Annotated in this window: 57 protein-coding genes (2 of these 57 cut by a window edge); 31 read left to right on the top strand and 26 right to left on the bottom strand. The window is 36.5% G+C overall.

Annotated features, from left to right (window positions below):
* The 10 genes from prfA to REB14_RS13105 all read left to right on the top strand — a co-directional run.
* Positions 1-82 carry the 3' portion of a peptide chain release factor 1 gene (gene prfA, locus REB14_RS13150; protein ID WP_034692695.1) on the top strand. It extends 1,004 nt beyond the left edge of the window, so only the last 82 of its 1,086 coding nucleotides appear in the window; its start codon lies beyond the left edge, outside the window; it ends in the stop codon at positions 80-82.
* A gap of 77 nt (positions 83-159) precedes the next feature.
* Positions 160-837 (top strand): hypothetical protein, encoded by a 678-nt coding sequence (locus REB14_RS13145; RefSeq protein WP_309522396.1) that lies wholly within the window; start codon positions 160-162, stop codon positions 835-837.
* A gap of 96 nt (positions 838-933) precedes the next feature.
* Positions 934-3,036, top strand: coding sequence for a prolyl oligopeptidase family serine peptidase (locus tag REB14_RS13140; RefSeq protein ID WP_079243517.1), 2,103 nt, complete (start codon positions 934-936; stop codon positions 3,034-3,036).
* Positions 3,037-3,174: 138 nt separating this feature from the next.
* The gene (scpA, locus tag REB14_RS13135) at positions 3,175-5,295 is read left to right on the top strand and encodes a methylmalonyl-CoA mutase (protein ID WP_309522395.1); all 2,121 of its coding nucleotides are present in this window, start codon (positions 3,175-3,177) and stop codon (positions 5,293-5,295) included.
* A 43-nt stretch (positions 5,296-5,338) separates the two neighbouring features.
* Positions 5,339-6,181, top strand: a complete 843-nt coding sequence (locus REB14_RS13130; protein WP_309522394.1) for a M28 family peptidase — start codon at positions 5,339-5,341, stop codon at positions 6,179-6,181.
* A 394-nt stretch (positions 6,182-6,575) separates the two neighbouring features.
* Positions 6,576-7,310: a hypothetical protein gene (locus tag REB14_RS13125; RefSeq protein ID WP_309522393.1), complete on the top strand. Its 735-nt coding sequence runs from the start codon at positions 6,576-6,578 to the stop codon at positions 7,308-7,310.
* Positions 7,311-7,337: 27 nt separating this feature from the next.
* Positions 7,338-8,729 (top strand): RtcB family protein, encoded by a 1,392-nt coding sequence (locus REB14_RS13120; protein ID WP_309522392.1) that lies wholly within the window; start codon positions 7,338-7,340, stop codon positions 8,727-8,729.
* A gap of 76 nt (positions 8,730-8,805) precedes the next feature.
* Positions 8,806-9,351, top strand: coding sequence for a hypothetical protein (locus tag REB14_RS13115; protein WP_309522391.1), 546 nt, complete (start codon positions 8,806-8,808; stop codon positions 9,349-9,351).
* A 3-nt stretch (positions 9,352-9,354) separates the two neighbouring features.
* Positions 9,355-10,053, top strand: coding sequence for a peptide chain release factor H (gene prfH, locus REB14_RS13110; protein WP_309522390.1), 699 nt, complete (start codon positions 9,355-9,357; stop codon positions 10,051-10,053).
* Positions 10,040-10,546, top strand: a complete 507-nt coding sequence (locus REB14_RS13105) for a tetratricopeptide repeat protein (protein ID WP_309522389.1) — start codon at positions 10,040-10,042, stop codon at positions 10,544-10,546. The genes prfH and REB14_RS13105 overlap by 14 nt, the downstream gene beginning before the upstream one ends.
* 48 nt (positions 10,547-10,594) lie before the next feature.
* Here REB14_RS13105 and REB14_RS13100 read toward each other — a convergent pair whose 3' ends face one another.
* A complete protein-coding gene (locus tag REB14_RS13100) occupies positions 10,595-10,882 on the bottom strand; it encodes a c-type cytochrome (protein WP_034692685.1) in 288 nt (95 codons plus the stop codon).
* A 20-nt stretch (positions 10,883-10,902) separates the two neighbouring features.
* A complete protein-coding gene (locus REB14_RS13095) occupies positions 10,903-11,196 on the bottom strand; it encodes a c-type cytochrome (RefSeq protein ID WP_114822102.1) in 294 nt (97 codons plus the stop codon).
* A 198-nt stretch (positions 11,197-11,394) separates the two neighbouring features.
* Between REB14_RS13095 and meaB the strand changes: the two genes are divergently transcribed.
* A complete protein-coding gene (gene meaB / locus REB14_RS13090) occupies positions 11,395-12,387 on the top strand; it encodes a methylmalonyl Co-A mutase-associated GTPase MeaB (protein WP_079244010.1) in 993 nt (330 codons plus the stop codon).
* Here meaB and REB14_RS13085 read toward each other — a convergent pair.
* Positions 12,384-12,932 (bottom strand): DUF4251 domain-containing protein, encoded by a 549-nt coding sequence (locus REB14_RS13085; RefSeq protein ID WP_309522388.1) that lies wholly within the window; start codon positions 12,930-12,932, stop codon positions 12,384-12,386. The two genes, meaB and REB14_RS13085, sit on opposite strands and share 4 nt — an antisense overlap.
* A 105-nt stretch (positions 12,933-13,037) precedes the next feature.
* Here REB14_RS13085 and REB14_RS13080 point away from each other — a divergent pair, with 105 nt between their 5' ends.
* Complete coding sequence (locus REB14_RS13080; RefSeq protein ID WP_079243508.1) at positions 13,038-13,844, top strand: M48 family metallopeptidase; 807 nt, start codon at positions 13,038-13,040, stop codon at positions 13,842-13,844.
* A gap of 86 nt (positions 13,845-13,930) precedes the next feature.
* Positions 13,931-14,242 carry a hypothetical protein gene (locus REB14_RS13075; RefSeq protein WP_079243507.1) on the top strand — a complete coding sequence of 104 codons (312 nt, stop codon included), beginning with the start codon at positions 13,931-13,933 and terminating at the stop codon, positions 14,240-14,242.
* A 36-nt stretch (positions 14,243-14,278) separates the two neighbouring features.
* Here REB14_RS13075 and REB14_RS13070 read toward each other — a convergent pair whose 3' ends face one another.
* From REB14_RS13070 to REB14_RS13020, 11 genes are all read right to left on the bottom strand, one after another.
* Positions 14,279-14,890: an outer membrane beta-barrel protein gene (locus REB14_RS13070; RefSeq protein WP_309522387.1), complete on the bottom strand. Its 612-nt coding sequence runs from the start codon at positions 14,888-14,890 to the stop codon at positions 14,279-14,281.
* Positions 14,874-15,689 carry an ABC transporter ATP-binding protein gene (locus REB14_RS13065; RefSeq protein ID WP_034692677.1) on the bottom strand — a complete coding sequence of 272 codons (816 nt, stop codon included), beginning with the start codon at positions 15,687-15,689 and terminating at the stop codon, positions 14,874-14,876. Before REB14_RS13065 ends, REB14_RS13070 begins: the two co-directional genes overlap by 17 nt.
* Positions 15,689-16,441 (bottom strand): MlaE family ABC transporter permease, encoded by a 753-nt coding sequence (locus REB14_RS13060; protein ID WP_034692676.1) that lies wholly within the window; start codon positions 16,439-16,441, stop codon positions 15,689-15,691. The genes REB14_RS13065 and REB14_RS13060 overlap by 1 nt, the downstream gene beginning before the upstream one ends.
* Before the next feature lie 103 nt (positions 16,442-16,544).
* Positions 16,545-17,915: an exopolysaccharide biosynthesis polyprenyl glycosylphosphotransferase gene (locus REB14_RS13055; RefSeq protein ID WP_079243506.1), complete on the bottom strand. Its 1,371-nt coding sequence runs from the start codon at positions 17,913-17,915 to the stop codon at positions 16,545-16,547.
* Between the two features lie 43 nt (positions 17,916-17,958).
* Positions 17,959-18,588, bottom strand: a complete 630-nt coding sequence (locus tag REB14_RS13050; RefSeq protein WP_034692670.1) for a 7-carboxy-7-deazaguanine synthase QueE — start codon at positions 18,586-18,588, stop codon at positions 17,959-17,961.
* Between the two features lie 7 nt (positions 18,589-18,595).
* The gene (locus REB14_RS13045; RefSeq protein WP_034692667.1) at positions 18,596-19,480 is read right to left on the bottom strand and encodes a bifunctional 5,10-methylenetetrahydrofolate dehydrogenase/5,10-methenyltetrahydrofolate cyclohydrolase; all 885 of its coding nucleotides are present in this window, start codon (positions 19,478-19,480) and stop codon (positions 18,596-18,598) included.
* 47 nt (positions 19,481-19,527) lie between these two features.
* Positions 19,528-21,168, bottom strand: coding sequence for a glucose-6-phosphate isomerase (gene pgi, locus REB14_RS13040; RefSeq protein ID WP_079243505.1), 1,641 nt, complete (start codon positions 21,166-21,168; stop codon positions 19,528-19,530).
* A 207-nt stretch (positions 21,169-21,375) separates the two neighbouring features.
* Positions 21,376-21,981 (bottom strand): hypothetical protein, encoded by a 606-nt coding sequence (locus tag REB14_RS13035; protein WP_079243504.1) that lies wholly within the window; start codon positions 21,979-21,981, stop codon positions 21,376-21,378.
* The gene (locus REB14_RS13030; RefSeq protein ID WP_409993852.1) at positions 21,971-22,405 is read right to left on the bottom strand and encodes an RNA polymerase sigma factor; all 435 of its coding nucleotides are present in this window, start codon (positions 22,403-22,405) and stop codon (positions 21,971-21,973) included. Before REB14_RS13030 ends, REB14_RS13035 begins: the two co-directional genes overlap by 11 nt.
* Before the next feature lie 99 nt (positions 22,406-22,504).
* Entirely contained in the window at positions 22,505-23,380 is an 876-nt protein-coding gene (locus REB14_RS13025; RefSeq protein WP_309522386.1) for a TraB/GumN family protein, read from the bottom strand.
* A 157-nt stretch (positions 23,381-23,537) separates the two neighbouring features.
* Positions 23,538-24,449 (bottom strand): DUF4349 domain-containing protein, encoded by a 912-nt coding sequence (locus tag REB14_RS13020; RefSeq protein WP_309522385.1) that lies wholly within the window; start codon positions 24,447-24,449, stop codon positions 23,538-23,540.
* Between the two features lie 210 nt (positions 24,450-24,659).
* Between REB14_RS13020 and REB14_RS13015 the strand changes: the two genes are divergently transcribed.
* Positions 24,660-26,018 (top strand): acyl-CoA dehydrogenase family protein, encoded by a 1,359-nt coding sequence (locus REB14_RS13015; protein ID WP_309522384.1) that lies wholly within the window; start codon positions 24,660-24,662, stop codon positions 26,016-26,018.
* A gap of 100 nt (positions 26,019-26,118) precedes the next feature.
* On the opposite strand, the gene REB14_RS13010 is transcribed toward REB14_RS13015, so the two are convergent.
* Entirely contained in the window at positions 26,119-26,496 is a 378-nt protein-coding gene (locus tag REB14_RS13010) for a DoxX family protein (RefSeq protein ID WP_034692651.1), read from the bottom strand.
* A gap of 153 nt (positions 26,497-26,649) precedes the next feature.
* Here REB14_RS13010 and REB14_RS13005 point away from each other — a divergent pair, with 153 nt between their 5' ends.
* Positions 26,650-26,889: a bacteriocin-like protein gene (locus REB14_RS13005; RefSeq protein ID WP_079243500.1), complete on the top strand. Its 240-nt coding sequence runs from the start codon at positions 26,650-26,652 to the stop codon at positions 26,887-26,889.
* 119 nt (positions 26,890-27,008) lie between these two features.
* On the opposite strand, the gene REB14_RS13000 is transcribed toward REB14_RS13005, so the two are convergent.
* On the bottom strand, positions 27,009-28,121 hold the full coding sequence (locus tag REB14_RS13000; protein WP_034692644.1) for an AI-2E family transporter: 1,113 nt from the start codon (positions 28,119-28,121) through the stop codon (positions 27,009-27,011).
* 201 nt (positions 28,122-28,322) lie between these two features.
* Complete coding sequence (gene lon / locus REB14_RS12995; RefSeq protein ID WP_309522383.1) at positions 28,323-30,728, bottom strand: endopeptidase La; 2,406 nt, start codon at positions 30,726-30,728, stop codon at positions 28,323-28,325.
* A 261-nt stretch (positions 30,729-30,989) separates the two neighbouring features.
* Between lon and REB14_RS12990 the strand changes: the two genes are divergently transcribed.
* The 11 genes from REB14_RS12990 (at position 30,990) to serS (ending at position 44,546) form a co-directional block, all read left to right on the top strand.
* Positions 30,990-33,143, top strand: a complete 2,154-nt coding sequence (locus tag REB14_RS12990; RefSeq protein ID WP_079243498.1) for a SurA N-terminal domain-containing protein — start codon at positions 30,990-30,992, stop codon at positions 33,141-33,143.
* Between the two features lie 128 nt (positions 33,144-33,271).
* Positions 33,272-34,222 (top strand): MlaD family protein, encoded by a 951-nt coding sequence (locus REB14_RS12985; protein WP_079243497.1) that lies wholly within the window; start codon positions 33,272-33,274, stop codon positions 34,220-34,222.
* 8 nt (positions 34,223-34,230) lie between these two features.
* A complete protein-coding gene (locus REB14_RS12980) occupies positions 34,231-35,568 on the top strand; it encodes a (Fe-S)-binding protein (RefSeq protein ID WP_309522382.1) in 1,338 nt (445 codons plus the stop codon).
* An 89-nt stretch (positions 35,569-35,657) separates the two neighbouring features.
* On the top strand, positions 35,658-36,443 hold the full coding sequence (locus REB14_RS12975; RefSeq protein ID WP_034692631.1) for a (Fe-S)-binding protein: 786 nt from the start codon (positions 35,658-35,660) through the stop codon (positions 36,441-36,443).
* Positions 36,444-36,463: 20 nt separating this feature from the next.
* On the top strand, positions 36,464-37,600 hold the full coding sequence (locus REB14_RS12970) for a hypothetical protein (RefSeq protein WP_309522381.1): 1,137 nt from the start codon (positions 36,464-36,466) through the stop codon (positions 37,598-37,600).
* A gap of 109 nt (positions 37,601-37,709) precedes the next feature.
* On the top strand, positions 37,710-38,198 hold the full coding sequence (locus tag REB14_RS12965) for a hypothetical protein (protein ID WP_309522380.1): 489 nt from the start codon (positions 37,710-37,712) through the stop codon (positions 38,196-38,198).
* Positions 38,199-38,296: 98 nt separating this feature from the next.
* Entirely contained in the window at positions 38,297-39,430 is a 1,134-nt protein-coding gene (locus REB14_RS12960) for a glycosyltransferase (RefSeq protein ID WP_309522379.1), read from the top strand.
* A gap of 5 nt (positions 39,431-39,435) precedes the next feature.
* Positions 39,436-40,689: an MATE family efflux transporter gene (locus REB14_RS12955; protein WP_309522378.1), complete on the top strand. Its 1,254-nt coding sequence runs from the start codon at positions 39,436-39,438 to the stop codon at positions 40,687-40,689.
* A gap of 66 nt (positions 40,690-40,755) precedes the next feature.
* Positions 40,756-42,654, top strand: a complete 1,899-nt coding sequence (asnB, locus tag REB14_RS12950) for an asparagine synthase (glutamine-hydrolyzing) (protein ID WP_309522377.1) — start codon at positions 40,756-40,758, stop codon at positions 42,652-42,654.
* Between the two features lie 38 nt (positions 42,655-42,692).
* The gene (locus REB14_RS12945; protein ID WP_309522376.1) at positions 42,693-43,211 is read left to right on the top strand and encodes a hypothetical protein; all 519 of its coding nucleotides are present in this window, start codon (positions 42,693-42,695) and stop codon (positions 43,209-43,211) included.
* Positions 43,212-43,277: 66 nt separating this feature from the next.
* Positions 43,278-44,546, top strand: a complete 1,269-nt coding sequence (serS, locus tag REB14_RS12940) for a serine--tRNA ligase (protein WP_079243489.1) — start codon at positions 43,278-43,280, stop codon at positions 44,544-44,546.
* Between the two features lie 55 nt (positions 44,547-44,601).
* On the opposite strand, the gene REB14_RS12935 is transcribed toward serS, so the two are convergent.
* The 9 genes from REB14_RS12935 to REB14_RS12895 all read right to left on the bottom strand — a co-directional run bounded on the left by REB14_RS12935 (position 44,602) and on the right by REB14_RS12895 (position 54,183).
* A complete protein-coding gene (locus REB14_RS12935) occupies positions 44,602-45,339 on the bottom strand; it encodes a hypothetical protein (RefSeq protein WP_079243488.1) in 738 nt (245 codons plus the stop codon).
* Positions 45,340-45,357: 18 nt separating this feature from the next.
* A complete protein-coding gene (locus REB14_RS12930; protein WP_034692613.1) occupies positions 45,358-46,083 on the bottom strand; it encodes a sulfite exporter TauE/SafE family protein in 726 nt (241 codons plus the stop codon).
* A complete protein-coding gene (locus REB14_RS12925) occupies positions 46,074-46,526 on the bottom strand; it encodes a FixH family protein (RefSeq protein ID WP_079243487.1) in 453 nt (150 codons plus the stop codon). The genes REB14_RS12930 and REB14_RS12925 overlap by 10 nt, the downstream gene beginning before the upstream one ends.
* Before the next feature lie 10 nt (positions 46,527-46,536).
* Positions 46,537-47,991, bottom strand: a complete 1,455-nt coding sequence (ccoG, locus tag REB14_RS12920; RefSeq protein ID WP_079243486.1) for a cytochrome c oxidase accessory protein CcoG — start codon at positions 47,989-47,991, stop codon at positions 46,537-46,539.
* 94 nt (positions 47,992-48,085) lie between these two features.
* Positions 48,086-48,967, bottom strand: a complete 882-nt coding sequence (locus tag REB14_RS12915) for a cbb3-type cytochrome c oxidase N-terminal domain-containing protein (RefSeq protein ID WP_079243485.1) — start codon at positions 48,965-48,967, stop codon at positions 48,086-48,088.
* Positions 48,968-48,977: 10 nt separating this feature from the next.
* Positions 48,978-49,178 carry a cbb3-type cytochrome oxidase subunit 3 gene (locus tag REB14_RS12910; protein ID WP_002983870.1) on the bottom strand — a complete coding sequence of 67 codons (201 nt, stop codon included), beginning with the start codon at positions 49,176-49,178 and terminating at the stop codon, positions 48,978-48,980.
* A gap of 21 nt (positions 49,179-49,199) precedes the next feature.
* On the bottom strand, positions 49,200-51,461 hold the full coding sequence (ccoN, locus tag REB14_RS12905; RefSeq protein WP_034692602.1) for a cytochrome-c oxidase, cbb3-type subunit I: 2,262 nt from the start codon (positions 51,459-51,461) through the stop codon (positions 49,200-49,202).
* A 21-nt stretch (positions 51,462-51,482) separates the two neighbouring features.
* Positions 51,483-51,695, bottom strand: coding sequence for a cbb3-type cytochrome oxidase assembly protein CcoS (gene ccoS / locus REB14_RS12900; protein WP_034692599.1), 213 nt, complete (start codon positions 51,693-51,695; stop codon positions 51,483-51,485).
* 109 nt (positions 51,696-51,804) lie between these two features.
* Positions 51,805-54,183: a heavy metal translocating P-type ATPase gene (locus REB14_RS12895; protein ID WP_309522375.1), complete on the bottom strand. Its 2,379-nt coding sequence runs from the start codon at positions 54,181-54,183 to the stop codon at positions 51,805-51,807.
* Positions 54,184-54,271: 88 nt separating this feature from the next.
* On the opposite strand from REB14_RS12895, the gene REB14_RS12890 reads away from it, so the two are divergent.
* The 5 genes from REB14_RS12890 to REB14_RS12870 form a co-directional block, all read left to right on the top strand.
* Positions 54,272-54,985: a Crp/Fnr family transcriptional regulator gene (locus REB14_RS12890; protein WP_034692595.1), complete on the top strand. Its 714-nt coding sequence runs from the start codon at positions 54,272-54,274 to the stop codon at positions 54,983-54,985.
* A gap of 61 nt (positions 54,986-55,046) precedes the next feature.
* Positions 55,047-55,862, top strand: coding sequence for a 3-methyl-2-oxobutanoate hydroxymethyltransferase (gene panB / locus REB14_RS12885; RefSeq protein WP_079243483.1), 816 nt, complete (start codon positions 55,047-55,049; stop codon positions 55,860-55,862).
* A 3-nt stretch (positions 55,863-55,865) separates the two neighbouring features.
* Positions 55,866-56,180, top strand: coding sequence for a hypothetical protein (locus REB14_RS12880; RefSeq protein ID WP_047377337.1), 315 nt, complete (start codon positions 55,866-55,868; stop codon positions 56,178-56,180).
* Between the two features lie 11 nt (positions 56,181-56,191).
* Positions 56,192-56,869 carry an RluA family pseudouridine synthase gene (locus tag REB14_RS12875; RefSeq protein ID WP_079243482.1) on the top strand — a complete coding sequence of 226 codons (678 nt, stop codon included), beginning with the start codon at positions 56,192-56,194 and terminating at the stop codon, positions 56,867-56,869.
* 19 nt (positions 56,870-56,888) lie between these two features.
* Positions 56,889-57,671: the 5' portion of a hypothetical protein gene (locus tag REB14_RS12870; RefSeq protein WP_309522374.1), read on the top strand. 60 nt of this gene lie beyond the right edge of the window; the window shows 783 of its 843 coding nt (coding positions 1-783); the start codon lies at positions 56,889-56,891; its stop codon lies off the right edge, out of view.

The following is a 57,671-nucleotide window of genomic DNA, read 5'->3' as shown; positions in this document are numbered from 1 at the left end:
TGGTGATATTTCTGAAATGATTGACGCTGTAATCATGGCAGAAAATGCAGAGAAGATGAAAGGGGAAGAAGAGAATTATTAAAATTAAAATAAATAAAAACAAAGCCTCTGACTGTTCAGGGGCTTTGTTTTTCCCAATAACAAAACAAAATATCAACTATGAAAAACTACAAAATTATTTTCCTGCTGTTGCTTACCATAATGGGGCAGCAACTGATAGCACAAACAGAAGTAAAGAAACCTAAAGAAGCTTTTGAACTCTTCTTTGGTACTTTTGTGAATAATGATGACGCAGCATTGAATAAACTCAATGATTATTTAAAACCTACAGTAGACGGACAGACTGCTTATCAGGTGGATTTTAAGGAAACGTCACAGGAAATGATCAATGGCAGTGTAGAGAATTTTCTTGCCGCTTTTCCTAAAGCTACCGCAGCAGCATGCAAAAAAGAAGCTGAAGATTATTTCAAAGCTATGTTTGGAAACTTTAAAACGGGAAAACTTACCGTTAAAGACGTAAAAGTAGTGCCGAATGAGCATGTGGAAGGACAAAAAATTGCTGAAATAAGTTATTCTGTAAGTTTTCTTGTTCCATCAAAACTGACTTCCGGACCAAAAGGAGATCTGAACAAAATAAAAACGGAAGACCTTAAAAAATATTTAATTCAGGCAGTTCAGGATTTTAAAAATGCCAATAAGACTGTAACAACAGATCAAAACTTTAGTTTATATGAACTTAAAGAAGGAGATAAAATATACTATTGGAATGGAAGCCCTGATGAAATTGTTTCCAACCTTACCGACTTCTATTTTGAAAGCTTCGGAGCCAATGAATAGGCGGAAAATACAATCATAAAGAATAAAAAAGTCCCAATATAACGGGACTTTTTTTATTTCACATACTTTGCGTATTTTTGAGAAAAACCGATCAGTATGAATTTTAAACCTATATTGTTAACCGCTGGAGTATTATTTTCAGCATCTTTTTACTCTCAGAAAATGATTTATCCTAAAGCATTAAAAGGAAGCCAGACAGATACCTATTTCGGAAACGCTGTTTCTGATCCTTTCAGAGATCTGGAAAACGATTCTGAACCTACAAAAAAATGGGTAGATGAAGAAGTAGCTTACAGCCAGAATTATCTTTCAAAAATTCCGTTCAGGGATAAAATCAAAAGCCAGCTGAAAGATATCTGGAATTATGAGAAAATTTCAGCACCTTTCAAAGAAGGAGATTATACCTATTATTATAAAAATGATGGTCTGCAGGCACAATCTGTTTTGTACAGAACCAACAATAAGACCAATGCTACAGAAGTATTTTTAGATCCTAATAAATTTTCAGAAAAAGGAACGACTTCTCTTTCCAATCTTTCATTCAATAAAAAAGGAAACCTTGCAGCTTACTCTATTTCTGAAGGAGGAAGCGACTGGAACAAGATCATCATCATTGATGCTGTTACCAAAAAACAGATTGATGAAACTTTACTGGATGTAAAATTCAGCGGAATTTCATGGCAGGGAGATGAAGGATTTTATTATTCAAGCTACGACAAACCAAAAGAAGGAACAGTACTTTCCGGAATGACGGATAAGCACAAAGTATATTTTCACAAACTGGGAACAAAACAATCTCAGGATAAATTGATTTTCGGAGGAGATAAAACCCCAAGGAGATATCTTAGTGCCGGAGTTTCTGAAGATCAGAGATACCTTATTATTTCTGCTGCTAATGCTACCAATGGTAATGAATTGTATATAAAAGACCTTAAAAAAGGAGGAGACTTTGTGCAAATTATGAGCGGATTTGATATCAATGCCAGCATCGTAGATACACAAGGTGATGATCTGTTCATTTTTACAGATAAAGATGCTCCGAATATGCGTCTTGTAAAAACTACCATTGCTAATCCGGATCCTGCAACATGGAAAGACGTGATTCCACAAACTGAAAACGTATTGGGAATTTCTTCCGGTGGAGGATATTTCTTTGCAACCTATATGATTGATGCCATAGATCAGGTAAAACAGTTTGATAAAACCGGAAAACTGGTTAGAGAAATTACTCTTCCGGGGAAAGGAAATATCTCTGGATTCGGAGGAAAAGAAAAAGAAAAAGATGTTTACTTCTCTTTCAGCAACTATATTACACCGGGCACTACATATAAATTTAATGTAGATTCTGGAAAATCTGAAGTCTATCAAAAACCTAAAGTGAAGTTTAATCCGGATGATTATGTTTCGGAACAGGTTTTCTATACTTCAAAAGACGGGACAAAAGTTCCTATGATGATCAACTATAAGAAAGGAACAAAGCTGGACGGTAAAAATCCTACTATTCTTTACTCTTATGGAGGCTTCAACATCAGCCTTCAGCCGTCATTCTCTGTAGTCAATGCGATCTGGATGGAAAATGGTGGTATTTACGCTGTTCCAAACATCCGTGGAGGAGGAGAATATGGTAAGAAATGGCATGATGCAGGAACAAAACAGCAAAAGAAAAATGTTTTTGAAGACTTTATCGCTGCCGGAGAATACCTTCAAAGTAAAGGCTATACTTCAAAAGAATACATGGCACTGTCAGGAAGATCAAATGGCGGATTATTAGTAGGAGCAACAATGACCATGAGGCCGGATCTTGCGAGAGTAGCCTTCCCTGGAGTTGGAGTTTTGGATATGTTGAGGTATAATAAATTTACTGCCGGAGCAGGATGGTCTTACGACTATGGGACTGCCGAGGACAGTAAAGAAATGTTCGAATATCTGAAATCCTATTCTCCTGTACATAATGTAAAAGCAGGAACTTGCTATCCATCCACAATGATCATTACCAGTGATCATGATGACAGAGTGGTTCCGGCACATTCATTCAAATTTGGAGCAGAGCTTCAGGAAAAACAAGCATGCAAAAATCCTATTCTTTTAAGAATTGAGAAGAATGCAGGTCACGGAGCAGGAAGATCAACAGATCAGGTGATCAGTGAAAATGCAGATCTTATATCATTTGCTTTATTTGAGATGGGAATAAAGAAATAATTTAAATTTATACCAATAAGAAAGGTCGGACATTTGCCCGGCCTTTTTCTTTTACTAAAACTTAGAAAAACAGAACGTTAACAGAAGTTTCATGTTTCGCTCAAAAAAATTAACTTTACGGGGACAAAAATAATTGGAATGCGAAAGACAATTTCTGTGAAAAAACCGGATTTTAGTGTATCATCTCAGGAAAGAGAGATTTACAATTTTGAAAAAGACGGCCTTGAACTCAAATCATCCTATGGAAAAAAAGATGTAAAAGATGAATCATTAACGCAGACTTCTCCAGGAATTGCTCCCTATCTGAGAGGGCCGTACTCTACCATGTATGTTCAGAAACCATGGACGATCCGTCAGTACGCAGGATTTTCTACCGCTGAAGAATCCAATGCTTTCTACAGAAGAAACCTTGCTGCAGGTCAGAAAGGACTTTCAGTAGCATTTGACCTTGCAACGCACAGAGGATATGATTCTGACCACTCAAGAGTGGTGGGCGATGTAGGAAAAGCAGGAGTTGCCATAGACTCTGTGGAAGACATGAAAATCCTTTTCAATGAAATTCCATTAGATCAGATTTCAGTTTCCATGACAATGAACGGAGCTGTACTTCCTATTTTGTCTTTCTACATCGTAGCGGCAGAAGAACAGGGAGTAAAGCAGGAGTTACTTTCCGGAACTATTCAGAATGATATTTTGAAAGAATTCATGGTAAGAAATACGTATATCTATCCGCCAGCACCTTCCATGAAGATTATCGCAGATATTTTTGAATACACTTCGCAAAATATTCCCAAATTCAATTCCATTTCCATTTCCGGATACCATATGCAGGAAGCTGGTGCAACGCCTGTACTTGAAATGGCTTACACACTGGCAGATGGTCTTGAATACGTAAGAACAGGAATAAAAGCAGGAATGAACGTAGACGATTTCGCCCCAAGGTTATCCTTCTTCTGGGCAATCGGAATGAATCATTTCATGGAAATTGCAAAAATGCGTGCAGCAAGATATATCTGGGCAACCCTTTTAAAACAGTTTAATCCTCAGAATCCAAAATCTCTGGCTTTAAGAACCCATTCACAAACTTCAGGATGGTCTTTAACTGAGCAGGAACCTTTCAATAATATCACAAGAACAGCAATAGAAGCGCTGTCTTCAGCATTAGGAGGAACGCAGTCTCTCCATACAAACGCACTGGATGAAGCCATTGCCCTTCCTACAGATTATTCAGCAAAAATTGCAAGAAATACACAGATCATCCTTCAGCAGGAAAGCGGAATATGTGATGTGGTAGATCCGATGGGAGGAAGTAACCTTGTAGAAAGCCTTACTCAGCAAATGATTGAGGAAGCAATGAGGTATATTGATGAGGTAGAGCAGGAAGGTGGAATGACCAAAGCGATCGAAGCCGGAATTCCAAAAATGAGAATTGAAGAAGCCGCAGCAAAAAAACAGGCTAAGATCGATAGTGGAGAAGAATTCATTATCGGGGTCAATTCATTCAAATCCTCATTAAAACAGGATCAAATAGAAATCTTAGACATTGATAATACCGAAGTTCGCAGAAAGCAGATAGAGAGACTGAATACGATCAAAGCGGAAAGAAATACAGCAGGAGTTGAACAGATCCTGAATGAAATCCGCGAAAGTGCTCAAACGGGAAAAGGAAATCTTCTGGCTCTATGTATCGAAGCTGCAAGAAGAAGAGTAACCCTTGGCGAAATGAGTGATGCTATGGAAGAAACCTTTGGAAGATATAAAGCAAATATTAAAACAATCTCTGGAGTATACGCAATGAATGCCGGTAAAAACGAATACTTTGAAAAAGCTCTTAATCTGACTCAGAAATTTGAAGAAGAAGAAGGGCGCCGCCCAAGGCTAATGGTCGCTAAAATGGGCCAGGATGGGCACGACAGAGGTGCGAAAGTAGTAGCAACAGCATTTGCCGATATGGGATTTGACGTAGACGTTGCTCCATTGTTTCAGACACCGGAAGAAGTCGCTAAACAAGCCGTAGAAAATGATATTCACATTTTAGGTGTTTCTTCATTGGCAGCAGGGCACAAAACATTAGTTCCGCAGGTGGTGGAAGAACTATCCAAATTGGGAGCAGACGATATTACCATCGTCGTAGGAGGAGTGATTCCGCAACAGGATTATGAATTCCTTTATGCCAACGGTGCTGACTTTATTTTCGGACCTGGAACCAACCTTCCGAAATGCGCAGTAGAAATTCTGGAAAGATTTTTAGAAAAATAAATAGAAAAGTTTTAATTTCAGGACAGAGGTTAAAAATATACCCGTGAATTTTAAAAATATAAAGCCTACGAGGAAAAAACTGTTTCTTTTCGTAGGCTTATTTGTTATTACAGGAGTTTTTTTGCTAGGTTCAATAAAGAAAAACAGATCAGTACCCAGTTCCACAGTAATTGCGGATGCCAGTCTTGTTAAAAAACATTTGATGGCACTTACCCAAACTCCACAGTTTAGAAATCATAAAAATATTGATCAGCTAAATGCAGTGGCAGATTATATTCATCAGACCTTTGCTACTTATGTTGACAATACCACTTTTCAGGAATATAAAGTTGACGGTAAAGTGTATAAAAATGTAATTACTTCTTTTGGTCCGGAAAATGCCAAACGGATCATTATTGGAGCACATTACGACGTTTGTGGAGATCAGCAGGGAGCAGACGATAATGCCACCGGAGTTACTGCCCTTTTGGAGCTCGCAAGAATGTTGAAAGGACAAAAGCTGAAGTACAGAGTAGATTTGGTTGCTTACACGCTGGAAGAGCCGCCTTATTTCAGAACCGAAAATTTTATTACTCTGGTTAAAAAAATGACTGGCGCAGGGCCTTTTGTAAGAAACTTTATAGGAAATTTCAAAGATTCCAAACAGATCAAAACAGAAACGTTCTCTGCTCCCAAATTTGTTGCAGGAATAGACTATTCCGACCATCTGAACTATTGGAATTTCGAAATCCCTGCCCTCATAATCACCGATACTTCTTTCTTCAGAAATAAAAATTATCACGAAACTACCGATACTTTGGAAACACTGGATACAAAACGGATGACAAAGGTAATTGATGCCATTTTTCTCAGTATTATTCACCTTAAGGGAAAAAAAATATTTTGATTTTCAGAAAAATGTATATATTTGCACCTGAAAATCAAGTTTAACCAATAAAAAACAACGAAGCAATGTTCAGAACTAATCAGAATTCTACAGTTGGATTGCCACTTATGGTGGTAAGGCTTCGCGGTTTGGTACATTCTTAGAATAACAGTACAATGAAATATCAAAACCCGAAGTCGTAGATATTTCGGGTTTTTTATTGCGCAATATTTCAAACTCCCAAGTTTCCCCGAAATTTTTTAAGTGTCATTAAAGGCAAAATAGGATGAGGTACATTCCTCAGAACTATTGAGTCTATTATTAATCCATTCAACTAGTGTTTTAGTTGATTAAAAGTTGTGTGAGATAAAAAACAATTGAGTTTCCGGTATCTCACATCAGACTTCTGTTCATAATGGAAAATGATAACCTCCTGTTTTCCCGCCTGAGAAGCGTGAGAAGCAGAAAAAGAACAATTAGAAAAGATGTAGAAAAGCAGATAAGAACAAAATACAAACGTAGTAGAGCACTCTGGAAAATAAGAAAAAATCTTCCGTTGATACCATTGGATAAACCTTATCAAAAAGGATTTGTAAGATTCTTTGTTGTAAGAAATGATGTAAAAGAATCCAAAGATAGAGATTTTTTCGAAGGAATTTTAAAGAAGATAAATACCTATATGTATTCTGACAACCGAAAATTTCTAAAAAAGAAAAGAAAGTTCGGAAGAAAGATATATGTAGAAAGAGAACAGAAGCTCAGGTATATTACTTCTTTTTCCTGGAATTATCCAAAATTGGAACTTACCGACAGAGAAAGACAATACTTTGAAAAGAAAGAAGATTATTGCCCTGTCCGTAAGATATTCGGAACCTACTACCAATTTACTGAACCATGGAGATTTGCTCTAAGGATAAAACCCAATATGATTACCCATTACAAACCCCTGGATTTGGAGCTGGAAAAAGAATATGCAGCGCTGGATTTCTATTTGGGTCAGTATAAGGTAATAGGGATTATGAATAAGACAATTCTATGTAAGTCGAATCCATGGAAAGAAAGGTATCAAAGAAAACTTATCAAAAGCAGGAAATATGTTACCTGCACAATGTCTGCAACAGAGATTGCAGAAAGCTTAGAGGACTTATGAGTCCAACTGTTATTTAAAACAAAAACAATGGGAAATTTAAAACTAAAAGGAAAAGATATATTAAAACTGGGCTATCCAAATAACCAAAGCGTAAACGTAGCATTGGAAGTCATGAAAAGAAATTTTGCAACGAAGAATATTCACCACGTAAAATCTCTTTTAAAGGAAATCCTGCTGAATCCGGAAGAGTTTGAAAAAGATCTTACTTTCGGACAGATTGCAGAAACCCTTCTTTCATCCAAAAAAACTGAAAAAAGAATGTTGAATTCACAACGTGCTTCCTTTCAGATTTTTGGAAACAATATTTCAGAAGAGGCAAAAAATCAGTTATACACAGCTTTGAAACTGCCTGTTTCTACTCAGGGAGCATTAATGCCGGATGCCCACAGCGGGTACGGACTTCCCATAGGAGGAGTTCTGGCAGTGGAAAATGCGGTAATCCCTTACGGAGTAGGAATGGATATTGGCTGTAGAATGAGCCTCAGTATTTTGGATACACCAGTTTCATATCTTGAAGGGGCAAGAGATAAATATGAAAAAGCGCTTGCTGAACATACAAAATTCGGGATGTATGAGACTCATAAATCTCACATAGATCATGAGATTTTCGACAGAGATACATTCAATATGATCCCGATCTTAAGAAGATTAAAGGGAAAAGCCATCAAACAGATGGGATCCTCAGGTGGAGGAAATCACTTTGTAGAATTCGGGGAAGTGGAAATCACTGAAGAAGACAAACAAATTGGCCTCCCAAAAGGAAAATATCTGGGAGTACTTTCTCACAGTGGCTCGAGAGGTCTGGGAGCGGAAATCGCACAATATTATTCAAGAATGGCGACAGAGCAGTGTCCGTTACCAAAAGAAGCCCAAAACTTCGCATGGCTGGACCTTAGTACTCATCTGGGACTGGAATACTGGACTGCAATGAACCTTGCCGGAGATTATGCTTCAGCCTGCCACGATGATATTCACAGAAGGCTTGTAAAAGCAGTCGGTGGAAGAGTAAAAGCGAGAATTGAAAACCATCACAATTTTGCGTGGAAAGAAATTCATAACGGAAAAGAAGTGATTGTTCACCGAAAAGGCGCAACACCTGCCAATGAGAATGAATTGGGGATGATACCCGGATCCATGACAGCGAAAGGATTTATCGTTCGTGGAAAAGGAAACCCGGAATCCCTGAATTCTGCATCTCATGGCGCCGGAAGAGCATACTCAAGAGGAGAATGCAGAAGTCTTTTCACTCAGCATGATATCAAAAAAGAGCTGAAACTAAAAAATGTCACATTAATGGGCGGGAATGCGGAAGAAGCACCAATGGCCTACAAAGACATCAATGAAGTGATGAATGCACAGAGTGAATTGGTAGATATCCTGGGAACATTCCAGCCGAGAATTGTGAGAATGGATAAGTAATTAGCCTAATATTTTATAACCTTACAGGTTTCAAAAACCTGTAAGGTTTAATCAGGGAATATTTAAAAACAAAGAAATGGGAGCACCACATAACATAAAAAGATACGGTGAAGTCTGGCCTGAATTCAGAATCCGGTTCGGGCTCGAAATTTTAGATAAATTAAAAGATAAAATCATTATATCAGGAGGTTGGGCGTGGCATTTTATGTCTGAAAGAGGGCATACAGAATACAAACACGCTCATGATCATAAGGATATTGATGTTTTTGTAAAAAAAGAAAATGTAGCAGAAGTTGTGATCATTCTTCAGCAGGAAGGATTCCAGAAAGTCTGGACCCGATATGACCATCTGCCGAGTGAAGAAAACTTTCGCAGGTACGAAAAATCGGTTAAGCTTGAAAATGACAAATTCTACAGAATTACCATAGACTTCTTTGAAAGAGATGATCTAGAGATATTGGAAACCAATGGATTTACCGTTGTGAGGCCTGATATTTTACTTTCTTTTTACAAAAATATTCACTCCAGTGACAAATGCTGGGCAGTGATGGCCGCAAAAGAACTATTACAAAAGGGAATAAATCCGGTAGGAAACCCTTTATTAAGCAAAATGCCAACATAAAAAATGGAAAAATTAATACAGATCACTTCGGGAAGAGGTCCTTTAGAATGCCAGTGGGTAGTAGCCAAGGTTCTGAAGACCTTTCTTGAAGAGGCAAAACACAATACAATAGAATACGAAATTATTCATCGGGAAAATGGAGATGAGAACCTGACACTAAAATCAGTAACTCTGCTTTTGAAAGGAAAAGATCTAAGTTTGTTTTTAAAAAGCTGGCTTGGAAGCGTTTGCTGGATAGGAAAAAGTACATTCAGGAAGCTCCATAAAAGAAGTAATTGGTTTATCGGAATCTTCGAATTGGAAAATGTCAAAATGATTGACTTTCATGAAAAAGACATCCGGTTTCAGACTGCGAGAAGTCAGGGAAGTGGAGGGCAAAACGTAAACAAGGTGAATACCGCTGTACGGGCTACCCATATTCCTACCAACGAAACTGTTTTTGTACAGGATTCCCGTTCACAGTTGGAAAATAAAAAACTATCCATTATCAGGCTCAAAGAAAAGGTAATGGCGGTTTATATCCAACAACTGGAAAGAAAACTGAAAGAAACCTGGTCTATGCAGATGCAGGTAGAACGCGGAAATCCGGTTCGTACATTCTCAGGGACAGATTTTAAAAAGAATTACGAAGACAAGACATTCAAAAAACAAAGGAATGCCTTGAAAAATGAATTAAAAAATTACAGAAATGACCTTAACTAAAAGTAAATATTATTTTGAAGCATTAGACTACTTTCCATTCAATCTTTCTGAATGTATGGATGCGCTGAATTATGCTTTATCTTACGAACCGGAAGATGCGGATAGTCTTTGTCTCATGGGAAGAGTATATTCAGAAGAATTGAAGGATTATGAAACAGCCAAGAAATACTTTGATGAAGCCATGCAGAGTAATATCGGAAATATCAATACTCCCAAATATTATATTGAATGTCTATTGAGTAATGAAGATTACAAAGAAGCAGAAAAATTAATTGAGTTCTCTCTGAAACTAAAAGGAATTGATAAATCTGAAATTCTGAACTGTTTGTCTCTTTTACAGGAAAGAAAATTTGAATACAAACAAGCTTTGACAACGCTTAAAGAAGCTAAAAAATTTGCTTACAATCGTGCAGCACTCGAAATTATTGAAGACAGAGAGAAACTGGTTAAAGGAAAAGTAACCAGGACAAGAACCGTAAAAAAGGCAGAATAATCTGTTTGACCGTATTTGAATTAAAAAAATAAGCTTTCATTAGAAAGCTTATTTTTTATTGACAGAGATCAGATAATCATACACCATTTGATGCTGGTCATCAGTAAGTTTGGCCTTTGGAGCCATTCTGCTTAAGGTATTGATCCATCCCTGGTTGTCATGCTTGGTTGGCTCTGGAAGCTTATGGCATTTTGCACAGGAATTTTCAAAAATGGTTTTTCCTTGTGCCAACTGCTCAGATGAGGTATACTTTGGCCCTGTAACGGCCACACTTTTAGGCCCGCAGGATACCAGAAATGCTGATGCTGCAATACCCGTTAAAATGAATTTTTTCATATCCTATTTTTATTTGATGATTACTTCTTTACAGAAACAATATAATCATAAACCCATTGATGCTGCTCATCCGTCAGTTTTGCTTTTGGAGCCATAGAATTCATAATTCCCACCCATTGTACAGGATTGTGTGAAGCAGGATCTGGTAATTTGTGACATCTTCCGCAAGAGTTTTCAAAAATAGTTTTTCCCTGAGCAATCTGTTCTGCAGTAGATGTTGAAGTTCCTGCAGTAGCAGTGGATGTAGCAGCTTTCGGCGTACAGGAAACCAGCAAAATAGCAGTAAACGAAGCCGCAGCGATGAGTTTTTTCATGTTCCTTCTTTTGATATATAACAAATGTAATAAATTCCTTAAGCCGTTGATACAGGCTGTTCTAGTTTTAATTTAGAAGAAATAAAAACTAAATTCATGAAAAATTGATAATTTGAAATAAAGACAATTTGTTTCTTTTGTGTGATCATTATGATCCGGGTATTGACCATTCCCATTTTAATTATTAATTTTGAATTAATGAAATTTTCTACAGAAGAACTAATAGAGGGAATACAGTCAGGAAACAAACGCCTGATTGCGAAAGCTATTACATTGGTTGAAAGTAAGAAAGCAGAGCACAGAGTACAGGCAGAAGAATTGTTGAAGAAAATTATGCCTCTTACCGGAAACTCTGTAAGGGTAGGAGTAACGGGTGTTCCCGGAGCAGGTAAGTCCACTTTTATAGAAAACTTTGGTCGCCTGGTTATTGCTCAGGGGAAAAAAGTTGCCGTTTTGGCTATTGACCCAAGCTCGGCCATCAACAAAGGAAGTATTTTGGGAGATAAAACCAGAATGGAGGAATTGGCCAAAGAAGAAAATGCATTCATTCGTCCTTCTCCCAGCTCAGGATTTCTGGGTGGAGTAGCCAATACAACTTTTGAAACCATGATGATCTGCGAAGCTGCAGGCTATGACTATATTTTAATAGAAACCGTAGGAGTAGGGCAATCAGAAGTTCTGGTGGCTGATATTACTGATGTTTTTTTATTCCTTAAAATCATTGGGGGAGGAGACGAGCTTCAGGGCATAAAAAGAGGTATCATGGAAATGGTAGACCTTATTTTCATCAATAAAGTAGACCAGGACAATCTTCAGAAAGCGAAAAATACAAGGCTTGAATTAAAAAGAGCTCTAGACTTTATTCCACCTAAAGAAAAAGGATGGAAGATTCCTGTTTTACTAGGTTCTGCGCTTCATAATCAAGGATTACAGGAAGTTTATGATGCAATATTCGAATTTATTGATCTGAAAAAGAAAAGCGGCCGTTTTGAAGAAATTCGTGTTCAGCAGGCTGAAAAACGATTTGAATATTGGGTTCAGGAATATATTTTGTCCCTTATGAAAAAGAGCAATACTGTAGAAGAAGCTTATCATATGCACAAAAAAAATGCTTCAGCTATGGTTTCCAATCCAAGTACTGAAGCAAAATTATTTGTTGAAAAATTTTTATCGAACGAAAACAGGGATTAAAGTTTCTCTTTTTCCTGTTTTACCTCAGTTTTAGAAATGTATCCATCATAAGTAATAGGCTGTCTGTCACTACTTCTCATAGAAACAAAAGCTTTACCGTTTTTAAATACTTCAATATTAACTTCGTCTACGTTTCTTACATCTTTAGGTTTGAACTTAAAAGTCCAGGTTCCTTTTTTATTCTGAGTTTTAGTTACCGTAAAATCTTTTGAAGTAAATCGGTAGCTGTTATCACTGGCACTTCCAAAAGTTGGATTGAACATCCTTCCAAAATAAGGCAACACTACATCCAGTGTATTTTTACTGACATCAATGGTATACTCTCCATTCAGATTCAACATTCTTGTTGCAGTGGTATTAGGCATTGAATTCATGACATTGATAACATCATAATTCGTAGGATTGGCTCTTTGTGCATAGAACGTAAACTCCTGAGCATTCACCAAAGTGTCCACTGTTTTCGGATCTAATGAACCTTGTGAAGCACAGCTCTGAAATAAGAACAGGAATCCAAAAATCATCAGTAAAGAAATATACTTTTTCATAATGATATAATTATTAAATTTAAACAGCAAAATGTATGCAAATATATTCTTTCTGAAATATTTTGGAATAAAAATTGTTAAGGTTGAATTATTAACACTCAAACTATGAAAGTTACACATCTATTTGGAATGGGGGCTATTGCTCTGTCGGCTGTTGCCTGTACTACAAACCCGATTACGGGGAGGTCTTCTTTACAGCTGGCCAACAATTCGGAAATTTTAACAATGTCTTCCCAGGAATATAGAACGACATTGTCTAAAGGTAAAGTGATTACCGGTACAGCAGATGCAAAGAGAGTGGTAAATGTAGGAAACAGAATTAAAAATGCAGCAGAAAGATATTATCAGAGTATTGGAAGATCAGCAGATCTTGCAAGTTACAGCTGGGAATTTAATCTTTTGCAGAGCAATGAGCTGAACGCCTGGTGTATGCCTGGTGGAAAAGTAGCTGTCTATACCGGAATATTACCGGTAACAAAAGACGATAACGGACTTGCAGTAGTAATGGGACATGAAGTTTCCCATGCATTGGCAGGCCACGGAAACGAAAGAATTTCTCAGGCAATGGTAGCTCAGTATGGAGGGGCAATCCTGGGAGGAACAATCTCAAATTCACAATGGGCAAGTGTTTTCCAGAAGGTTTACCCTATCGGTTCACAGGTTGCTTTATTGAAATACGGAAGAGGTCAGGAATCTGAGGCAGATGAAATGGGACTTTACCTGATGTCTATGGCAGGATATGATCCAAGAGCAGCCATCCCTTTCTGGAACAGAATGGAAGCCGCATCTACAGGAGCAAGACAACCTGAGTTCTTATCTACCCACCCGAATCCGGAAACAAGAATTTCAGATATCAACAAAGATCTTCCAAAAGCTTTGGAATACTATAAGGCTGCGGGAGGAAAAATATAATTAGAATTTTAATCTTGAATATTGCCTTATTAAATTTTTAGTAAATTTGGTAAGGCTTTTTTATGTAATCACCTAAACACAATATTATGAAGAGTTTATCAATTACCGGACTTATACTTTTGGCTGTTTCTGCATTACTTTTCTATTTAACAACCGATTTTGCCGTAGAACAAATAAAAATTTCTCACATTATGGGAATTATGGCAGGAATCGGGATCGGGCTTATCATTGGAGGAATGGTAGGATATGTAAGTAAAGGAAGCGCTATAAAAGCGGAACAGAAGAAAAAAGAATTCAAGCAGTTACAAAAAGACAAAGAAGATCTTGAAAAACAGGCTGCAGAAATTGCAAAACGTCAGGCTGAGCTTGAAAATCAAAATAAAAACCCTCAAATTTAAATTTGAGGGTTTAAAGTTGTTATTTTCAATAATTCATTAGAATTTATATCCTAAACCTACCATAAACAAGTTAGGTCTGTTATCATATCTGATTTCTGAACCAGAAACTTTGTTGATGAAGTTTCTTTCGTCTTTGCTGAAAGCACCTTCATATCTTGCACTTACAATAAGCTTTTTAATTTCAAGCTGTGCACCAAACTGATATCCTACGGTAAAGTCATTTTTAGCATTTTCTTTGAAATCGTTGTAAGTATTGTCTTTGTTTAAGTTAAAACTTCCTACAGGTCCTACAAAAACTCCAAGCATATTCCCTAAAAGATTATATCCTAAAAGAACCGGAACATCAATACGGTTGCTTTTTACGTCAAAAGTAGTGTTCTCTGTGGTAAACTCATTTTTAAAATGAGTATAATAAATTTCCGGCATTACAAACAATGAAGTAGGAAGCCCCACTTTTAATGAAAGTCCAACATTGAAACCTACATTATTTTTACCTGTTCCTGCAATAGCATCATTCACTGTTCCTTTAATATTGGACCATGAAGGTGAGCCTGTTGGAAAAATTAAGTTGGCTTTACCTGCCAGTGAAATCTGTGCAGAAGCCCACATTGAAAACCCTAATAACGCTATACTAAGTACCTTTTTCATTATCGTCTATTTTTGTATTTGTCGTTTCAATCGTTTTATTATTCTCAAGTAAATATTCTCTCAGCTCTTTAAACAGTTCTGAAGAATAAACGAAGTCAATCAGATTTTTATTGCCTGCAGTGATCAGAATGTCTTTGTTACCTTCCCATTCTTTAATTCCCAATCTTAGGTATACAATTTTCTCGCCAATCGTCATTACAGAGTTCATATCATGGGTATTGATGATGGTGGTAGTATTATATTCTTTTGTGATTTCGTAAAGAAGATCATCAATAATCTTGGAGGTATAGGGATCCAGCCCGGAATTGGGCTCATCACAAAACAGATACTTAGGATTGTTGACAATAGCTCTTGCAATAGCCACCCTTTTCTGCATACCTCCTGAAATTTCGGAAGGATATTTTTTTTCTGCTTTATCAAGATGTACTCTTCCTATTACTTCAAAAACTCTTTTCTTTTTTTCTCTGTAGGTAAGATTGGTAAACATGTCAAGAGGGAACATGATATTTTCTTCCACTGTTAGAGAGTCAAATAAGGCACTTCCCTGGAAAACGGTTCCGATTTCTGAACGGAGATGCTGTTTTTCATCTCTGGTCATGGTATTGATATCTTTTCCGTCAAACAGAATTTCTCCTGATGAAGGCATATAAACATTCAATAAACTTTTTAGAAAAACGGTTTTTCCGGAACCACTCTGCCCAATGATTAAGTTTACTTTTCCTTTATCAAATGAAGTTGAAATTCCCTTAAGCACTTCAACATCATCAAAACTTTTCTTAAGATCTTTTACCTCAATCATCAGCTTAATATTAATTGGGTTAAAATTAATTCAGAGATAATAATGAACACCATTGTCCATACTACGGCCTGTGTACTGGCTCTACCTACTTCCAAAGATCCTCCTTTTACATTGTATCCGAAATAAGAAGGTACTGTTGCAATGATAAAAGCAAAAACGATTGTTTTGGTAAATGCATAGTAAATGAATAAATTCGGCATATACATTTGAATACCAACAATATAATCGTTCTCTGTCCAGTTTCCTGTTAGAATCCCGGCAATATAACCTCCACCAATACCAAATACAATACTGATGGCAATAAGGAGAGGATTAAACAGCATACAGGCAATGATTTTAGGAAATATCAGGAAATTGGGTGAGTTTACTCCCATAATATCCAAGGCATCAATCTGTTCTGAAACCCTCATTGTTCCGATACTGGAAGCAATATATGATCCTACCTTACCCGCCAGAATAAGGCTGATAATGGTAGGTGCGAATTCCAATACCAATACCGCTTTTGTAGCATATCCTACAAATGATGGCGGAATAGGAAAGGAAGAAGCATCAAAGTTATTGAACATCTGAATAGCAACTACAGCTCCCACGAAGATGGATGTGAAGATGACAAGCCCGAAAGAATTTACTCCCAAATCATTAATTTCTCTCATGAACAGCTTCCAGAACACTCTCATTTTCTGAGGTTTCTGCAGGGACTTTCCCAAGAGGATAATGTATTCCCCTATCGCTGTGAAAAACTTTTTTAACATACTGCTAAATTAGACTTTTTTATTTAATTGGACTACAGTCAAGAATAAGACCGAAGCTTGGTTTTGTGTTAAAATTATTTCAATATTTATGTTATTCCGCTCTTTATTTTGCGTTTTTATCTCCTCCAATCACCAATAAAACGGTTTTTAAAATAATAACCACATCGAGTACGAAACTCCAGTTTCTTACATAGAATGCATCTGCCAGAACTCTTTTTTTCATTTCTACTTCTACATCTCCGAAGTCACCACGCAGTCCATTTACTTGTGCTAATCCGGTAATACCCGGATTAACCATACTTCTCAGACTATATCTTCCGATTTTGGGTTTGTAATAATTGTCAACAGCCAACATATGTGGGCGCGGACCTACTACAGACATTTCTCCTCTCAATACATTAATGAATTGGGGAAGTTCATCAAGACTGGTTTTCCTTAAAAATTTACCCACTCTGGTAATTCTGGAATCATTTACAGAGGTGGTTTTGGTTGTAGATTCATCATTGACAACCATTGTTCTGAATTTAATACAATTAAAAACCTCCTCATGAAAACCGTATCTCTTCTGAATAAAAAATACTGGACCTTTAGAAGTTGTTTTGATTAAAATTGCAATAATTGGAAATACCCATGAGCAAATGAAAACCAATATAATAGCAGAAAAGAAAATATCTAATGTCCTTTTCATCAGGAAATTAGAATAATAATCTAACGGATATCTGGCCTGATTAAGTACCGGCTGGGTTTGTATATATCCAAGATCATAAAGGAAAAAATCACTTTGTGTAATGCTTGGAATCAATGAAATATGAATCTTATTATCCTCAGCCAATCTGAAAATTTCATTTTCCATGGTTTCATCATAAGAATTTTCCATAGATAAAAACAAGGTATGAATTCCGTTCTTTTTCCAGAAAGAAACCAGTTCATTGATGTTAACCTCAGAATACTCGTATTCAAATATTCTGTATCCATAATCTTTACGTTCTGTAAAGATATTCTTAAGAATCTCTGTAGAGTGGCTGTCTCCCAAAAACATTACATTTCTGTAGTTAGCTCCAAGAGATCGCAAGTACTTGATCGCGAAATAGACTAATGATTTCGCCAGGAAAATGGCAATAAAGAGATAAAGTGAAAGCCAGTAAATATCCGAATTGAAAAATACATTATTACTTACCTTTCCTATAAGCAGTACTCCCAGTATAAAAAAGAGGAAATGGATTAAGAGGCGTTCAAGGAACAGGGTATAAGTAAGATTCCTCGGAATATTGTATATTTTTGTCCTACCACTTAATAGTACCCAGAACAAAAACAACAGAACCAGAGAAAAACTATTCTGATACCAGGTTTCTTTATTGTATTTTAAACTTTCGTTTCTGCTTATAAAAAAGAATATGAAGATAGATGCAATAACCATGAGGTCAAGCAACATAATGATTGATTTCAGGTATCTAGAGTATCGAATTCTCTGCATCTATCGGTATTATAGCGAATAAGCCCGGCTAATTTACACTTTTTTACGGGATATTCAGATATTTGTGCGTCTGAACAGAAGCCTGCCATTCAGGGTTTTCCAGAATGAAATCTGTAATCTTAGGATACATATCATCTCTTTTGCTCCATTCACTCTGAAGATAAAGCTTACAGTTTTCAGAAACTTTTGCAGCCTGTTCCTGAGCAAATGTAAAATCATGCTGGTTGAAAATAATGACTTTAAGCTCATTGGCCTTTTGATAAATCTCTTCTTTAGGAAGCCCTGTTTTCTTTGGTGAAAGGGTAATCCAGTCCAGTTGACCGCTCATAGGATAAGCTCCGGAAGTTTCGATATGTACTGTACACCCTAGTTCTTTTAGTTTGGATGTCAGGATATCTAAATTCCACATTAAAGGTTCCCCACCAGTTAACACTATTGTTTTACAGTGTTTAGCCGCAGTTTCTGCAATTTCTTCCGCATTCATAAGGGGATGAAGTTCCGGATCCCAGCTTTCTTTTACATCACACCAGTGACACCCTACATCACAGCCTCCCAGCCTGATAAAGTATGCGGCTTTTCCGGTGTGTGCTCCTTCTCCCTGTAAAGTGTAAAAATGCTCCATCACAGGGAGCATTTTACCTTCTTTTAATAAAATATCTTCTTCTTTATTCATTTTAAAATTAGTCGTTATAGACCGAAGTTTTATAAGCAATGATGGTGTTTTTCATCAACATCGCTCTTGTCATTGGGCCTACTCCTCCAGGTACCGGAGTGATCCAGCTTGCTTTTGCAGCACAACTATCAAAATCTACATCACCTGCAAGGTAATATCCTTTTGGAGAATCATTGTCTACTCTTGTAATACCTACGTCCACGATTACAGCTCCTTCTTTAATCATATCTCCTTTTAAGAAATGTGGATCTCCCAAAGCAGTAATAACGATGTCTGCTTTTCTTGTATACTCTTCGATGTCTTTCGTATATGAGTGTGTAAGGGTAACAGTGGAATTTCCAGGGAAATCTTTTCTTCCCATCAAAATACTCATTGGTCTTCCTACAATTTTACTTCTTCCGATAATTACACAGTCTTTTCCTTTCGTTTCAATATTATATCTTTCCAATAATGTTAAAATTCCGAAAGGAGTTGCCGGTAAGAAAGTATCCATTTCAAGAGCCATTTTTCCGAAGTTTTCAGGGTGGAAACCATCCACATCTTTTCTTGGGTCAATAGCATTGATGATTTTTTCCTGGTCAATCTGATCTGGTAAAGGCAGCTGAACGATAAATCCGTCTACTGCTTTAGATTTATTAAGCTCGTCAATTTTTTCCAATAATTCAGATTCAGAAACTGTACTTGGAAATTTGATTAAGCTGGATTGAAATCCTACTTCCTCACAGTCTTTCACTTTAGAGTTTACATAGGCCTTGCTAGCTCCATTATTTCCTACAAGAATAGCCACCAAGTGTGGAGCTCTTCTTTTGCTTGCGAGAATCTTTTCTACTTCAACCTTGATCTCTGCTTTAATTTCCTTGGATACTTTAAGTCCGTCAAGAATTTCTGCCATTTTTACTTTTTTACTTTATAGATTTACTTTTACTTTCTTTTTACTTACTATTTGTTTTCCTTATAGTAATTGATCAATCCGTTGGTAGAACTATCATGAGAACTTATTGCTTCATTGTTCTCAAGCTCAGGAAGGATTTTATTGGCTAATACTTTTCCTAATTCCACTCCAAACTGGTCAAAGCTGAAAATATTCCAGATTACACCCTGAACAAAAATTTTGTGTTCATACAGAGCAATCAGCTGACCTAGTGAAAAAGGGGTTAATTCGTTGAATAGTATTGAGTTAGTTGGAGTATTTCCATGGAAGACTTTGAAATTGATCAGTCTGTCTATTTCTTCATCAGATTTGCCTGCATTTCTCAATTCTTCTTCTACTTCTTCTTCCAGTTTTCCGAAGGCAAGTGCTTCAGTCTGAGCGAAAAAGTTCGCTAATAATTTATCCTGATGATCCGAAACTTTGTTTGGGCTTTTTGCATACGCAATAAAGTCTGCCGGAATTAATTCTGTTCCCTGATGGATTAGCTGATAAAATGCGTGCTGACCATTTGTGCCCGGCTCTCCCCAGATGATAGGTCCGGTTTCATATTCTACGAATTCACCGTTTCTGTCTACACATTTTCCGTTACTTTCCATATCTCCCTGCTGAAGATACGCTGCAAATCTGTCCAGATATTGAGAATAAGGTAAGATAGCATAAGTAGTTGCTGCATAGAAATTACGATACCAGATTCCCAAAAGTCCCATTAATACAGGAACATTTTCAGAAAAGTCTGCAGTCTGGAAGTGTTGGTCTGTATCAAAAGCACCTCTTAAAAGCTGCTCAAAGTTCTCATATCCTACAGAAAGTACAATACTTAGTCCGATAGCACTCCAAAGAGAATATCTTCCACCTACCCAGTCCCAGAACTCAAAAATATTTTCTTCTGCGATTCCGAACTTCTTAACTTCTTCAATATTAGTAGATAAAGCAACGAAATGTTTTGCTACATCTTCCTGTTTTCCAGCTTTCAGGAACCAGTCCTTAGCTGAATTGGCATTGGTCATTGTTTCCTGAGTGGTAAACGTCTTGGAAGCAATGATAAATAAAGTAGTTTCAGGATTTAAATCTTTTACTACCTCTGCAATATGATTTCCGTCCACGTTGGAAACAAAGTGAGCGTTTAATCTTGTTTTAAAATGCTTTAAAGCTGAACAAACCATTACAGGACCCAAATCTGATCCTCCAATTCCGATATTGACTACATCTGTAATCTCTTTTCCGCTGAAACCTTTATGCTCTCCTGAAATAATTTTCTCAGAAAAAGACTTCATATGCTCAAGAACTCTCTTGATCTGTGGTTTGATATTTTCTCCATCTACAATAATTTCACGGTCGGAGAAATCTCTTAATGCGGTATGCAGAACGGCTCTTCCTTCTGTTTCATTGATTTTGTCTCCAGAGAACATTCTGGAAATAGCATCTTTTAACTGGCTTTCCTCAGCCAATTGCAATAAAAGATCCTTAGTTCTGGAATCAATCAGGTTTTTAGAATAATCAAAAAGATAGTTGTCCTTTTGTAGAGAAAACTCATTAAAACGGTTCGGGTTATACTGGAAAAGAGTTCTAAGATCAAAGTCATTTCCACCGAAGTGTTCATCAAGTGCTTTCCAGCTGCTAGTTTGTGTTGGATTTATTTTTGATAGCATATTACAGAATTTTTATCGCTCAGAAGATCATGTATCGGATGAGAATAGGTCATAATCCATAATGATTTATTTCTGATTTGCAAATTTACGGAAAAATAAAACCTCTGATAAATTTGAAGAGGATAAATAACGATTTTTTAAAAAAACACAACCTCAGAATAGGTCTGAGGTTGTATAAAATGTGTTTTTGCGATAGTTTTCAGGATATTATTCATCCATTTCATTGAGGATGTTTTCCAATTGTTTTGCGCTGCCTCCATAGATGTATTTTGTCCATAGAACAATGCTGGTTATAAACCCTAATGTTCCTATCAGTACCGCAATGATTAATCCCTGTTGGTGAGAAGCAGAAAGCTCTGGCAAAGACTTTCCTTGCTCTTTCATCGTATTGTAGATAACCAGTCCAATAGTTATAAGTAAATGAGGAAGTAATAAAAATCCGAAAGACTGGTATCGTTCCATATTCAGGCGAAGCTCATGGTATATTTTCCAAAGGCTGTTTTTGGTATTTCCTGTATAAAGTTCTGTCTGTTTGTAGAATTTATAAAACCCAAACAGATAATACGAAGATATAACGACCATCACGATATAGGATACATAATAAATAATGTATTGTGAAGATGGAAATTTAAACTGAAGAGGAAAAAAAGCCATGAGAATAATAGCAATAATCTGCATAGGAAATTCTTTCTTCATATTTTTCTGAATCTTTTCTATAGGATGTTTGCTTTCCTTTAATTGCTGTATTGTATCAGGGATATGGACATCACTGTCTTCTTTATTCCACTGTTCTTTTAATTGATCAAAATTCATAACCTGATTTTTTTATGATTTGCTGTATTTTTTCTTTTGTTCTGTTGAGTTTCACACGAGCATTGCCTTCACTGAGACCTAAATTGTTTCCTATTTCTTTGTGTGACATTCCTTCCATGAAATAAAATATGACGGCTTTTTCCAGAGAGTTCAGCTCCTGGACGGCACTGTAGAAAATTTCCAGCTGCCTGTCCTTTGCAGGGTTGTAATCCTCCTGCTGCACTTCAAAATGAGAAGGAGCATCCGTATGGTTATTAGATCTCTGCTTTTCCTTTTTTAAATAGGTAATGGCAGTATTGATTGCAACCCGATACATCCAGGTGGAGAACTCACTGTTTCCTTTGAAATTCTGATAAGATTTCCAAAGCTGGATGAGAATCTCCTGCTGCAGGTCTTCCCGGTCCTCTACAGAATCTGCATAGATCCGTGAGGCTTTGTATAAAATGCCCTTGTGCTGGTTGACGAGCTTTAAAAAAGCGGTTTCAGTTGGATTGCTCACAATCTTTTCATGGTTTGGTTATTGTTATAAGCTTGATACAGGTTTTACAGTGTAACCTTTTGCTCTCAGGAGATTGATGAGTCCGTTTTCTCCCCAAAGGTGTCCACTTCCTACGGCAAAGAAAGAGCTCTGATTTTTCATCATTTCCGGCATTTTTTCTACCCATTTTTTATTCCTGTCGGTAAGAACGAGCTTTTCCTGTTTATTGTTCATGAATTTTGGATTTTTGATTAGCAAATCCAACTCTTTAAGGTTTTCATTTTTAAATGCTTCTGTCATTTGTTTGGCTGCAACTGCATATTCATCACCTAATTTTAATTGTGAAATTGTTTCTTTCAGATCATATGCCTGGCTTATTGCATTGGTCTGATCGTCAACTTTCTCCAGACCGCTTACACTTTTTTTATTCTGCAAGGCCGTTTTCAGCAGTTCTATTTCATACATTTTCACTTCATTCTGAGGGCAAGGGATTGCTTTTGTGGCAACGAGGGAATATAGTGCTGTTGAGCTATGGGAATCAATGTTTTTCAGCGAGGTTCCATAATTGGCTAATGTTTTATCTAAATCTTTGGCTTCACTGGCTGTTAGCTGTTCAGATATCTTTTTATCAGCAGCCATCATTTTTTGGATTGAAGCCATTTCACTTTGATCCGTATAATTGATTTCCATTACAAAGCTTTCTGACTTGTTGAGTGCATTCCAAACTTTCGGTTTTATTTCAAAATCTTTACTGCATAAGATATGAAAAGTTCCGGTAATGTAAGAAGGCCTGACCAGTCCGTTTCCGGATACTTCCCAAAGCAGGCTGTTTTCTTTTTCATCACTTTTATTTTGGGCATTTGCTGTAATTGAATTCAGTGATAGTAACACTGCAACTCCAAGTTTTATTAAGTTTTCCATAGTATTAATTTTTTTTGATTTTCTGTTCTTTTAAACAGTAGGTAAAGCAGGCATTACAATCGTTACAGTTTTTTTTCAAAAAAAGTAAAAACCTCCTGAAAACAGGAGGCTGTAAAATCTAAAATTATGATGATAACCAATTGGTTAGGATGATTTTTTATTCCTGGTTTTTTGAATACTCAGGTTTTGAAATTTTTCTTCTTCTTAAAAAATAGAGGATTGCAGCAGCAATTAATACAAGAGGCCATACATTGATAAGAGCAACGATAATTCTCTGAATCAGGTAGAATCCGTACACAAATCCGTCTTTTGCGTCATAGATGAAATTGTATTTATACTTATTATCAATACTTGTAGTGTTGGTGACAGCAATTTCTGCAATGCGCAATTGAGGTTCTTTGATGTAAATGTCAATCGTGCTGTATTTCAGATCATCTGTCATATTCATGCTGGAGAGCTTTTGAAGATTTCCTTCAGACATATTTTCGTCATCAAGGGTTACTTTATCTTTATTTGTTTTCAACTTACTGATGTTCTCAGAAGTTTTTTGATTTCTTTTTCCTTCCAGTTCAGAATACTTGATGTTGGCTGTTACATCTTCTGCATTGATCGATCTCGAATTCAGAAATAATTTGTTTGTATTGATAGCTGTTAATAGTTCACCAAGCTTTTCCGTAGGAATACGTACCTGCATTCTGTTCTCTGTCTGATATTTTTTAACCAGCATAGCCTCTTCATTGGATGTGTTGTAGGTGTTTTCAGAAACCACGTTGCTTTGAAGATTACTGTTGGTAACAAAACCTCCAAACTCCTGTACAGACTTTTCAATAGCAATCGTTGCATTATACACATCTTTTACTTCCATATTCACATCTGCAGTCTTGATAAACTGCTTGTCTTTTACTTTCATATCTGCAACAGATGAAATACTATCCGAAACTACAACAGCAGCTGAATCGGTAGTAGCATAGGCTTCAAGATCTTTAGAGGAAACTTCTCCCTTTTTACACGAATAAATTCCTAGTAAAAGAACAGCAGCTAGTGATAATTTAATGTAAGTAGTTTTCATAATGTTGATTTTTAATGTTTTTGCTTTGAGTCAAAGTTCAGTCAGGATCTTTTGTAACGCTTGAAAATCAAAAGTAAAAAGTTTGTAAACGGAATTTTCGGTTTTAATAAGTTGAATTTGAGTGTTTTGTAAAACATACTTGAACCTCAGTCATTGCTTTCGGAGCAATTTTTGCTTATCTTTTACAAACCAAAACTACAATCTATCACTATGTCAAATACTTTTTCCAAAATCAGAAACGCAATAGAATTATTTAGATCCATAGATTTCGATCAGTTGAGCACCATTTCTCAAAAGGTAGATCTGCCAAAACTGATGCAGAATTTCTCAAAACTGGATGATAAACAGCTTTCCGGGCTTATGAAAATGCTTGATCCGGAAAAGAAAAAGAAAGAACTTCCGCCCATTGACGGAGATTTTTATGATATCTACCATACGCTTACTCCGGAACAGCGCGAAATTCAGCTGAAAGTAAGAGCATTCATGGAGAAAGAAGTAAAGCCTCTGGTCAATCATTACTGGCTCAGAGATGAATTTCCTTTTGAACTGATCCCGAAATTTCAAAAACTGGATATTTGTGGCGTGACCTATGAAGGGTATGGCTGTCCGGGAATGCCTTTCCTGATGGAAGGTGTCATTGCTATGGAAATGGCAAGAGTAGATGCTTCTATTGCCACTTTTTTCGGGGTACAATCAGGGTTGGCAATGGGTTCTATTTATATCTGTGGTTCTGAAGAACAAAAGCAGAAATGGCTTCCGCAGATGCAGAAATTTGAAAAAATAGGAGCCTTTGGACTTACAGAGCCGGAAGTTGGATCCGGAGCAGCAGGCGGGCTTACCGTAACCTGTAAAAAGACACCGGAAGGCTGGGTTCTTAATGGTCAGAAAAAATGGATCGGGAATGCTACTTTCGCTGATCTGATTATTATCTGGGCAAGGGATCTGGATAGCGGAGAGGTGAAAGGATTTATTGTAGAAAAAGATAATCCGGGATATTCTGTAGAAAAAATTAAAGGTAAAATGGCGTTAAGAATTGTTCAGAACGGATTGATTACCTTAAAAGACTGTCTCGTTACTGAAGAAAATCGTTTACAGAATGCCAATTCCTTTAAAGATACAGGAAAAGTACTGAGAATGACAAGAGCTGGAGTCGCATGGATGGCCACAGGTTGTGCACGCGGAGCATATGAAAGTGCTTTGGATTATACCCGAAAAAGAGAACAGTTTGGAAGACCCATTGCCTCATTCCAAATGATTCAGGGACATCTGGTTGAAATGTTGTCTAATCTTACCGCTATGCAGACGATGGTTTTCAGACTGTCTGAAATGCAGGATGAAGGAATTTTAAAAGATGAACACGCTTCTTTAGCTAAAGTTTTCTGTACCCTCAGAACAAGAGACATTGTTTCCAGAGCAAGGGAAGTGATGGGCGGGAACGGAATTCTGCTCGAGTATGATGTTGCAAGATTTGTTGCCGATGCAGAAGCCATTTATTCTTACGAAGGAACAAAAGAAATCAACTCGCTCATCGTGGGACGATCGATTACAGGTTTCAGTGCTTTTGTGTAGAAAGTAGGTAGCAGGTAGCAGATAATAGGTTACAGGTAGTGAAAAGCAACAATAGACTTCATCTGAAGTTTACTGGTGCTGCAACCTATTACCTGCTACCTTATGAAACTAAGTGTTTATATTTTTCCTTGTTGTCAATAATCATCCAAAGGTTGATCAGGAACATCACCCCGGCGATACCCATTCCCATAGGAGATTTATCCATTGTGAAAACATGGGTAACAATTCCTACCATGACAGGTAAAATAACAATTGCACCCAATGCTCTTGTTTTTGGGAAAATAAATAATAACCCGCCAATGACCTCTACAATCCCCACTAAAGGCATCAGCCAGCTGATTTCTCCAAAAGCAGCGAAAAGTTTCATTTGTTCAGGAGTAGGTTTTTCCATGGGCATATAGTTAAAAAACTTGTTTAGCCCGGCATTAATAAACATAAGCCCGAAAAGTAAGCATAAGATAAATTTTACTATTTTCATGATTGATGATTTTATATCAAATGTAAAATAAAAATAGGATTCGTTGACTGTGTTTTTGTGAAAAATATATAATTAATGTTAATGATAGGTTAATGTTGAGTTTTGAATAATTTCATTGTTTATATTTGAGAATCAAACTAAACTAATAATATTATGTTGAAAAATCTTAAAAAATTAAACCGTACAAATTTGAGAGAAATCCAGGGAGGAATTGAGAAATGTGATATAGGACCAATAGATTGTCCATGTAAAATTCCTGCAGGTCATCCTTGTATTGGAGGTGGAGGAGGAACTCCGGAACCGGATAAAGGATACTGTCCGGATAGCCAAACTTATATTCTGTGCACAGATACCTGTCCAAATGGAATGAGTCCTTGGTGTGCTGTGTCATAACAATAAAAAAAGACTGTCTTGAAAAAGGCAGTCTTTTTTATTTAAAGTTTAATATGTAAGCATTCAAAGTTAGGATTAGGCCAATTATTACCCTTTGCCTATTACTTATTACTCATACTCTAGTCCATTTCCTTCAAAGTGATATTCTTGGAAATTTTGTAGCTTTTTTTCTTCTTATGAGGTTTGGGCTCTTCTCCGAGCAATCTTCCCCAAGGTTTGAGATCATCTACTCTTTCACAGATGATTTTTATAATTGCAATGGCCGGAATACACAGGAACATTCCTGCAATTCCCCAAAGATGTTCCCCTAAAAGAATTCCGATAAAAGAAAATAAAGCATTGATCTTTACTTTAGAACCCACAACAAATGGAAGGACAATATTACCATCTACAGCATGAATCGCAATATATCCTAAAGCAACATAAATACATGTTGAAGGAGTAGAAGTGGCAAATGCTATAAAACAGGAAATTAAAAGTGAGATAAAGATTCCCAGATACGGAATAACGTTTAGTAATCCTGTTAAAACTCCTAAAAGAATCGCATATTTCACTCCCAGAATCGTAAGGAGAGTGGAAGTAAGAACAGATACGATAATTACCTGAAGAAAGAGTCCGAAGATATATTTCTTGGTCATGATTCGAATCTCATTTACAGCTTCCTGTACACTGGCTTTATGTCTTTCGTTGAAAACAGTAACGATAAAATTATTTAAAAGTCTTCTGTAATTTAAAATAAAGATAAAAAACAGGGTGAAAAATATAATGAAGCCGAAGCCTGTTGAAAAAATCCCAAATGTAAATCCTAAAATGACTCCCGAAGAAGACAGAAGTTTAGTTAATCCTTGGTTAATGTAATCCACCTGTTCATCCACTTTCACATTGAATGTTTTGGAAACCCAATGCTGGAGGCTATTAAAAACAGTGGTAAACTGTTCCTTGAGGTGCGGAAGATCCTTGCTGAAATCAGACAGCTGATTGGTAAAGAAATAAATAATACCGCTTAAAATCATCAGCATAATAAATACTGAAGTCATGGTAGACATAGATCTTGGAAATCTTAGCTTTCTTTCCATAAAAGTGGCTGCAGGCAAAAACAGCATCGCCATAAGGAATGCCAGGAAAAACGGAGCTAAAATACTCTGTCCTAATGCCAGAAGGTAGCCAAGTCCAATGATGGAAACCACCACGAGCGTAAGCTTGACAAGGAAAGGAAGTCTAAGAAAATTCATAATCTAAAAATATGCAGTGTGGAATAAAAATAAGAAAACCCTTCTGAATTGAAAAATTTTTTATTCAATCCTTCAGGATTTTCTTGGATTGTATCAAATTTTATTCCACCCAGCCAGGTTGATTGTGATTTTTTTATCTAAAACAGAAACACGCCCTGAATATCAGAACGTGTTTCTTTATTGAGAAGTTAATATGTTATTTTATTCTTCAATGGCGATGTCAATGACTTCTTCCATTCTGTTAACATAGTGTACTCTCAGATTTTTCAGATAATCTTTTTTGATTTCCTCCACATCTTTTCTGTTAGCCTCACAAAGAATAACATCTTTGATTCCTGCTCTTGTTGCAGCAAGAAGCTTTTCTTTGATTCCCCCTACAGGTAGTACTTTCCCTCTTAATGTAATTTCACCTGTCATTGCCAGGTGAGGTTTTATTTTCTTGTTTTTAAACGAAGAAACCATTGATGTCAGCATGGCAATACCAGCAGACGGTCCGTCTTTGGGCGTTGCTCCTTCAGGAACGTGTACGTGAATGTTTTTCTTATCCAGGTCTTCTTGTGGTATTCCCAGCTCATCATGTTTCGCTTTTATGTATTCCAGTGCAATAGTAGCAGATTCTTTCATTACCGTTCCCAGGTTTCCCGTCATCGTTAATGCCCCTTTACCATTGCTTAAAATACTTTCAATATAAAGGATATCGCCTCCTACACTTGTCCATGCAAGACCGGTTACTACACCTGGAACTCCAGTGATTTCAGATAAGCTTTTAGGTCTTGGAACTCCAAGAATCTCATCTATTTTTTCCACTGAAATTTTTGGATCATATTCTTTTACCAAAGCAGTCTGTAGGGCTACCCATCTTCCAATGGCTGCAATTCTTTTCTCCAGAGTTCTTACACCACTTTCTGAAGTATGTGCTTCTACAATATGCTTAAGTTCTGCATTCCCAAGTTTGAATGATTTGGCATCCAGCCCATTTTCTTCCTGTTGCTTTTTGATCAAATGTCTTTTGGCAATCTCGATTTTTTCCTCCAAAGTATAACCGGCAATCTGAATGATTTCGGTTCTGTCTAAAAGAGGTGTCTGTATGGTTGAAAGTGAATTGGCTGTAGCAATGAACATTACTTTTGAAAGGTCATAGCCCATCTCCAGGAAATTATCATAAAAAGACTTATTTTGTTCAGGATCAAGAACTTCTAAGAGTGCTGAGCTTGGGTCTCCATGAAGACCTTGTCCGATTTTATCAATCTCATCCAGAACAATTACCGGATTTGAAGTGCCTGATTTTTTGATCGACTGTAAAATTCTTCCAGCCATGGCACCGATATACGTTTTTCTATGTCCGCGGATTTCACTCTCGTCATGAAGTCCTCCCAATGATAATCTTACATATTTTCTTCCTAAGGCATCAGCAATAGATTTTCCTAAAGAGGTTTTACCCACGCCTGGAGGTCCTACCAATAATAGAATAGGAGACTTCATGTTGTTTTTTAATTTTAAAACAGCCATGTGCTCCAGAATTCTCTTTTTAATATCTTCCAGTCCGAAGTGTGCTTTGTCAAGTACTTTTTCAGCTTTTGCAATATCAAAAATATCTTTTGTATAAGTTTCCCAAGGTAGATCTGTAAAGAAATCCAGGTAGTTTCTCTGTACGTTATAGTCCGGAGAATTAGGATTCTGACGCTGAAGTCTGCTGATTTCTTTCTGGAAATGGTCTTCTACCTCCTGACTCCATTTTTTTGTTTTAGCCTTAGCAATAAGATCTTCCACATCACTTTCAGGTCCACCGCCCAGTTCTTCCTGGATTGTTCTGATTTGTTGATTCAGGAAGTATTCTCTCTGCTGCTTATCAAGATCTTTTGAGGTTTTCTGATGAATCTGATTTCTCAGTTCCAGTTTTCTGAAATCTTCATGCATCATCTCATAGCACTGATTGGCTCTGATCATCAGGTTTTTCTCTTCAAGAAGTTTTTGTTTTGCAATGGAAGAGAAATTAGCATTCGTGCAGATGAAATTCAGAAGATCATCATTATTGTTAATATTTTTGATCGCGAAATTTGCAGCATTAGGAATATTGGGATCAAGTTCAATGATCTTTAAAGCGAGATCTTTGATGTTCTCCAATAATGCTTCATACTCTTCCTGATCTTTAGGCCGGCTGTCTTTTAATTTTGATATTTCTGCTTTGAAGTAAGGTTTATTATCTATGATTTTTTTAATCTTAAATCTGTGGAAACCTTTAGTGATAGCAGTAATATTACCTTCAGGCAGCTTAATAATCTTAATGATTTTTGCCAGGGTACCGGTAGAATAAATATCTTTTTCGGAAGGTTGTTCCAGATCCGAATTTTTCTGGCTTACAATTCCAATAAAATCTCCGTTCTTCTGTGCCTCTTCAAGAAGCTGGATAGAGGTTTTTCTCCCTGCAGTAATAGGAATTACCACATTAGGGAACATAACCATATTTCTTACGGGAAGTATAGGGAATATTTTCTGTTCGGAATTTTTATCAGTCTCTGCGAAGTCGGAAAGATTGATTTCTTCAGTTACGATATCAAATCCGTCACTGATCATTTCTTCTAAACTAATATCTTCAAATTCTGTCATAGTCAATCGAATGACAAATTGTCATTTTCGTTTTTTATCGTTAAAGGGATTTTTATATAATATACTCTGAAAACGTGCGGCATATTATAATGTTTTAAAAATGCACAATACTTATGCCATTTGTTTTTTACTTAAAAATACGGTCAAAATTTCCTTTTTTAGATAATCTTTGCATTAAAAATCAAAATTAAGCAGTTCTGTTTCTGTAATTTCTTAAAAATGTGTATTTTCGCAAACTGATAAAAAACTATAATTTATAAAATGGCAATTTTAGGACAGATTAGGAGTAAGCCTTGGCTTTTAATGGGAGTAATAGCCTTAGCGCTTTTGGCGTTCCTGGTGAACCCAGATAGTATCGACAAGGTTTTTGGTAAGAATCCTGATGTTTTAGGAAAAGTAAACGGTGAGAAAATCACCCGCGAAGAGTTTAATGATCAGCTTTTCGTGTTGCAGCAGCAGGCTGAACAGCAAGGTCGTCCAAAAAACGGTCTTGAAGAGCAGGCTTGGCAGTTACTTGTACAATCTAAACTTATCAAACAACAGTTTGAGAAATTGGGCTTTGAAATGACTGATGATTATTTCTGGAATCAAATCCAGTACGATCAGATGTTTGCTCAGAATCAACAGTTCTTTGATGAGAAAGGTAATTTTAAAACTCAAGAGCTTAAAAAAGAAATTGAAACATTACAAAACACCAATCCTCAAGGATATACTCAATGGTTGAAAACAAGAAAGACAATCGAGTACAGACTAATGGCAAGACAGGTGTTTACTAATCTTTCAGCAGGTATTACTACAGGTAAGAAAGAAGCTGAAGAATTGATGAAGCAGAGAGATCAGCTTGCAGATATCGACTTTGTAAAAGTAGATTACGCGGCTTATCTTCAAAAAACAAAGATCAATGTGACAACACAGGATCTTGCTGATTACATCAAAAAGCACCCTGTAATGTTCAAAGCTGAGCCAAGCAGAAATATCGGTATTGTATTTTTCCCATCTAAACCAAGTGCAGCAGATGATGCGGCAGCCTTGAAAGAAATTACAAAATTATATTCAGGAGGTACAGATGCAAGTGGAGGAACTGAAAACTTCCAGAATACTAAAAACGATTCTATGTTTGTAGCGGCAAATTCTGATGCACCATTCAATCCTCAGTATTTGAATCCTGCTCAATTGCCTCCAACAATCAAAGATCAGATCACTGCAGCAGCAGTAGGTCAGACTTTTGGTCCTTATAAAGAGCAAGATGTATATGTAGTCTCTAAATTGGTAGGTAAAAGACCTTCAGATTCTACTTTGTCTAGACATATCCTAATTGCATTCAAAGGAAGCCCTGCAGGTGAAGGGGTAACAAGAACTAAAGAGCAGGCTAAGAAATTGGCAGACTCAATTGGTGCAATTGTAAAAGCAACTCCTGCTAAATTTACAGAATTCCTTAAGCTTTCAAGCGATCCAAATTCTGCAGCTCAGGGAGGTAGCCTTGGTTGGACAACACCAGAGACGCCTTTCGTTCCGGAATTCCTTGCTTATCTTGCAAGCAATCCTAAAGGAGCTACAGGAGTAGTAGAAACACAGTTCGGTTATCATATCATCAATATTGAAGATAAGAAATCAGGATCAATGGGGTATAAAGTGGCTAACCTTGTGAAAGCTATCAAACCTTCAGATGCTACTGAGGCTGAAACAGACAAAAACTCAAGAAAATTCATTCAGCAGGTTCAAGGAAAATCTTTCAACGATTTTGTGAACATTGCTAAAAAAGGAAACTATCAGTTCTCTAATCCAAAAGCAGCGAAAAGATTTGAAGGTCAGCTTCAGGGCTTAGGTACTGAAAAAGATGGGGAAATCCTTACTTGGGCTTTTGATAAGAAAAGAGAAAAAGGAGATACTGAATTATTTACTGTAGACGGTACGGGTGATAAGATTGTAGTATATCTGAACGGAAAACAGGAAGCAGGTCTTGCTGATCCGGAATCTGTGAGAGATCAGATCGAAGTTATCGTTAAAAATAAATTGGCAGCAAAACAAATCTCTGATAAAATTGCAGCAGCAAAAGCTTCCAGCTTAGATCAGGTTGCTAAATTGTTTGCCGCTCCAAAACAATCTGCTCAGGTGAACCTATTGAATCCTTCAGTAGCAGGTGCTATGGAACCTAAAGTTGCCGGTGCAGCATTCGGTGTTGCAAAAGGTAAGCTTTCTAACCCGGTTGAAGGTGGAACAGGAGTTTATGTTTTGATCAAAAAATCAGAAACTGTAAACAAACAGCCCGGAGATCTTAAGCAGTTTACAGAATCTCTTACTCAGAGAAGTGCTGGAATGTTCGGACAGGCTTGGATGAAGAGTCTTCAGGATAACGCAGATATCGAAGATTACAGAATCGAGATCTGGAACAAGCTGGGAAATCAGCAACAATAAGAAAATCATTTCAATGATATAAAAAGCGACAATTTTTTTTGTCGCTTTTTTTGTATTTAACGCAGAACAATAAAGGAAAAGATTTATTTAAAATGTATTATATTTGCTTATTAGAAAAAAATTAGCAAGTGAAGTTCAGTAAAGAATTAAAAGCTGGTGTGATTGCACTTCTAGCTATCGTAGGCTTTGTGGTGTTGTTTCAGTTTATGAAAGGGAAAAGCCTTTTTACTACCGACAATATATTTTACGCGAAATATGACAATGTAGAAGGCCTGGCGCAATCTTCAGCGGTTTCTATTAATGGTTTGAAGGTAGGACAGGTAGACAAGATTATTCCTATCACCTCAAAAGATGGAAAAATAAATTTTGTCGTAAAAATTACAGTCGACAACAAATTCGAATTTTCAAAAAATTCAACATTGGAGATTTTTGAACCAGGATTAATGTCTGGTAAAGAAATGAGAGTAAACCTTATGTATGGAGGACCGACTGCAAAAGACGGAGATACCTTAAAAGGAGCTTTCAAACTGGGAACGTTGGGAAGCCTTTCTTCTCAGGTTGGTCCGGTAAAAGATCAGCTACAGGTGGTTTTACATAGAGTAGACTCTCTAATGACCAATGCAAATCAGGTTTTTGATGCTCAGAACAGAGCCGAAATAAAAGCTTTACTAGCTAACCTTAATAAAACAGTGGGAGCATTACAGACTACAGCAGGAAGTGTAAATACACTGGTAGGACATAATGATCCAAAGTTGCAAAAGGTGCTGGACGATGCAAGTCTTACGATGCAGAGTGGAAAAGTTACCCTGGATAAATATGGAAATCTGGCCCAGAGTATTGATACTAAACAATTGAATGCTACGATTGCCAATTTGGATGCTACAGTAGGAAAATTAAATCAGGTGATCGGTGGTATAGATAAAGGAGAAGGAAGTTTAGGTAAACTGATGAAGGATGAACAGCTTTACAACAACCTGAATTCAGCATCTTCCAATTTGAATTCATTGATTGAAGATATGAAAGCGAATCCGAAGAGATATATTAACTTCTCGGTTTTCGGTAAAAATAACAAAGACTAATACGCCTTATGCAGTACATCGATAACATTATTTTCCTGATTTTATTAGTGGCGGGATTTGGGCTGTTTGCCAAAAGCCTCCAGAAGATCTATAGAAATATCAGGTTAGGTCACGAAATCAATAGAAACGACAGAAAAGGAGAACGCTGGGAAACGTTGGCTCGTGTGGCCATGGGACAGAGTAAAATGACAGCACGTCCTGTTGCAGGAGTTTTACACCTTTTTGTATATGTAGGTTTCGTGATTATTAATATTGAATTAATAGAAATTGTTGTTGATGGAATATTTGGTACACACCGTTTTTTATCAAGCATTTTTGGGCATACATTTTATAATTTCTTCACAGCAACATTAGAAGTTTTAGCACTTCTTGTAGTGGTTGGGGTTGTCATTTTCTTTATTCGTAGAAATTTTTACGGAGTGAAGAGATTGACGATGAAAGAACTTTTCGGTTGGCCAAAAAATGATGCCAACTGGATTTTGATTATTGAGTTTGCCTTAATGATGGCTTTCTTTATGATGAATGCTTCAGATTTTGTTTTACAGTCAAGAGGAGTTTTACCAGAGCATGGAAGCTTCCCCATCAGTGAGATGACATTTGTTCCGTTCTTAGAAATCTTCAGCTTTGATAGCGGATTTTTGATGTTCACAGAGAAAGCTGCGTGGTGGTTCCACTTTGTAGGTATTCTTTTCTTCATGAACTATCTTTATTACTCAAAACATTTACATATTATCCTTGCATTTCCAAGTACATGGTATGCAAATCTTGATAAAAAAGGAAAGTTCAATAACCTTGAGTCTGTAACAAAGGAGATCAAATTAATGATGGATCCTAATGCAGATCCATATGCTGCTCCGGCTGAAGGTGCAGAAGCTGATGTCCCTTCTAAATTCGGTGCTGAAGATATCTTCGATCTGAATCAGGTACAATTGCTGAATGCTTATTCATGTACAGAATGCGGGCGTTGTACTTCTGTTTGTCCGGCTAATATTACAGGTAAAAAACTTTCTCCGAGATTGATTCTGATGAAAACCAGAGACCGATTGGAAGAAGTAGGAAGAAATATTGATCAAAACGGAAAATTCGTTGATGACGGTAAAAAACTGTTGAATGATTATATCACGAAAGAAGAACTTTGGGCTTGTACCACATGTAATGCATGTACAGACGCATGTCCGGTATTGCTTGACCCGCTTTCCATTATCTTTGAAATGAGAAGATTCCTGGTGATGGAACAGTCTGCTGCTCCACAGGAACTGAACCTGATGATGACGAATGTGGAAAACAATGCAGCCCCTTGGCAGTATAATCAGGCTGACCGTCTGAACTGGGCATCGGAAAACTAGATAATTAATCAATTTGAAAATTTGAAATTGATTACAGCCTACATCACTTTCAAATTTCCAAATTCTCACATTTTCAAATTGAAAAAGAAATGGATTTCACTATAAAAACAATGGCAGAGTATGCTGCCGAAGGAAAAGCTCCGGAAGTTTTATTCTGGGTTGGATGTGCGGGAAGTTTTGATGACCGTGCTAAAAAAATTACAAAAGCATTTTGCAAGATATTAAATAAAATAGGGGTAGAATTTGCAGTTCTGGGACAGGAAGAAAGCTGTACAGGAGATCCTGCGAAAAGAGCAGGAAACGAATTTGTATTCCAGATGATGGCTCTTACCAATATTGAAGTATTGAATGCTTACGAAGTAAAGAAAATCGTAACGGCTTGTCCACACTGTTTTAATACGCTTAAAAATGAATATCCAAGCCTTGGCGGGCACTTTGATGTAGTACACCATACACAGTTCCTTAAAACCTTAATGGAAGAAGGAAGACTGAAGATCGAAGGAGGTGCATTCAGAGGGAAAAAAATTACTTTTCATGATCCATGTTATCTGGGACGTGCCAATGACGAATATGAAGCGCCAAGAATGCTTCTTGAGAAGCTGGATGCTGAACTTGTAGAAATGAAACGTTGCAAAACCAATGGTCTTTGCTGTGGTGCAGGTGGTGCACAGATGTTTAAAGAACCTGAAAAAGGAAAGAAAGACATCAATATTGAAAGAACTGAAGAAGCTTTATCCTTTGAACCTAAGGTAATTGCTACAGGATGCCCTTTCTGTAATACCATGATGACGGATGGGGTAAAACACTTTAATAAAAATACAGAAGTTGCCGTAAAAGATATCGTTGAACTTCTTGCTGAAGCAGAAGACTTATAATTGACATCTTATACAGGTTTATGAAGCTGAAATGGAGACTCTCCTTTTTGTTTATCATTTCGATACTTGCTCTTCTTACATTCTGGAATTATCAAAACAGAGTATATGATTGGGACATGCCGGGGTATCTGGGATGTATGTATACTTCGGAATTTCCGGATTCTCCGGATAAAGTTCGAATCCTTACGTATGAGGAAATAAAAAAAGAAGCTCCTGCAGAACATTATACAGACATTATAGGAATAAAGCAGTGGGATATTCCAAGGCAGTATTTCGTAAAAAATACACAATCTTTTACAGAACAATTACCCTATTTTCAGATCAAAGTAGGGTATATTCTTGTGATTACTCTCTTTTATAAGCTTGGACTGTCATCGCCAATGGCTGTACTGTTTACAAGTCTTATTTCTTACTTTTTTTCAGGAATATTATTATTTTATATTCTAAAACTCCTGTTCCCGAAAAAATACTGGCTTGCTATCGTATTAACCATTGCAGCAATGCTTTTACCGCCAATGACTTACATGTCAAGGGTCTCTACGCCGGATATGTTTATCTTTCAGTTTATGCTGATTTTTATGATTGGCTTAATTAAAAAATGGAACAAATGGGCCATGTTTGTACTTCTGTTTGGAATTACCTTTATACGGCCGGATTATATTACATTCACCCTGACTTATATTGTTGCTGTTTTCTTTTTCCATTATTTTCAGGAAAAGAAAATTGATGTTTCTTTTATTGTACAGGGAACAGTTCTTCTGGTTATGTATCTGGCCATCATTAAGTTTTATCATTATCCGGGATGGAAAGATCTCTTTTATGACACTTTTATTGATAGAAGACCTATTATTTCCACACATCCGATAGACGTTAGTTTAATGGACTATCTGAGTATCATTTACATCAAGATTATTTATTTCAAAAAGGTAACTTTATCGGTAGCTATTATGATTGGAGTAATTTTCTGGCGTTCCAAAGATGTATGGGTAAGAATGATTTCCGTTCTTTTCGTGGTGAATCTTTATATCAAATTCTTCTTCTTTCCGCAGTCGGCTGCATTAAGGTTTTTCTTTCCCTTCATTTTTCCGCTTTTCATTATTATGCTCTATGTACTGAGCAAAAAATACAATGATCTTAAACTCGAGAAAATTGCGTAATTTTGTATTTAAGATGATAAGGATATTCAATCATTGTTAAATTAATGTTCTGGTCAGTGATCAGAATTTATTTTACTTGATAAATCCTTGAAAAATAAATATTTACATTATGAAAATCGAAGAATCTAATATTGTAGAAACCAACGACTACAGAGTCATTATATATCCGGCTTCAAGACCTTTCGAAACAAAAGAAGCAAAAGCCATTACCGAGAAACTATTTGATTTCCTTGCAACATGGGCTGCTCATGGAAAACCTCTTTCTTCTTCATTTAAAATTGAAAAGAATCAGTTTATCATAGTGTGTGTAGACGAAGAAAAAGAAATGGCTTCAGGATGCAGCATTGATGCTTTAGGAAAGGTGATGAGAGAAATTGATGAAGAATATCAATTAGGTCTTTTTGATAGAATGAAAGCAAGCTTTGTTGAGAACGGGGAAGTAAAAACTTTAAAATTAATTGATTTTAAAACGAAGTTGAGAAATGGAGAGTTTGCAGAAGATATCCAGGTTTTTGACTTCTCTAAAAATACTTATCTTGACTTTTTAAGCCACTTCCTTCTTCCTTTGGAGAAAAGTTGGGCGGTTTCTATAAAATAATTGCTGTTAAGCTGATACAAAAGAATAATCATAAAGTGGAAAATATATTTCCACTTTTTTGTTTTAATGTATATTTGTATAGATTCGAGCAGTGACTAATGCCTAAAGTACTTTTTTTAACGACTTCCCACAGCTATAATGATGACCGCATTTTTTATCATCAGGCTAAAGCTCTTAGAGATAATGGGTATGAAGTGAAAATATGCAGTTTATATGCAGAGTATAAAGGTTATATTGATGGGATTGAAATAGAATCTTTTGCCGTTCTTGAAGAAAGCATAGAAACGAAAATGGAAACTCTCAGAAAAGTTTGTAATGCTTTTCACCCCGAATGTATCATTTGCTCTGAACCATTGGCTGTTGTAGCCGTAAAGAAATTTGTAAAAGAGCATAAGATAAGTTGTATCTATGACGTTACAGAATGGTATCCTTCCATGTCAATGCTTCAAAAGTACAGGTTTCCGGCTACCATTTTTCAGGCCATAAAGTTTTCTCTTATTCAGCTGTATGCTGGATTTTTAAGTACCCATTTCATTTTTGGTGAGACCACTAAAAAGTTTCCTTTATCTTATTTTTTTGGATTTAAAAAACAGATCATTGTTCCTTATTATCCGGATTCTCTTTACATCAAAGAAAGTATAAAACAGCTTGATCCGAAAGCTATTACACTCTGTTACACAGGTCAGATTTCTAAAGATAAGGGAATTGAAAATTTCTTCAAGGCAATAGATAGGCTTCGTCAGAAAATGCCTGCACTCCATATCAGGATTCTGATTATTGGTTCAACGGTACAGGAAAGCGATGAGCTCTACTTTTCATCATTATTGAAGACCTATTCTTTTGAAGATATTGAGATCAGAAAACCAACGAGTTTTGAAACATTTACAGAAGCATTTGCTGATGCGGATCTATGTTTTGATCTCAGGGAAATTAACTTTGAAAACAACCATTCTCTGCCGATAAAACTGTTTTACTTTATGGGAGCAGGAAAACCTGTGATTTATTCAAATCTGAAGGGCATCCGGAAGCATATGAAGAAACTTTCATTTGGAAGTCTGGTAGAGCCTCATAATGCTGAAGCAATATCGGATATTATTATCAGTTATATCAGGAATCCGGAGGTGTACCATTTGTATGCTCTCAATGCACGAAAAGAATTTAAAGAAAAATATAATTGGGGACTCATAAAAGATTCCTTCGTTGATTTTGTGAAAAGATCTATTGATAAATAATCACCATGCAGCTTACTATCATTAAAACATTTGTCTCCCGTTTTCTTATTCTGATCCTGAGTTTCGGACTGGTGATCTATTCTACGAATATGTGGGGAAGTGAGGGTAAGGGAACTATTTCCATTGTGGTGGCTAATGCAGCAGCAGTAAGTTTTTTCAGTAGTATCTTTTCCGGAAGCAGTGCTTCTTATTTCGCCTCGAGATTTAAAATAGAAAAGGTTTTGTTATATGCCTATCTGTGGTCTCTCCTGACAGGGCTTTTAATCCCCTTTTTATTCAGTATAGCTTCTATTCAGAGCGAATATCTGTTGTATCTGATCGGAATATCTGTTTTTTCTTCTCTTTTATCTACCAATATCAGCTTGTTTATTGGAACACAGAATATTAAGAAGTTTAATGTTTACACTGTTTTACAGCAGTTGGTTCATATTATCTTTATAGGAATATTGGTGTATCTGTTCGGAAAGAAAGATGTTTCAGTGTATTTTCTTGCCCAGATTGGATGTCTGGCACTTCTTTTCCTTACCAGCTTTTTTCAGATTATCAAAAAATGCAATATTTCCGAAATATCATTTTGTAAGGAGGTGGGCAGAAATATGTTTGAATATGGCTGGAAAACTCAGCTAAGCGCTTTTGTTCAGTTTTTGAATTACAGGCTTTCGTTTTATTTCTTAGAATATTTTGAAGGCATTGCCAGTGTAGGAATATTCTCTATCGGGGTTACTTTCTCGGAAGCTATATGGACTATTACCCGCAGTATTGCTGTTATTTTATATTCAGATGTGGTTAACAGTAAAAGTAGGGAAGAATCCATAGGAAAAACTAAAGAATCTTTAAAGTTGACTTTTTTTCTGATGATAGGTTTTGTGTTGGGAATCATTATTATACCCGCTCAGGTTTATGAGATGATCTTTGGAAAAGAGTTCGGAGACACCAAAGAAATCATGCTCCTTTTATCACCGGGAATTTTTGCCATAGCCGTAAGTGATATGGTGGGGCATTACTTTTCAGGAATGAGAGAGCTGAAAATTCTCAATATAAAATCTATTGTAGGACTGGTGGTTACTGTTATACTTTCTTTTATTGCCATACCAAGATGGGGAATTTTAGGAGCCTGTATTGCCACTACATCATCCTATTTTGTTTCAGCTTTCCTGTTGTTCAGAAAATTTTATGCTTCTACTCCATTTATTTTGAAAGATTATATGGTTACAAAAGAAGAAATACAGGTTTTTAGGCAAAAATTTTTAAAGAAATAATTGTTTCGGACACATACAGAAAACAAAGTCATTTTCCTATTTTTACAAATCTATTAATTCTTTACTATGTGCGGAATCAGCGGTTATTATTCATTCCATGAAAGTATTTCCTCTACAAATATTCTGGAAATGAATCAGGCGATCAGACATCGCGGTCCGGATGACGAAGGATTCTGGCTATACAATGCCGGCGAGGGAATTTCTTTTTCAGGGAATGATTCCACACAAAAAATTAAAGAAGATTTTCCGGTTTTACAGGATAGGAATTCAGATATTGCTTTGGGTTTCCGTAGATTATCTATTATTGATTTGTCTGAAAAAGGACACCAGCCAATGCTTTCAGAAGATGAGCAGATCATTATCACGTTTAATGGAGAGATTTATAATTTTAAAAAATTAAGGAAAGAACTTGAATCTTTAGGGTACTCTTTCCACAGTACCTCGGATACAGAAGTTATTCTCAAGGCGTATCAGCAATGGGGAAATGCAACCTTTGCAAAGCTGGATGGGATGTTTGCGATTTGTATCGTGGATCTTATCTCCCAAAAGCTTATACTGGCAAGAGACAGAGTAGGAATGAAGCCTCTTTTTTATCATCAAAATGAAGAAGGGTTGGTTTGGGCTTCAGAAATAAAAGCATTACTGAAAAATGAATTGGTAAAACCAGAAATCAACTGGAATGGAGTCTATACTAATTTTCTTTTTCAGACAACATTGGCACCGCAAACCTGTTTTCAGCATATTTTTTCCCTAGAACCTGCTTCTTTTATGACTATTGATTTAAAAGATCAGAAAATCACCAAAAAAAAATTCTGGAAGCTGCCTTCTCCGTCTGGAAAAAATATTTCCGAAGAAGAAGCGGTAAAAAAAATAGATGAACTTCTTTCTCAAAGTATTTCAGAGCAATTATTTGCCGATGTTCCTGTTGCTATTATGATGAGTGGAGGAATAGATTCAACGTTAATTGCTTCGAAATCAAAATCTTTTAATGCTGGTGTTAATACATACACAATCTCTTATCCGTTTTCGGAAGAAGAAGTTACAAATGCCTCTATAGCCGCCAGGCATTTTGATGTTTTGCATGAGATAAAAGAGGTGAGTGATGAAGAAGCACTGGAACATCTTACAGAAAATATCCAGCATTTTGAAGAACCTTACAGCAGCTTTGAAGTCTTAATCAATGCAGCAAAATACGCCCATGATAAAAACTTTAAAGTTGTAGTAAGCGGAAATGGAGCTGACGAACTTTTTGCCGGCTATTCCCATACGCTGAAGCTGAATAAATGGCTTCTGATGAGGAATTTCAATTTTGTAAATCCTCTTATTTTTACAAAGGATAAATTTTCACAGCGAGTTAAAAACTACTTTTCCCAGGATCATATGTTTGATTTTTTCAGACAAAGCCAGATCAGTATGAGACCGTTGGAAGTTAAAAGTCTTATAAACCCAGTTATTTATAGTAAAATTAATTCTGACCTTTCAAATTATCATCTTTCAGAAGAAAAAAATTATAGTGGGTATTTTGAATATGATATTAAATATTCCCTCTCTTCCCATCACGTTTTCCGGGATGATCTGAGTGCGATGAAGTATAGCGTGGAATTTCGTTATCCTTATCTGAGTAACAGCCTGATAGATTATGTTTCAGCACTTCCGCAGAATATTAGATTTAATGGAGTTCAGAATAAACCCTTATTACGTAAAACAGCTGAAAAATATCTTCCTCAGGAAGTTTTGAATATGCCCAAGAAAGGATTTTCATTTCCGGTTAATTATTTCATTAAAAATGAACAAAGAGTAAGAGACTTTATTACTGAAAATCTTGAACGTTTGAAAAAGAGAAATTTCTTCAATACTGCAGTGATTGATGAGTGGTGGAATCATCAGGATTATGAGTATGATTGGGTGAAAATATGGCAGCTGGTTACCTTTGAGCTGTGGTATCAGAAATATTTTGAAAAATAAAGAAGCAGTCTAAAGATTAATATTTTACCTTTGTATTTATGATGAAATATTTTTGGGGCATTTTTGTAGCGGTTTTTGCACTCATCAGTTGTAAAAATGATGATGATTCTTTGCAGAGAATAGATCAGGTGCTTAATATCTATATGAAAAACAGTGCTGGTCAGGATTTACTGAACAGTAAACTTACAGGATCTTATACGGGATATTCCGTAAATGATATTTTTGGAACGAAAGATATTGCCCCGGTAAGTATTTCGTTAAAAACATCACCCGAGTCATTATACTATATGGAATATCTTGCAGGAGCAAAAAGAAGAAGACTGGATTCTATCAGCCCGGATCAACCAGGTACAGGAACTTCTTACCATTCCAAAATGTTGATTACCTTTACAAAAAGTACCAATGTTAATGATAATGTTACCGGGACATTAGAAGTTCAATATCGTAATACACCTACTGCATTTCAGGTTTCAAAGGTATTGTATGACGGAAATGAAGTATTTTCAAAAGATGCTGATGCACCTACTTCAATAAATACCGTTACGATCACAAAATAATTTTTAAATTTGTACAATTGTTAGCTTATTATGAGCTAAACATCTAATATTTAACATCTAAATAAAATGTTACAAGTCAATTTTTTGCGCGACAATAAAGAACGCGTTTTAGAAGGTCTTAAGAAAAGACAATTCAAAAATCTTGAGTTGGTAGACGAGGCTATCGCTGCCGACGAAGAAAGAAAAAGAATCCAGTTTGAACTAGATTCCCAACTTTCCGAAATCAACAAAATTTCGAAAGAAATCGGACTTTTGATGAAAGAAGGGAAAAAAGAAGAAGCGGAATCAGCAAAATCTAAAACAGCACAATACAAAGAGTCGAGCTCAGAATTGAAATCCCAGCTAGAAGTTAAAGAAAATGACTTACTGAATATTCTGTATCAGCTTCCCAACATTCCAAATGAATTGGTAAAGAGTGGTGCTTCTGCGGATGATAACGAAATCATTTTCCAGTCTCATCCGGTAGAAGGTCTTGGTGAAGGGGCTATTCCTCACTGGGAACTGGCAAAAAAATACAACCTGATTGATTTTGAATTAGGGGTAAAAATTGCCGGAGCAGGTTTCCCGGTTTATTTAGGAAAAGGAGCAAGATTGCAGAGAGCTTTGGTTCAGTATTTCTTAGATAAAAACGTAGAAAAAGGATATACAGAAGTGAATCCTCCTCACGTTGTGAATGAAGCTTCAGGTTTTGGTACCGGGCAGCTGCCAGATAAAGAAGGACAGATGTATTATATCAACGAAGATAGATTATATCTTATTCCTACTGCAGAAGTTCCTGTAACGAACCTTTACCGTGATGTATTGCTTGAGGAAAAAGATCTTCCAATCAAAAATACAGCATTCTCTCAGTGTTACAGAAGAGAAGCAGGAAGCTACGGAGCTCATGTAAGAGGATTGAACCGTCTTCATCAGTTTGAAAAAGTAGAAATCGTAAGAATTGAAAAACCTGAAAATTCTTATGCTGTTTTGGAAGAAATGGTAGAGCACATCAAAGAAATCCTTACCGATCTTGAACTTCCGTTCAGAGTATTAAGACTTTGTGGAGGTGATACAGGTTTTGCATCCGCAATGACATATGATTTCGAGGTATGGAGTGCTGCTCAGGAAATGTGGTTAGAAGTAAGTTCTGTGTCTAACTTTGAAACCTTCCAGGCTAACAGATTGAAATGCCGTTACAAAGGAGATGGTAAATCTCAGTTGGTTCACACCTTAAACGGATCAGCAATGGCATTACCAAGAATTATGGCTGCTTTGCTGGAGAACAATCAGACAGCAGAAGGAATTAAGCTTCCTAAGAAGGTTGCAGAATATGCAAGATTTGATATGATTAACTAAATTAAGTTAATTTAGTCCATAATAAAAACCCACCGAATATCGGTGGGTTTTACTTTTATTCCGTAACGATGATAATCTTTTTATCTGCGTTTTTGAGTTTTGTATCCTGGTCATAAATGGCTTTCAGATCATAATCTATTCTTATAGAATGGTCGTCAATCTGTTTTACCCAATCATGTTTACCTGAGATGGATTTTATTTTATTTTCAAATTTTAAGGTTGTACCGATCTTTTTAAAAAACATTATCATCATACCGGCTACTTTCTCAGCTTCTTCCTTTGAACTTTTGGTTTTGACAGCCTCTTCAATACTTTTTAGATTAAAATTTTCTGTATCAATAGTGAGAGTTTTTCCATCCCAGCTATTGTATATATTTTGATCTAAAGGGATTTTTTCAGTCTTTGTAAAACTTTTCAAAACCAAATAATCTTCTGGAGTAAAATGTTCCATTTTAAAAGAAAATCCTGCCAGTTTGTTGTCTTCTTTTGTGGATTTCATGAAAACCTTTTTCATGATTCTGATGGAGTCCGGATTTTCAGTTTTTAATTTTCCTTCTTTTTTAGAAAGATCATACATACTTGTCCAAGTAGTCGGAAGTCTGTCCATTTCTCCAAATTCTTTCTGCTTTAAGGAATCTGGTGTCATAGCCATCATCTCAGTCATAAACTCCCTTGTATCGATATCTGTGATAGAAGAGGAGGCAGCATCTTTATGATAGACAATTTCAGAAGTGATACTGCAGGATTGCAGTATAAAAAGACTTATCAGAAATAAGAAGATGGTTTTCTTCATGGTAGATTTAAATACAAATTAATGGCAGTTAACGGCTCCGTTCGGATCTTTAATAATTGTCATGGCTTCTGCCTTAGGAGAAACATACGGTATTCCCAGCTCAAGACCTCTCAGAATAAATAATCCTCCTAAAATAATCATGATTACCGGAACAGCTTTTAAAACTTTTACCCTGAAAGCCTGATTCATGAGATTTCCAGCCAGAACTATGGCAAACATGAACGGAAGGGTTCCAAGACCAAATAAAGCCATATATAAAGCTCCCTGCCATATTCCTCCTCCTGCGAGGCTGGCGGTAAGTGCCATATACACCATTCCACACGGTAGAAAGCCATTTAATAGACCTGTTGTAAATCTTGAACGGTAATCTGCTTTCTGAAGTAATTTTCCCAAATTCATTTTTACGCTATACAGAAACTTGGATAAGAAAGGAATTTTTGAAGCAAAATCTTTTCCCCCAAATGAAAATACAGCCATAATGATCAGAAGAACTCCTGCTGTAATAGTGAGGTATTTCTGAAAGCCGGCCATTTCAAATCCTTGTCCGATAATTCCGAGAAGTGCACCCAATAAGGAGTAGGTGAAAATTCTTCCGAATTGATAAGTAAGGTTTTGAAGATAGAAATTGGCTGCCTGTTTTTTGGTTAATCCCATCGATAAAGCAATAGGTCCGCACATTCCGATACAGTGAAAACCGGAAGCAAAGCCTAAAGCAATAGCCGATACAATAAGTCCTATTTCCATATCACATCATAATCCATTCGGTAGTCTGTTTTATCTTTTGTCCAACTTAATCTTAATGTGTAGTTTCCCACTTTCAATACCTGTGCAGGAATTGTGAAAGATTGGCTGGTATCAAGCTGTACAGATTTTTTAATGTCTAAATTCTGGTCGTCGGTTCTGTTTAAAACAAATTTTACCGTAGTATTTGAGTTATTATATTCTTTTGGAAAAGTAATTTTTATTCCTTGAGTATCCTGGCTGTATACAGGTTTTTCCTGAAGATCATCTGCTTTTTTCTTAGCATCAATCACATCCTGGTACTTCAACTCTTCTTCGTAATAATTATCGGTTACCATTTCAGAGTTCTTCTGCCCGTTCGGGAAAAGAAACATCATGGATAATATAAAAACTATGAATGCTAATAGTGCAATTACAACACCATGTCCCCAACTAAAGTTCTTCATCTTTTTCTAATTAAAATTGCAGTTTAAATGGTCCTTCAAAATAGGTCTGGTACGAGTCTACCAATTTACCTTTCATATCGTAAACACCAATGGTAATATTCTGTTTAGAGAGTTTCATATCATTTTCCGGGAAGCTGATATTGATCGTTCCTTTGGAAATTTTATCTCTGTCTACCTGAATTTTACTTGATGCACTGTAAGTAATTTCACCATGTGCCGGATCTATTACTTTGATGGTAACGATTTTTTTCTCGTTCGTTTTATTAAGGAAGGTATAGTTATAAGTATTGGTAATTTTACCGTCTCTTACAAAGAATGTGCTACCTGCCGGTTTGATGAATTTAGCCTCCATTTCACCACGGCTGTAAAGAAGATATCCCAGGAATCCTACAAGAAGGAACAGGAATACTGAGAAACCTTTCATTCTTCCTGTAAACTTGAATTGAGTTTCTTTTTCAATTTCGTTTTCAGAAGCATAGCGGATCAATCCTTTTGGAAGACCTACTTTTTCCATCACTTCATCACAGGCATCAATACATGCGGTACAGTTGATACATTCAAGCTGTTGTCCGTCTCTGATATCAATTCCTGTTGGGCATACTACCACACATTGATGACAGTCGATACAATCTCCCTTGCCAGCAGCTTTTCTGTCTTCACCTTTTCTCCATTTTGATCTGTTTTCTCCTCTTTTGAAATCATAAAATACGTTAATCGTATCTTTATCAATCAATACTCCCTGAAGTCTGCCATACGGACAAACCAATGTACAAACCTGTTCTCTGAACCATGCAAATACAAAGTAAAATGCAGCGGTAAGGAGAATCATCACAATAAAATTGGTAGGATGTGCAAATGGTCCTTCGCCAACAATTTTAAATACTTCTTCATATCCTACGATATACATGAACATGAAATGAGTGATTACTAATGAAATAATGATGTAAACAGTCCATTTTAAACTTCTCTTCCAGATCTTCTCACTGTTCCACTCCTGTCTGTCCAGCTTCATTTGCTTGTTTCGGTCACCTTCAATCAGGTATTCTATTTTACGGAAGATCGATTCCATAAAAATTGTCTGAGGGCAAATCCACCCGCAGAAAATTCTTCCGAATGCAATCGTAAAAACAATTATAAAGATTAAAGAGGCGATAGCACCTAAGGTAAGGATAAAGAAGTCCTGTGGATAGAAAGGCTGTCCAAAGATGAAAAACTCCCTGTCTATTACATTAAACATCAACAATGGGTTGCCATTGATTTTGATGAATGGTAATGCAAAGTAAATAATTAATAAAAGGTAACTTACAATGTTTCTGTAGTTGGTATATTTCCCTTTTGGTTTTCTTGGAAATACCCATCTTCTCTTTCCGGATTGCTCCATTGTCCCTATAGAATCTCTGTAAGTCTCAGGGTCCAGAACCTGTCCCTGTCCGCCGCGTACTTCTATTTCTTCTATGTCTGACATATGTAATAGGTTTTAAAAAAGAAAAAACATAATTCGTTACTATTTTAATCTAATAACAAATTATGTTTTTTCATATGTTTTCTAATTTTTTAAATTATTCTTTTTCCCAATGTGCTTCAGTTCCTTGAGGAGCTGCTCCTCCCTGAGCCTGAGTCACTGGTGGTTGTTCCTGGTTGATGTGATATACATACGCTGCAATCTTCTCAATCTCTGCACCTGAAACTTCTCCGTTTTTACCGAATGCTCTCATGGCAGGGTTAGTAGGAGAACCATTCCAGTCCATATGGAATACGTTTTTGAATAACGTTTTCTCAGGCTGGTTGATCCAGTAGTTATCGGTAAGGTTTGGTCCGATACCTCCACTACCGTCTTCTTTGTGACAAGATGCACAGTTTGTTTTGAATAATTCTTTACCTTCTGCAATGTTATCAGCTGAATATTTAGCTGTTTCAATCGTTACAGGAGGCTGAGTTTTTTGGTATTCTTCAATACTTGCTAACTGTTCTTTATATTCTTTTTCATATTCGCTTAACGGGTGAGCGAAGTCTGTGAAAGAGTATGCTGCAATATATACAATACAAAAAGCGGTCCCAAAATAGAATAAACCTACCCACCATTTCGGTAATTGGTTATCCAACTCCATGATTCCGTCGAAACCGTGGTCGATAAGGATATCCTTTTCTTCAGAAGCTGATTGCTTTTTGAATGCACTTTGGTACAATCTTTTGAAATAAGGAACTTTCTTTTCAGCTAAATAAGCTGCCTTTTCTTCAGGAGATAATTTCTTGAATTTGTTGTTCTCGATAAGGTCTCCGATTGCTCCATGAATGTAAGCAAGGATCCCAGCGATCACAACAGTTCCCCAGAAGTAAGGTGAAGAAAGGAACGCGTAGCTCTGTACAAATAAATAATAAAAAACTATTAAAAGTCCGATTATTATTAAGATGTTTATAACAACAGGTGTTCTTTGTTTCATAAAAAATAGTTTAATTTTTTAAATTAAAATCGTCATCTTCATCATCCCCAAGAGGAGCCTCTTCTTCTTCTTTGTAATATTTTTTAGGTCTGCTAAAAACATAGATTACCAAAGCGATGAAGAACAGCATAAAGAAAATCAGAGCCAGCGTCTGGTAGAAACCAGCATTTTCTGTATTGGATAATATATCTTTAAAATTCTGAGGAATCATAGTATGAACCTTTTAATGTTTTTAGTTATTACTTGCTGTTTTGATTTCAGTTGTTTTGATATCAGTTCCTAATCTCTGAAGATAAGAAATAAGAGCTACAATTTCTTTTTTCTCTAATTCTCCCTGAGGTCTCTTCGCATAAGCCTGCTTAAGGTCATTTGCTTCAGAGAAGATATCTTTCACAATTTTTGCCGATTGGTTGTTTGCCCATGTGTCTGCAGAATCGATTTCAGCCTTGGTATAAGGTACATCGAATACATTCTTCATCAGCTTCATCTTGTCTACCATCTTAGTTCTGTCTAAGTCAGTAGCAATTAACCAAGGGTAACGAGGCATGATAGAACCTGCAGAAGTTGATCTTGGGTTATACATGTGTTTGTAGTGCCAAGAACTTGGGTTTTTACCACCTTCTCTATGTAAATCCGGTCCTGTTCTCTTAGAACCCCATAGGAATGGTCTGTCGTATACGAATTCTCCAGCTTTGGAGTACTGTCCGTTTTTACCGTTGAATCTTGTAATCTCATCTCTGAACGGTCTGATCATCTGAGAGTGACAAGCGTTACATCCTTCACGGATATAGATATCTCTACCTTCAAGCTCTAGTGGTGAATAAGGCTTCACTGCAGAAATTGTAGGGACACTTTTCTTAAGAGATAGTGTAGGGATAATTTCAATTGAACTACCGATAGATATTGTAAAGAAAGATAAAATACCTAATAATACCGGAGTTCTTTCCAGCCAAAGGTGAGTACCTTCTCCTTCTTTTCTGTTTTTACTGATGTTTGCCAACGCTGGAGCTTCAGCAGGAACTTCTTTCTGGAATGATCCTTTTCTTACTGTAGCGATTACGTTTACAATCATTAGGATAGATCCTGAGATATAGAATAAACCTCCTACGAATCTCATTTTGAAGTAAGGAATAATTGCCGTTACCGTATCCAACCAGTTTTTCCATAATAATGTTCCATCCGGATTGAATTGCTTCCACATTAATCCTTGTGTAAATCCTGAAATATACATTGGAACTGCATAGAAAATAATTCCTAAAGTACCTAACCAGAAATGCCAGTTAGCTAATTTTACAGACCAAAGTTTTGTTCTCCACATGATTGGTACCAAATAATAGATAACCCCGAATGCCATGAAACCATTCCATCCAAGAGCTCCTAAGTGTACGTGACCGATAACCCAGTCTGTAAAGTGACCAATTTTGTTGATGTTTTTAGTTGCTAAAAGCGGTCCTTCAAATGTTGCCATACCATAACAGGTAACAGCTACTACGAAGAACTTAAGGATAGGATTTTCTCTTACTTTATCCCAAGCTCCTCTCAGCGTAAGAAGACCATTTAACATACCTCCCCAAGATGGTGCAATAAGCATGATAGAGAACCCTGTTCCTACCGCCTGAGCCCAAGCTGGAAGAGCTGTATACTGAAGGTGGTGAGGACCAGCCCAGATATATACGAAAATTAATGACCAGAAGTGAATAATAGACAGCTTATAAGAGAATACCGGTCTGTCTGCAGCCTTCGGAAGGAAGTAATACATTAAACCTAGAACCGGAGTTGTCAATACGAATGCAACCGCATTGTGTCCATACCACCACTGTACAATAGCATCTTTTACCCCTGCGTATGCTGAATAAGATTTCCAGCCTGTGAAAGATAAAGGTACTTCAAGGTTGTTGAAGATGTGAAGCATTGCTACTGCAATCCAGGTACCAATGTAGAACCAAATTGCTACATAAAGGTGTCTCACTCTTCTCTTTGAAATAGTCAGGAACATATTGATACCAAAAATGATCCATGAGAATGCGATCAATATGTCGATCGGCCACTCGTGTTCAGCATATTCCTTAGAGGTATTGATCCCCATAAAGAAGGTAACGAACGTAGCAACGATCATAAACTGCCAAGTCCAGAAATGTAACCAAGACAATGTGTCACTGTACATTCTTGTTTTTAATAATCTCTGTAATGAGTAATAAATACCCGTGTAAACGATGTTACAAACGAATGCAAAGATTACGGTATTGGTGTGCAACATTCTGATTCTACCAAAACCAAATGCACCATGAGTGTTTATTAACCCTTCAATATTACCAGATGCCAAACTTTTAATGGTTGTGTCATCCGTCCCGAAAAAGAATTCAGGTAATTCCGGGTAGAAAAGCATTAATGCCGCCGTAAGCCCGAACGTAAATCCAATGAGACCGAAAACTAAGGTCGCATAAAGGAACGCACGGACAATACTATTGTCATAACTAAACTTCTGTGTTTCCATATCAACTATTCACTATTTTTCTCAATTTTTATTATTTTCTCCTATTTCTTTCTCGTCTTTATTTTTGTCGCCAGTTTCATCATTTTCTTTGACTTTTTCGTCATCGAAAAGAATTCTAACAGCAGGAGATTCATCATCTTCAAACTGTCCTTTTCGGGCATACACTATAAATACGACCAAGAAAATCGCAGCTAAAGAAACACTGCAGAGGATCATTAAATATAGAATATCCATTGGACAACAAAATTAACCTATTTTCGGGGTTCAAATTTAGTGAAAAATAATGACATTCATCACGAAATGCCGATTTCAGCTAATTTAAAATCAGTCTAAATAAGGGCTTTTACGCCTGTTTTTTGAAATGTTTACGACCTAAAATCCAGGTTGAAAGTGTAGTAAAGGTAACTACCGTAATCGAACTGATTGGCATGATGATTGCAGCGAAGAGCGGATGCATATGCCCTGTAACAGCGTAACTTAAACCAACAATATTGTACAGAAAACTGATTATAAATGTCATTTTCACAATGGTAATAGAACCCTTACAAACGTTCAGGTAATTGTCCAGAGTAACTACTTTATCTCCATTCATAATCACATCAGAAGATGGGGTAAAACTATTAGTATCGTCAGCAATAGCAATTCCTACATTGCTTTGTTTTAAAGCACCTGCATCATTAAGACCGTCTCCAAGCATTGCGACTTTTAAATGTTGATCCTGAAGGGATTTGATATAGTTTAACTTGTCTTCCGGGCTTTGATTGAATGCCATTCCTTTGTAATTAGGGATAAGCTCTTTAAGCTGATTTTCTTCTGAGGAATTGTCTCCACTCAGGATAAATATTTTGTAGTGGGTAAGTTTTGTAAAAAGCTCTTTCAGCTTCGGACGGTATTCATTCTTAAAGATGAATTTTCCTAAGTATTCTCCGTTTTTGCTGATGTGAACTGCTGTTTCAAGGTTTTTAGGCTCCTGGTTATTGTAGCGTGCGGAACCAATTTTATACAGATTTCCTCTTACACTGGCCTCATATCCTTTTCCTGAAATTTCAACAAATTTCTCTACAGGAAAATACTCATCGTTCACTTCAATGAATTCGTACAATGATTTTGAAAGCGGGTGGTTGGAATTTTTTAATAAAGTCTTAATATTCAGAGAGTCAAATTCATTGATCTCAGAACCTTCGTATTTGATATTTGATTTTTTTCTGTGGGTAATGGTTCCTGTTTTATCAAAAACAATCGTATCCAGCTTAGCGATTTTTTCAATCGTTAAAGTATCTTTTACATAGAACTTATTTCGACCTAAAATCCTCATAATATGACCGAAAGTGAACGGTGCGGATAACGCAAGTGCACAAGGACATGCAATGATCAGAATGGCTGAAATAACCTGGAACATTTTTTCAAGATCAATAAATGCCCAATAAGTTCCGGCAACAAGAGCAATGCCTAAAATGATGAATGTGAAATATTTACTGATATTGTTTGTTAACGTGTCAAGTCCGGTCTCATGTTTCTTGAAAGCTTCTTTATTCCAAAGTTGCGTAAGGTAACTTTGATCTACATCTTTAATAACTTCAAGTTCCAGAGACGATCCTATCTGCTTGCCTCCTGCAAAAATCTTATCACCAGGCTGTTTGCTGATGCTTTCACTTTCTCCGGTGATGAAACTGTTGTCTATGTTTCCTTCTCCGTTGATCAGAATAGCATCTACCGGAATGATTTCCTGGTTTCTAACCAGAATTCTATCCCCTACTTTTATTTCAGACAGTAAAATGTTATCCTGTTTTCCTTCGAAATCTACCTTGGTTACAGCAATCGGGTAGAAGGATTTGTAATCTCTGTCATAGGATAGAGCGCTGTACGTTCTTTTCTGGAAAATTTTTCCGAGAAGCATAAAGAATAAAAGTCCACAAAGAGTGTCGAAATATCCTGGGCCATAATCTGTTACCACTTCGTAGATGCTTCTTCCGTATAGGACAAAAATTCCTAAGACAATCGGAACATCAATATTGACAATCTTATTTTTTAAACCGTACCATGCAGATTTATAATAGTCTGAAGCTGAATAAAATACAACGGGTGTTGCCAGAAGGAAAATCAGAGTTCTGAATAAACCTCTGTAATGTTCCATCCAATAATCTTCCCCTCCAATATATTCAGGAAAGGCAAGGAACATTCCGTTTCCAAAAGCAAATGCAGCGATGGCAAATTTCACCAGTAAAGATTTGTCAAGGTGATCTTCATTTTTATCAGCGGTTTCGAGGCTGATGACCGGTTTATATCCTAGATTGGTTAAGAATTTGGCGAGTTCGCTTAATTTCAGATCGTTATGGTTGAAGGAGATCTGTAAGGTCTTTCTTGTGAAGTTAACCTGCGAATATTTAATGTGTTTATTTAATGTATGAAGGCTTTCCAATAGCCAGATACAGGAAGAACAGTGAATGACAGGGATTTTGAAAGTAACAAGACTGGTGCTTCCTTCCGAGAAATCAGTAACTTTCTCAAAGATTTCCGGTGTATCTAAGTAATCAAATTGAGAAGAATTTTCATCATTAGGACGAATTCCGGCTCCTTTATTAAGCTCATAGAAATTGCCTAAATGATTTAAATTTAGAATTTCGTAAACAGACTTACATCCATTACAACAGAAAGTCTTTTCGTCAAATAAAATTCTCTCTTTTTCTATCCCTTGACCACAATGAAAACAGTTCTCGCTCACCCCATAAAATATTGAACTACAAAATTATAACAATTTTTTTTGTTTATCGTGTTAAAAAGTTCTATTTTTGTGATAAATATCATATAAAATGCCGCAGGAACAACAGATAGCAATTGAAGAGAGGTTCGCCAGAGTTTTTAATGATAAATCATTTAAAGAAAGACTTTCTAGCGCAGATTTTGAAAAATATATTAATGGCAAAAAGAAACTGAGTTTTCAGAAACACGATACCATTTTCGAGGATGGTGAGACTCCAAAAGGAGTATTCGTTCTGGAAAAAGGGGCTGCCAAACTTTCAAAATCAGGAGCGTTCGGTAAAGATCAAATTTTAAGATTTATCAAAGAAGGAGATATCATCGGCTATCGTTCTTTGCTTTGCGGGGAAAATTTCCAGGCCAAAGCAGAAGCAATGACAGATATTGAATGTGTGTTCTTACCCGCAGATATTTTCATGTATCTTTTGGAGGTAGATCCGCAGCTGTCTTTCGTAATGCTTCAGAAAATCTCATACGAATTAGGAGAATCTTCCAACACCATTACTTTCCTTGCCCAGAAAACGGTAAGAGAAAGACTGGCAGAAATTCTTTTGCTGCTGGAACAGAAACTGGGAGTAGATCCTGAAGGCTTTATCAAGATCTCATTAACGAGAGAAGAAATTGCTAATATTATCGGTACCGCTACAGAAAGTGCCATCCGTCTGATCTCGGAATTCAAACAGGATAGTCTGATTGAAGTAGACGGAAGAAATATCAAGATTTTAAATCACGACAAACTCATGAAACTCGGTCACGTAGTTTTATAAATCATACAAAAACTTAAGTCGGCTAAAGGCCGACTTTTTAACTTTTAAAAATAGATAAATTATGTCTGTTCACTCTGAAATTAAAAAAGTTACAACTGAAACCTTGCGTAAAATGAAATTCGACAAGGAGAAAATAACTATGCTTACAGCTTATGATTTTACCACAGCAAAAATGGTAGATGCAGGCGGAGTAGATGCTATTTTGATTGGAGACTCTGCAGCGAATGTGATGGCTGGTTTTGAAACTACATTGCCTATTACGCTGGATCAAATGATCTATCATGCTCAAAGTGTGGTAAGAGGAACCGACAGAGCTTTAGTGGTAGCAGATTTACCTTTCGGAACTTATCAGAGTAATCCTGAAAAAGCATTGGAGTCTGCGGTAAGAATGATGAAGGAAGGTGGAGCACATGCTGTGAAAATTGAAGGTGGAAAAGAAATTTCCAAGTCTATCAAAAAGATCATCAATGCCGGAATTCCGGTAATGGGACATTTGGGTTTAACACCACAGTCTATCTATAAATTCGGAACGTATAAAGTAAGAGCAAAAGAAGAAGCTGAAGCCGAAAAATTAATTGCGGATGCACAACTTCTGGAAGAACTAGGCTGTTTCTCTATTGTATTGGAAAAAATTCCGGCAGATTTAGCAAAGAAAGTAACGGAAAGTATTTCTATTCCTACCATCGGAATCGGGGCCGGAGCAGATTGTGACGGACAGGTTTTGGTGTATCATGATATGGTAGGTATGAACAAAGGTTTCAGTCCGAAATTCTTAAGAAGATACCTTGACCTTTACACAGAAATTACAGGAGCTGTTGCTCAATACGTAAAAGATGTGAAAAGTGTAGAGTTTCCTAACGAAAACGAAAGCTATTAATCTATGCAAAATCAACAATCTATCCAGGGAATATTATCTATCGCTGCATTGATCTGTCTTGCTGTAGGATGGTTTAATCTGTTCTCTCCGGAAATCAATCATTTACTTTCTAGAAAAGTTTTTTATGTTCTGATAGGAGCGAGCTTCTTTATTCAGGCTCCATTGCTTACGAATAAAAACTTTGTGTATGCAATGTATGCTGCTGCTGCGATCTGTGTATTCGGAGCATTTATTCCGGAAGGGTCAAAACTTTCAGCTGTTAAAACGGTAGGCCTTCTGGCAGGAATTATCCTGTCTTTATCCAATAGAAGAAGATAGACGGAAGAAGTATGAAGGAGCAGATTATATATGAAGACAACCATCTTCTGGTGATTAATAAAAAGGTGGGTCAGCTTGTACAGGGTGACAAAACCGGAGATGAATCACTATTAGAATCCATCAAGAACTTTATAAAAATAAGAGATGCTAAGCCGGGAAATGTTTTTCTCGGCTTGGTTCATCGTATAGACCGTCCTACATCAGGGCTTGTGATCTATGCAAAAACTTCCAAAGCACTTTCCCGTCTTACCCAGATGGTAAAAAACCGTGAAGTGAAAAAAACATACTGGGCGGTTGTAGGAAAAGAAATGATCCCACAAAGTCAGAGACTGGTCCATTATCTGAAGAAAAACGAAAAGAATAATAAAGCCATCGTTTTTCCCAAAGCTACAGAAGGAGCAAAAGAAGCCATTCTTACCTATCAGGTGATAAAAACCTTGGATAATTATCTCCTTCTTGAAATTGATCTTGAGACCGGGAGGCACCATCAGATCAGAGCACAACTCTCAAAAACAGGAATTCCGATTAAAGGAGATCTGAAATATGGAGCATCACGTTCCAACCCTGATGGAGGAATCAATCTTCATGCAAGAAAACTGGAATTTATTCATCCGGTAACCAAAGAAAATATTGAAATCATAGCTCCTGTTCCGCAGAATGATGCGATCTGGAGAGCTTGTGAAGAATAACATATCATAAAACTATACCATGAAATTCAAATCACTATTATTAGCCACATTGCTGGCTATGGCATCTTGTTCAGACAATGATGAATTGCCACTTGATCATTCACAACAGACGATTACTGAAAATACAAGTAAAATATCGTGGAATTATCCTGTTTTGTCACCTGTCTTTAATGGATTGGAGCAAAATTATATTTTCGAATATGATGCTCAGGGAAGAGTTAGTAAAAAAATAGGAGGAAAGTTGGAACTTTCCGGAAGTACCGGGTTTCCTTATGCTTATTCAAAATCTGTTTATACAGCAGTAACCTATACAGGAAATACCGCAACTATGAAAGATTACAGCTCTGATCCTGGTTTCAATGTTCAGTTGAAGGAAAGAAAATTTGAATTTGATAATCTAGGTAGAGTTATTAAAGTAGTTATTCCACAGGTTAATAATTCATATATGGATAAGTATTTGACCTATACTTATGATGCTTCAGGAAAGTTAATTGAGATTTTAACTCAATATCCTAATGTTCCATACGATCCAACTGACCCGCAAGATTATATTTTGACCTACGTAGAAAAGTTTGTTTATAATAGCTCAGGAAATTTAGAAAAGGCAGTTAAAACCGAAAAGCATAATAATATTGATGCTTACATTACGAATGAAATTACATTTGATAACTTTGATTCTGCACAAAATCCATTTAAGAATTTGGGTATTTTTGAAGATTATTTCTACTTTTCATTATCAAAAAATAATCCTCAAAGAAGAATTTCAAAAGAGTATCAGCCTTATAGCTCCGAATTTTTTCTG

The organism is Chryseobacterium metallicongregator, from assembly GCF_031324065.1.
GTDB lineage: Bacteria > Bacteroidota > Bacteroidia > Flavobacteriales > Weeksellaceae > Chryseobacterium > Chryseobacterium metallicongregator.
Note: the sequence above shows the minus strand (reverse complement) of the source record. Positions and strands in the feature narration are given on the sequence as shown.

What these genes read in the sequence shown, in the direction of transcription:
- REB14_RS13145 (WP_309522396.1), top strand. Translation starts at nt 160, where the DNA reads ATGAAAAACTACAAAATTATTTTCCTGCTGTTGCTTACCATAATGGGG.
- REB14_RS13140 (WP_079243517.1), top strand. Translation starts at nt 934, where the DNA reads ATGAATTTTAAACCTATATTGTTAACCGCTGGAGTATTATTTTCAGCA.
- scpA (WP_309522395.1), top strand. Translation starts at nt 3,175, where the DNA reads ATGCGAAAGACAATTTCTGTGAAAAAACCGGATTTTAGTGTATCATCT.
- REB14_RS13125 (WP_309522393.1), top strand. Translation starts at nt 6,576, where the DNA reads ATGGAAAATGATAACCTCCTGTTTTCCCGCCTGAGAAGCGTGAGAAGC.
- REB14_RS13120 (WP_309522392.1), top strand. Translation starts at nt 7,338, where the DNA reads ATGGGAAATTTAAAACTAAAAGGAAAAGATATATTAAAACTGGGCTAT.
- REB14_RS13115 (WP_309522391.1), top strand. Translation starts at nt 8,806, where the DNA reads ATGGGAGCACCACATAACATAAAAAGATACGGTGAAGTCTGGCCTGAA.
- prfH (WP_309522390.1), top strand. Translation starts at nt 9,355, where the DNA reads ATGGAAAAATTAATACAGATCACTTCGGGAAGAGGTCCTTTAGAATGC.
- REB14_RS13105 (WP_309522389.1), top strand. Translation starts at nt 10,040, where the DNA reads ATGACCTTAACTAAAAGTAAATATTATTTTGAAGCATTAGACTACTTT.
- REB14_RS13100 (WP_034692685.1), bottom strand. Translation starts at nt 10,882, where the DNA reads ATGAAAAAATTCATTTTAACGGGTATTGCAGCATCAGCATTTCTGGTA.
- REB14_RS13095 (WP_114822102.1), bottom strand. Translation starts at nt 11,196, where the DNA reads ATGAAAAAACTCATCGCTGCGGCTTCGTTTACTGCTATTTTGCTGGTT.
- meaB (WP_079244010.1), top strand. Translation starts at nt 11,395, where the DNA reads ATGAAATTTTCTACAGAAGAACTAATAGAGGGAATACAGTCAGGAAAC.
- REB14_RS13085 (WP_309522388.1), bottom strand. Translation starts at nt 12,932, where the DNA reads ATGAAAAAGTATATTTCTTTACTGATGATTTTTGGATTCCTGTTCTTA.
- REB14_RS13080 (WP_079243508.1), top strand. Translation starts at nt 13,038, where the DNA reads ATGAAAGTTACACATCTATTTGGAATGGGGGCTATTGCTCTGTCGGCT.
- REB14_RS13075 (WP_079243507.1), top strand. Translation starts at nt 13,931, where the DNA reads ATGAAGAGTTTATCAATTACCGGACTTATACTTTTGGCTGTTTCTGCA.
- REB14_RS13070 (WP_309522387.1), bottom strand. Translation starts at nt 14,890, where the DNA reads ATGAAAAAGGTACTTAGTATAGCGTTATTAGGGTTTTCAATGTGGGCT.
- REB14_RS13065 (WP_034692677.1), bottom strand. Translation starts at nt 15,689, where the DNA reads ATGATTGAGGTAAAAGATCTTAAGAAAAGTTTTGATGATGTTGAAGTG.
- REB14_RS13060 (WP_034692676.1), bottom strand. Translation starts at nt 16,441, where the DNA reads ATGTTAAAAAAGTTTTTCACAGCGATAGGGGAATACATTATCCTCTTG.
- REB14_RS13055 (WP_079243506.1), bottom strand. Translation starts at nt 17,915, where the DNA reads ATGCAGAGAATTCGATACTCTAGATACCTGAAATCAATCATTATGTTG.
- REB14_RS13050 (WP_034692670.1), bottom strand. Translation starts at nt 18,588, where the DNA reads ATGAATAAAGAAGAAGATATTTTATTAAAAGAAGGTAAAATGCTCCCT.
- REB14_RS13045 (WP_034692667.1), bottom strand. Translation starts at nt 19,480, where the DNA reads ATGGCAGAAATTCTTGACGGACTTAAAGTATCCAAGGAAATTAAAGCA.
- pgi (WP_079243505.1), bottom strand. Translation starts at nt 21,168, where the DNA reads ATGCTATCAAAAATAAATCCAACACAAACTAGCAGCTGGAAAGCACTT.
- REB14_RS13035 (WP_079243504.1), bottom strand. Translation starts at nt 21,981, where the DNA reads ATGAATTTTGATCAATTAAAAGAACAGTGGAATAAAGAAGACAGTGAT.
- REB14_RS13025 (WP_309522386.1), bottom strand. Translation starts at nt 23,380, where the DNA reads ATGGAAAACTTAATAAAACTTGGAGTTGCAGTGTTACTATCACTGAAT.
- REB14_RS13020 (WP_309522385.1), bottom strand. Translation starts at nt 24,449, where the DNA reads ATGAAAACTACTTACATTAAATTATCACTAGCTGCTGTTCTTTTACTA.
- REB14_RS13015 (WP_309522384.1), top strand. Translation starts at nt 24,660, where the DNA reads ATGTCAAATACTTTTTCCAAAATCAGAAACGCAATAGAATTATTTAGA.
- REB14_RS13010 (WP_034692651.1), bottom strand. Translation starts at nt 26,496, where the DNA reads ATGAAAATAGTAAAATTTATCTTATGCTTACTTTTCGGGCTTATGTTT.
- REB14_RS13005 (WP_079243500.1), top strand. Translation starts at nt 26,650, where the DNA reads ATGTTGAAAAATCTTAAAAAATTAAACCGTACAAATTTGAGAGAAATC.
- REB14_RS13000 (WP_034692644.1), bottom strand. Translation starts at nt 28,121, where the DNA reads ATGAATTTTCTTAGACTTCCTTTCCTTGTCAAGCTTACGCTCGTGGTG.
- lon (WP_309522383.1), bottom strand. Translation starts at nt 30,728, where the DNA reads ATGACAGAATTTGAAGATATTAGTTTAGAAGAAATGATCAGTGACGGA.
- REB14_RS12990 (WP_079243498.1), top strand. Translation starts at nt 30,990, where the DNA reads ATGGCAATTTTAGGACAGATTAGGAGTAAGCCTTGGCTTTTAATGGGA.
- REB14_RS12980 (WP_309522382.1), top strand. Translation starts at nt 34,231, where the DNA reads ATGCAGTACATCGATAACATTATTTTCCTGATTTTATTAGTGGCGGGA.
- REB14_RS12975 (WP_034692631.1), top strand. Translation starts at nt 35,658, where the DNA reads ATGGATTTCACTATAAAAACAATGGCAGAGTATGCTGCCGAAGGAAAA.
- REB14_RS12970 (WP_309522381.1), top strand. Translation starts at nt 36,464, where the DNA reads ATGAAGCTGAAATGGAGACTCTCCTTTTTGTTTATCATTTCGATACTT.
- REB14_RS12965 (WP_309522380.1), top strand. Translation starts at nt 37,710, where the DNA reads ATGAAAATCGAAGAATCTAATATTGTAGAAACCAACGACTACAGAGTC.
- REB14_RS12960 (WP_309522379.1), top strand. Translation starts at nt 38,297, where the DNA reads ATGCCTAAAGTACTTTTTTTAACGACTTCCCACAGCTATAATGATGAC.
- REB14_RS12955 (WP_309522378.1), top strand. Translation starts at nt 39,436, where the DNA reads ATGCAGCTTACTATCATTAAAACATTTGTCTCCCGTTTTCTTATTCTG.
- asnB (WP_309522377.1), top strand. Translation starts at nt 40,756, where the DNA reads ATGTGCGGAATCAGCGGTTATTATTCATTCCATGAAAGTATTTCCTCT.
- REB14_RS12945 (WP_309522376.1), top strand. Translation starts at nt 42,693, where the DNA reads ATGATGAAATATTTTTGGGGCATTTTTGTAGCGGTTTTTGCACTCATC.
- serS (WP_079243489.1), top strand. Translation starts at nt 43,278, where the DNA reads ATGTTACAAGTCAATTTTTTGCGCGACAATAAAGAACGCGTTTTAGAA.
- REB14_RS12935 (WP_079243488.1), bottom strand. Translation starts at nt 45,339, where the DNA reads ATGAAGAAAACCATCTTCTTATTTCTGATAAGTCTTTTTATACTGCAA.
- REB14_RS12930 (WP_034692613.1), bottom strand. Translation starts at nt 46,083, where the DNA reads ATGGAAATAGGACTTATTGTATCGGCTATTGCTTTAGGCTTTGCTTCC.
- REB14_RS12925 (WP_079243487.1), bottom strand. Translation starts at nt 46,526, where the DNA reads ATGAAGAACTTTAGTTGGGGACATGGTGTTGTAATTGCACTATTAGCA.
- ccoG (WP_079243486.1), bottom strand. Translation starts at nt 47,991, where the DNA reads ATGTCAGACATAGAAGAAATAGAAGTACGCGGCGGACAGGGACAGGTT.
- REB14_RS12915 (WP_079243485.1), bottom strand. Translation starts at nt 48,967, where the DNA reads ATGAAACAAAGAACACCTGTTGTTATAAACATCTTAATAATAATCGGA.
- REB14_RS12910 (WP_002983870.1), bottom strand. Translation starts at nt 49,178, where the DNA reads ATGATTCCTCAGAATTTTAAAGATATATTATCCAATACAGAAAATGCT.
- ccoN (WP_034692602.1), bottom strand. Translation starts at nt 51,461, where the DNA reads ATGGAAACACAGAAGTTTAGTTATGACAATAGTATTGTCCGTGCGTTC.
- ccoS (WP_034692599.1), bottom strand. Translation starts at nt 51,695, where the DNA reads ATGGATATTCTATATTTAATGATCCTCTGCAGTGTTTCTTTAGCTGCG.
- REB14_RS12890 (WP_034692595.1), top strand. Translation starts at nt 54,272, where the DNA reads ATGCCGCAGGAACAACAGATAGCAATTGAAGAGAGGTTCGCCAGAGTT.
- panB (WP_079243483.1), top strand. Translation starts at nt 55,047, where the DNA reads ATGTCTGTTCACTCTGAAATTAAAAAAGTTACAACTGAAACCTTGCGT.
- REB14_RS12880 (WP_047377337.1), top strand. Translation starts at nt 55,866, where the DNA reads ATGCAAAATCAACAATCTATCCAGGGAATATTATCTATCGCTGCATTG.
- REB14_RS12875 (WP_079243482.1), top strand. Translation starts at nt 56,192, where the DNA reads ATGAAGGAGCAGATTATATATGAAGACAACCATCTTCTGGTGATTAAT.